Below are 55,011 nucleotides of genomic sequence, written 5' to 3'. Positions count from 1 at the left end.
ACGGTGCCATGACGACCAGTACTGGGACGGTGACACCTTCGTCGTCGGCGGCTCCCGCTGCCGGGACGGCGGCGGCTGGCACCGCTGGCACCAGGTCGGCCGGCAGGACCTCGAGGTGTACTTCCGCCCGTCCGGGTCCGCGCACTGGCGCCACCAGGGTTCGATCGACACCGATGCCGACGGCGACTTCTCCGCCTGGATCCGGGCCTACCGGTCGGGCACCTGGAAGGTCGTCTTCGACGGCTCGCGCGGCCTGACCGGTTCGTCGGCGGCCGACTACGTGAAGGTCGTCCGCTAGCCGGCCCGCTCCGGCCCGGCCCCGCCCGCGCGGCGGCGGCCCGGCGCCCGGTGTCGGAGGGGAGATCCCCGCGATGCCGGGCGCCGGCCCGTTTCCGGCCGCGGTCATTCGCCGGGGTCGCGGGCCAGTTCCAGGGCCGTCAGGTCGACGGCGCTCAGCGTCAGGATGTTGGCGATCCGCTCCAGGTGCATCCCCGCGTCGGCCAGCCGGGTGATGGTGACCGCGGTCCGCAGGAAGACCCGGCCGATGTCCACCTCGTCGACGTCCGGCATGTCGCGGCGGAAGAAGTCGGCGAGCTGCTGGCCCACCTCCCGGTCGGCGTGCACCTGGGGATCGTTCAGGTCGGGGCTGGACAGGATGTCCGCCAGATCCCTGCGCTCGTCGTCGGTGAGCCCGCTCAATGGTCGCCTCCCGCCGGGGATGTCGTCACCCCGGGAGACTATGCCGTCCGGCCGCGGCGCGGAACGGCGCGGGCCTGTCCGGCGGCCGGCGCGGGGACGGCTCGCGGCCCGTCCCCCTCGCCGGCCGAGGCCCGTGGGCGGTCGAGGGGTCAGTCGGACACGGCCTCGACCAGCTTGCGGCGCTGCTGGACGCCGAGGCCGCCGATGCGGCGCTTGTCGTCGACGCCGGCCCGCTCCATCAGCGCGGCCGCCTTGGTCGGGCCGATGCCGGACAGGGCGCGCAGGGCCTGCGACACCTTGATCTTCTTGGCCGTCTCGTCCTCGCGCTTGAGGAGGTCGGCGAGGGTCAGATCGCCGCTCTTCAGCTGGGCGAGGACCTTGGCGCGCGCCTGGCGGGCCTCGGTTGCCTTGACCAGCGCGGCCTGGCGCTGCTCGGGGGTGAGCACGGGGAGGGCCATCAGGTACTCCTTGGCTGGTTCGATGTCATCGGCCGCGGGGGCGCGGCCGCTGGTGCGGTTGGCTGTGTGTTACCCCCACGACGAGCGTTAATCATGGTTCTGCGGCTGATGTCCGGAGTGGGAACCGGCTTCTGTCCTGCGGCGCCACGCCCGGCGGGTCGTTGAATTCGGCCGCGGGGTGTCCGACGATCGACCTGACCGTCAGTGCGGGCGCGTGACAATCTCCCCCGGATCGCCCGATCAAGCGATCAGGAGGAGACGATGGGACGCCGCCTGCTCGCGGCCCTGGTGACGCTCGTGGCGCTGTGCGCGAGCCTGACGCCCGGCGCGGGCGCCACCGCCGAGCCGCCGCCCGCCCGCCAGTACCGTGTCGACGGCCCGGACTCCGCCCGCCAGCGGAGCCTGGTCGCCCGCACCGGAGCCTCGATCGACGAGGTCAGGGCCTCCTCGGTGGTGGTCACCGCCTCCCGGGCCGAGGCGGACCGGATCGCCGGGCTCGGCTACCGGCTGACCGCGCTGCCCGGCCCGCGGCCGCCGCAGCGGCCCCGGCCGCAGGACTTCCCGGGCGAGGACGCCCGTTACCACAACTATCCCGAGCTGAGCGCCGCGGTGGACCGGCTGGTCGCCGCGTCCCCGGCGATCGCGCGCCGGTCCCGCTACGGCACCACCGCGCAGGGCCGCGCGCTGATCGCCGTCAAGATCAGCGACAACGTGGCGGCCGACGAGAACGAGCCCGAGGTGCTGTTCACCGCCCACCAGCACGCCCGCGAGCACCTGACCGTCGAGATGGCCCTCTACCTGATGAACCTGCTCACCACCGGTTACCGGTCCGACCCCCGGATCACCCGCCTGGTGGACTCCCGGGAGATCTGGATCCTGCCCGATCTCAACCCCGACGGCGGCGAGTTCGACATCGCCACCGGCGCCTACCGCTCCTGGCGCAAGAACCGGCAGGCCACCCCCGGTTCCCCCTACATCGGCACCGACCTCAACCGCAACTGGGCCTACCGCTGGGGCTGCTGCCGCGGATCCTCCGCCTCGCCGCCGGACGAGACCTACCGCGGCGCGGCCGCCGAGTCCACTCCGGAGGTGCGCGCGGTGGCCGACTTCGTCCGCGGCCGGGTCGTCGGCGGCCGGCAGCAGATCAAGGCCGCCATCGACTTCCACACCTATAGCGAGTTGGTGCTGTGGCCCTACGGGTACACCTATGGCGACGCCGCGCCCGGGATGAGTCAGGATGACGCGGACGCCTTCGCCGCCCTCGGCCGAAGCATGGCCGACGCCAACGGCTATACCCCGCAGCAGTCCAGCGACCTGTACATCACCGACGGCGGCATCGACGACTGGCTGTGGGGCGCCCACAAGATCTTCGGCTTCACGTTCGAGATGTATCCGAGGACCTTCCTGCCGGGCTTCTACCCGCCCGACGAGCAGATCGTCCCGCAGACCTCGCGCAACAAGGAGGCCGTGCTGCGCCTGCTGGAGTACGCCGACTGCGTGTACCGCATCATCGGCCGGCAGGCGCGGTACTGCTGACACCACCACCCCTATAGGGGGCTGTCGCCCGCCGCCCGGATCGGCCATCGTGGAAGCGAGTGAGCCGTCGGGTGCCGCGTGGGGTGGTGCCGGGAGAGCCGGGAGGGCGAATGGACGACGCGGTGGGAGTGACGGACGTGACCGACGGACCGGAGGCGGCGGGCGCGGTGGATCCACTGGCGGCGGTCACCGGGGCGCACGTCGAGGTGGAGGCCACCCTCGACCTGCCGCCGGAGCGGGTCTGGGAGCTGGTCACCGACGTCGCCCGCGTCCCCGAGTGGAGCCCGGAGTGCTGGAAGACGGAGTGGCTGGACGGCGCGGACGGCGGCGTGCGGGCCGGCCGGCGCTTCGCGGGCAGCAACCGGCGGCAGGACCGCGAGTGGACGGTCACGTGCCTGGTCACCGAGGCCGACGCGCCGCGCGCCTTCGGCTGGTCGGTGCTGGACCGGGCCGAGGACCCCGAGCGGCCCTCCTCGCGCTGGCGCTACGAGCTGGCGCCCGCCGGCCCCGGCCGGACCCTGGTCCGCCACTCGTTCGTGCACGGGCCCGGCGAGAGCGGTCTGCGCGAGATGATGCGCGCCAACCGGGAGATCGCCGCCATCATCCTGGAGGTCCGGCTCGGCGAGCTACGCCGCCACATGACCGACACCCTGCAGGCCATGACCCGCACCTGACGGACAACCGGCGTGGCGGTCGTCGAGGTCGAGGACCACGGCGGTGCCCCGCCCCGGCCGGCTGCTCGCGGCGCCCCCCCAGCAGCGCGCCGCCGCCCGGTGCCGGGTGGCACACCGCCGAGCGCCGGGTGGCGGCCGGTCCGGGTGCCGTCAGGCGCGGGGATTGCGGCGGACGATGGCCGCGTTCAGCGCGGTGGCGAACAGCGTCCAGCCGGCGTAGGGGAGCAACAGCAGCCCGGCGGTCCGGTCGGCGCGCAGCGTCCGCCGGGTCAGCGCGGCGTTGGAGACGTTCAGCGCCACCAACTCGGCCAGTGCCGCCCGCGGTCGCCGCAGCTTGAAGAACAGCGGCGTCCAGGCCGCGTTCAGCGCCAGGTTGACCCCGAGGGCCCGGGCCAGGGCCGGCCGCTCGGCCTCCCCGGCCCGCGACAGCGCCCGCGCCCCGGCGTAGGCGATCAGCACGTACAGCGGCGTCCACACCGCGCCGTAGGCCGGGGGTGGCGGCTGCCATGAGGGCTTGTCCAGCCGCCGGTACCACCGCGACTTCGGATCGGTGGCCAGGCTCCCCGCCACCGCCGTCACCGCCGTCGCCAGCGACGTCTTCACCAGGCTCGACTTCTTCATGCCGTCCCCGTGCCCGCTGACCACCTGATCACACCGATGGCCGAGGCCCATGCGGACAGGGTCTGTCCAGCGACGGCTCTGCCGCGGAAGACCCGTGCAATGCCGCCCTGGCGACCTGCGCAACGGCGATATCCACCCGCCTGGCCGCGGGGTTCGCCCTCGGCGCCACCCCTGCCCGGCGCCTGCGCTATGTGCTCGACAAAAAACCAACTGCAACCGGTCGTCATTCCCTCTTCACTTTCGGAAGCGAGAGCCCGCGTCTACACACTCCTCCAGGAACGGCGTTTAGCTTTGAGGACGGTCACTATAGAGCTTTAGGGCGACGCCTGATTCGGCCCTGTTTCAGACGGGTACGCCACAGTGCCCAAAGCGCGGTAAAAGCGAGGTTAGTCGTCTTTCGCCGAACATCAACGAAGCTGTCGAGCTCTAGGGGCGAGATGAGCTGGGGCGGGACCGCTGCAGCGCTTGATCTTGGCCTCGGCTGGTGGAAACCGGTGACCAGCGCGAGCAATCTGCTCGTGCAGACACTTGGTAAGGAGGCTCGGTGAGGTCAGACTGAATCCTGCCCACGAAGGCCTTGCGCGCATGCGAGCACTTCCATCTATCCTGCTAGCCGGAGGCGTCATGGCACGGGAGAGTGAGCCGATGGGTGATCCGCGCAAGTGGGTGAAGACTGGTTCTTTATGGCTCGCGGCAATGTTATTGGCTGCAGGAGGGCCACTGCTGCTTGCCTGGTTGGCCATCTCCCGCGAGCCGAAACAATGGCATTGGAATGATTGGGTAAATCAATTCACGCAGATTGCTGCGGGAGTGATCTTCTTTGCTCTGGCCTCGTTATTTGGGCGTAAGAGTGAGAAGCGTTCTGAGGCCCTCGCGAACGCTGAGCTGATCACATCGATGGGTATTCTCTCGACGAGCAGCGCGCGTGCCTATGCAGGAAATGACGCACAGGCGATCAGAATCGCGGCAGACGCTCGTGCGGCTCTCCAGCATTACCCGCGAGCCCGATATGAAGAACAGTGTCGACTGATATCGAAAATCGTTGATTCATATAGTGATCTCGTGTTCGGTACTTTCAGTCGCGCGGACGGGCTTCCTCGATCAATATGGGCCGGCTTGCTGGCTGGAGCGGTCGATGTGATTGCCGACGCGCAGCAATTAGCTGATAGGACTGGCCGTCGACATCACAGTCGGAAGCGCCAACTTGTGGACATGGTGGAACATGTCAGATTCGCGATCGACATGGGAGGCGAATTGCGTGAGGCCGATGAGGTGGTGACTCGGACGCCGACCGGGACATCTCCGCCGAGGGATCTCGAAGAAGTGTGGCGCAAGGAATATGGTGGAAGTTCCGAATCGTTGTCACGAGTCTCGCGGCTGGAGGTTCTGTACCGGCGGGAGCTGACAGTGGCACACAACTGGAATGTACTTAAAGAAAATGCTGAGAAGCTGAAGTGCTCCGCTGCGCTACACGACATCTGGGACACGGACGACTGGTTTTCGCCATGGTTTGTGCGACGTCTGGGCAACGGACTGCTTGAAGCGGTGAACGTTGTCGGTCATTCTCTGGCAAACGAACCGGCTCGATTCGATCGGATACCGGATACACCACAGGTGCCTGTTCATCCGATCCCGTTGAAGCATTCCGAAATTCCGCGCGGCATGCGTGACACTACGATCGCGAATCATTGCCGAGTTCTGGAGACGGCCGCCGCGAACACTATATGTGTATTAACCTACCGGGTCAAATGTTTCGACCGGATTCCGCGAAGGATCGTACTCGACGGGAATCACCGGCTGGCTGCCGCACGACGACTTGCCGCCTCGCCGGGAGCGCGGCTGCAACCTATACGTGTGCTGGAATTTCTCATCGACGAACATGAGCGCCTTGACTTGATGATGCCCCCTCCCGAGGATTTCAAGTACTGGAAATGGCATGGCTTCACGCCTGACGTGCAAGTGGTCCGATCGTTTGGGCGACCCATCACCCCGGAGTCGGGTCCTTGGCACACGCCCCCGAATGAGCCTCACTGAGCGATGACGATATTCTCCTTCCTGTGAAGACCAGGGCTGGGACTGTACGGTCCAAACACGAACCGTTGGCTGGACGCCGCGGGAGAAGTCGGTGTCGGAGCCGGTAAGGCGGGTGATGACGGCCGCGTGCAGCCGGTTGGTTGGGTTTAGTGATCATGATGCAGGTGCAGGCAATGTCAGATGGTCGAGTAGGGGCGCCCTTTGCGGTGGGCGTGACCGACGGACCGGAGGCGGCAGGCGCGGTGGATCGGCTGGCGGCGGTCACCGGGGCGCGCGGAGCCGATTAGACATTGATAGACCAATGCCATGAATATGCAGGTGTGGGCTTCGCTGTTCGGTGTGGTGCTGGGCGGGCTGCTGTCATATCTGGCGCAGTTCACCACGGTCCGGGTCGCCGGCCGTAACGAGGAGAGGCGGCAGGCGGCGCAGCGGGCCGAAGCCCGGCGAGCGGAGCGGTTGGAACTTCTGCGGGAGTTCGTCACGATCGCACAGGAGGGCATTCGCGTCGCCGAGGAGCGGGATCAGGCCCCGGACTGGGCCGCCGCGGGAACGCCGGAGTGGTTCGCCGCGGGCCGCAGCGTCATCGACCGCCTCTGGGTGGCCGAGCGCATGATCCAGATCCTGTTCCCGCCGCGGCTGTACCGGCTCGCCCGGACCTATGCGAGCGCGGTGGATCATGTCCTGTGGCGGCTGCCCGATCAGATCGCGGCCGAGGGGTCGATGTGGCACCACCTCCGAGACCCGCAACATGAGTTCCTGGAGGCCGCCCGCACCGAACTGGGCGCACACCCATGATGTGCCCGGGCGCCACGCATGGTGGCCGGCCATTCGAGCACGGCATGGCGTACTCGAAGGGCCAAATCGCCGGATCAATTGATCTTCATGGTGCGGCGAAATCGAATTCGCCCAGTTTGATGCCGGAGATGAAGGCATGCCATTCCGTACGGGTGTAGAGGATGATCGGGCCGTCGGGGTGATGGCTGTGGCGTAGGGCGACTCGTCCGCTGCCATCGGGGAGCGGGCCGGCTTCTACGCAACTTCCGCCGCCGTTGTCGCTCATCGTGCTGATGTGCCACGGGATCCGGGCCACGAGGTTTCGGTCTAACTCGTCACGATTTTCTGTCACGTTCACCGGAGCTCCTCTGCCAGCGAGGCGATGATCCTGGCCGACTGCTCGGGGTCGAGCGTCCGACTTCGCAATTCATCGTACGTACGTACGAAGCGCTGACTGTCCGGAGCTTCCACGTAAATGGCGCCTTTCGGAGTCTCGGCGTACCCCACCTCGGGGAGCGGCTCCGCCATGGTGAAGACGCGGAAGGCGCCGGTGGGGCTGGCGTGCGCTCCGGCGGTGAATGGCAGGACGCGTAGCTCGATGTTCGGCCGCCGGGGTGATCTGGGTCAGTCATCGCCCGGAGGCGCGAGGAGTGACGACTCCTTTGCGCAACGGCCGGATGCGGATGACGAGATCGGGCTAGAGGTGGTTCAAGGGCTGCTCGGAGGGCTGCCCCGGGTGTTCGCCCGCATTCGGGATCAAGGTCACGGGGAGGACGAGCGGTCCGACTTGAGGGTGGTGGCGCTCGGCCTGGCGCTTCCTGACGGTGGCGCCGCCACTGTCGAAGTCGGTGGCAACGGGTTCGGCCGGTGGGGGAGTGCCGAGCGGGCGGCCTGGGTCTTGGGCGGCGAGTGCGTCTGGCTCCGCGGAGCTTGATTTCGCATTCTGGAAGCGGCGCCCGAATCGCCCGGCGGGATCACCGGAGATGTGCGCCGGTGCTGCGATCGGCCGGTAGGGCTTGCGCGGTGGGGCCGGCCGCCTCGGCGGGGGAGGGGGCCGGCTCGTCCGGTGTCAGGCGGGGATCTGCTTCTCGTACCAGGTGTAGTAGATGTAGGTGCTGCCGGGCCCGGTCATCGTGCCGTAGACCTGCCAGAAGGTCATGGCGCCGGGGGTGAAGCGGAAGACCTTGTCGCCGGGCCGGTCGTCGGTGAACACGCTGGTGGACCCGTCGGAGGCCCGGATACGTACCTCGATGGTGAAGGTCTCGGTGTCGGGGATGTCGAGGCAGACCTCGTAGGTGGTCGCCGGCCCGGTGATGTTGTAGATACGGCCGTCCACCGCCCCCCGCTGGAAGTTGGTGGGGATGTAGCTTTCCAGCACCCGGGTGTACCCGCCGGTGGAGCAGTCGACGGCAGGGGTGTCCGCGGACGCGGGACCGGCGCCGGTGAGCATGGCGCCGAAGAGGCCGGTGGCGACGGTGAGAGCGGAGATGGTGCGTTTCATGCTTCTCCTCATCCGTGCGGTGCTCTCCAACCGGGTAGTTGAAGGTTGAATTGATTTTGGGCCGGTCGCCGTACGCCGACAAGGGCGGGCGGTGATCCCGGCACGGGGGAGTCGGACGGCCTGCGTTCCGCCCCTTGTCAGGGAACCTCGCCTGTCCGTGACCCAGGTGAAAGGTTCACGACCACAGTTCGAACGGCTCGTCGACCTCCTGCCCGTCGAGGAGGGGGCCGAGCAGTGCGGGCAGCCGGCCGGGGTAGAAGCGGTCGCCGCTGCCGAGCACCTCGGGCACCGGCCACCAGCGGTGGCCGAAGTAGGCGTCGTGCTCGTAATCCAGGCGCCCTGCCCCGTCGATGTCCGCACCGGGGACGGCCAGGCGCACCGTCGCGACCACCTCGTGCTGCAGCCGCCGGACCGCCCCGTGCCGGAACGAGGAGTGACGCCGCCAGGCCGGCGGCCCGACCTGGCCGGGCGCCACGACGATCCCGGTCTCCTCGCGCAGCTCCCGGACGGCGGCGTCGCGGTAGGTCTCCCCGGGGTCGATGCCACCGCCCGGCAGCTCCCACCAGGTGCCCAGATCGGGATGGTCGGGGTCGCGGGTGTGGAACAGCAGCAGCCGGCCGGCGGTGTCCAGCACGACCACCCGGACCACGTCGCGTTCGACGACCGGCAGGCCGTCATCGGGCAGGGGGCCTCCGCCGCCGGCATCCATGATCATCGTACGGCTCCCTCGGTTTCCGGCCTTGGCGAGCGGCAGTCGATTCGTTCATGCCGGCGCCGGGTGCGGCGACGCCGCCCTGCTCCGCGGCAGGCGGTGCCGGGGAGCTCCTGGTGATCGACTTTGCCGCTATGCGGATCATCCCAGATGCGTGCGTTCGGGACGGGATCCGGTGGACGTTCCCGCCTGGCGAAGCGCCGGTGCGCGGGGCGGCGGATCGGGCTTGGCGGGGGCTGAAGTAAACTTTGCTCCTCCCGTTGATGTGGAAGGACTTCACCACCAGGAGTGGGGCGCCCGGACCGCCCGCGACGCCGCGCCGTGCGGCGGCGGCCCCGGGTCCGGCCTCCGTCGGACGGGAAGCATGCCATGACGCGCACCATGGCGACAAGGCGATCCATGCGCACCCGTACCGACCGAGGAGCCCGATCATGACCCCCGACGCCGCCCTGGACACCTCCGGCTTCGCCGAGCTGGGACTGCGTCCCGAGCTGCTGCGCGCGCTGGCACAGCTGGGCTACGAGGAGCCGACGCCCATCCAGAGCGAGGCGATCCCGCCGCTGATGGCCGGCACCGACCTGCTCGGCCAGGCCGCCACCGGCACCGGCAAGACCGCCGCGTTCGCGCTGCCGATCCTGGCCCGGCTACCGTCCGGCGAGCGCTCGGGCGACCCGTTCGCCCTGGTGCTGGTGCCCACCCGCGAGCTGGCCGTGCAGGTGTCGGAGGCGGTGCACCGTTACGGCCGCGAGCTCGGCACCCGGGTGCTGCCGATCTACGGCGGGCAGCCCATCGGCCGCCAGCTGCGCGAGCTGCAGCGCGGCGTGGACGTCGTGGTCGCCACCCCCGGCCGGGCGCTGGACCACATCGGCCGCAAGACCCTGCGCCTGGACGCGCTGGAGATCGTCGTGCTGGACGAGGCCGACGAGATGCTGGACATGGGCTTCGCCGAGGACATCGAGGCGATCCTCGTGGAGACCCCCGAGAGCCGGCAGACCGTGCTGTTCTCGGCCACCATGCCGCCGCGCATCGACGCCATCGCCCGGCGCCACCTGCGCGAGCCGGTGCGCATCCAGATCGAGCGCGAGTCCACCGCCCCCGGCGAGGCCCCCCGGGTCCGGCAGAGCGCCTACGTGGTGCCCCGGGCGCACAAGCCCGCCGCGCTCGGCCGGGTGCTGGACGTGGAGGCGCCGGAGGCGGCCATCGTCTTCTGCCGCACCCGCGAGGAGGTCGACCACCTCACCGAGACGATGAACGGCCGCGGCTACCGGGCCGAGGCGCTGCACGGCGGCATGGGGCAGGAGCAGCGCGACCGCGTGATGGCCCGGCTGCGCAACGGCACCGCCGACCTGCTGGTCGCCACCGACGTGGCCGCCCGCGGGCTGGACATCGAGCAACTCAGCCACGTGGTCAACTACAACGTCCCCTCCGCGCCGGAGGCCTACGTGCACCGCATCGGCCGGGTCGGCCGGGCCGGCCGCGAGGGCGTGGCGATCACGCTGGCCGAGCCGCGCGAGCACCGCATGCTGAAGACCATCGAGCGGGTCACCAAGAGCGCCATCACCGTCGAGAAGGTGCCCACGGTGGCCGACCTGCGGGCCCGGCGGCTGGAGCTGACCCGCTCGGCGCTGGAGGAGAGCATGCTGGAGGACGACCTGGAGCAGTTCCGGGTCGTGGTGGACACCCTCGCGGACGAGTTCGACCTGGTGGAGATCGCGATGGCCGCGGTCAAGCTCGCGCACGAGGCGAGCGGCGCCGCCGCCGACGAGGAGGAGATCCCCGAGGTGCCGCTGCGCGGCGACCGGGACCGGGGCCGCCGCGAGCCGGCCGGCCGCGGCGAGCGCCGGCCGCGCGCGGTGGCCGGCGGCATGACCCGCATCTTCGTCGGCGCCGGCCGCAGCGCGGGTGTCCGGCCGCGCGACCTGGTCGGCGCGATCGCCGGCGAGTCGCGCCTGGGCGGGCGGGAGATCGGGGCGATCGAGATCGCGGACCGGTTCTCCCTGGTCGAGGTGCCCGACCACGCGGTGGAGGACGTGATCTCCTCGCTGCGGCAGACCACCATCAAGGGCCGTAAGGTCACCGTCCGCCGGGAGCGCTTCGAGCCCCGCTGACGACCGGTGGCGCCCCGCGCCAGGACGGTCCCCGGGGCGCCGGGGGCAAGGCCGCCCGGTGGTCACGCCGGAGGGCCGGCGCGGCCGGTGCTCGGGCCGGTCACCGGCCCCCGCCGGCCGGCCGCCGGTCCTTCGGGAACCGGCTGCCGCCCGTGGCGGTGGGGACGGCGGGACGGCGACCTCGTCCTCCCTCGGCGGTTCGATCCCTGCGTGGGCGCCGGTGTCGCGGGCCCGGGGCGTCAGGCCAGGGCGTTGACGGTGGCGGCGAACACGGCGGGCAGCCGGCGGGCGGCCGGGACGATCAGCCGGGCCGACGCCGGGTGCCGGCGGGCGGCGAGCAGCGCCCCGGTCAGCGCCCGGTGCCGCCGCGACAGCCGCCGCCAGGCCCGCTCGTAGGCCTCCGGGCGCCCGGCCCGCAGGCAGCCGGCCAGCGCCCGCGCCGACAGCACGGCCAGCGAGACGCCCTCGCCGGTGAGCGCGTCCACGTAGCCGGCCGCGTCGCCGACCAGCAGCACCCGCCCGGCCACCCGGGCGCGGGCGCGCTGCCGCATCGGCCCGGCGCCGCGTACCGGGGTGGCCGGCGCGGCGCCGGCCAGCCGGTCCAGCAGCGCCGGGAAGCCGGCCAGGTGCCCGTCGTAGCCGTGCCGTTCCGCGCTGAGCACCGCCACCCCGACCAGCCCGCCGCCCACCGGGGTGACGTACGCCTCGCCGCGCGGCGCCCAGTGCACCTCGACGAACCCCGACCACGGCGGCACCGCGTAGTGCCGGCGCAGGCCGTACCGGCGGTCGCCGCCAGCGGGCAGCTCCAGGCCCAGCCGGCGGCGCAGCGGCGAGTGCAGCCCGTCCGCGGCGACCAGCCACCGGGCCCGCATCCCGGCCGCCCGCACCGAGTCGGGCCCCTGCCGCACGTCCTCCACCCGGCCGGCCTCCACCCGGACGCCCACCTCGGCGGCCCGGGCGTGCAGCGCGGCGTGCAGCGTGGTGCGGCGCACCCCGAGACCCGGGCCGGCCCGGAACGGCGCCTCGGCGCCGCCCCGCGGGTCCAGGTAGCGGATGCCGCGCAGCGGATGCCCGGCCGGCCGGACGCCCAGGGCCGCCAGCGCCGCGGCGCCGGTGGGCATCAGGCCCTCGCCGCAGGCCTTGTCGACCGGTGCCGGCCGCGGCTCCACCACCACGGCCTCCAGGCCGGCCAGCGCGGCGGCGATCGCGGTCGACAGCCCCGCCGGGCCGCCCCCGGCGACCAGGACGTCGATCACGCCGGCGCCTCGCCGGCCACGGCGGCCAGCGCCGCCTCCTCGCAGCGGACGCGCACCACCATGAGCCCGGCGTTGAGCACGGTGAACACCACGGCGGTGACGAACGCGCCGTGCACCAGCGGCAGCGCCGCGCCCTCCACCGCGACCGCCACGTAGTTCGGGTGGCGCAGCCACCCCAGCCGGTAGGGGCCGCGCCGGACCAGCGGCAGCCCCGGCACCACGATGACCTCGGTGTTCCACTGCCGGCCGAGGGAGGTGATGCACCACCAGCGCAGCGCCTGCGCCGCGGCGACCAGCGCGACCATCGGCCAGCCGAGCGCGGGCACGAACGGCCGGTCGGCCAGCGCCGTCTCCAGCAGGCAGCCCGCCAGCAGGCCGGTGTGCAGCACCACCATGAACGGATAGTGGCCGCGGCCGGACACCCGGCCGCCCCGGGCCAGGGCCCAGCGGGTGTTGCGGCGGGCGACGACGAGTTCGGCGAGGCGTTCGGCGCCCACCAGCAGGACCAGGACGAGATACCAGGGCGACATGTCCACCGACGATACGGGAGCGGCGAGGGCCTGGGCCGCCGCCCCGGGCGGCAGGGTCACGCCGCGCCTACCAGCGCAGCAGGACGAGCTCGGAGCAGAAGCCCGGGCCCATCGCGATGAGCAGGCCCGGCGTGCCGGGCGGCGGCGGGCGCAGCGCCAGCGTGTCGCGCAGCACGTGCAGCACCGACGCCGACGACAGGTTGCCCTGCTCGGCCAGGGACCGCCAGGTCAGCTCCAGCGCGCCGTCGGGCAACTCCAGGGTCTCGGCGACCGCCTCCAGCACCTTGGGGCCGCCGGGATGGCACACCCAGGCGGACACGTCCCGCGGGGTCAGCCCGTGCTCGGCGAGGAAGTCCCGCACGTCGCCGGCCAGGTAGGTGCGCACCACCTCCGGGACGCTGGTGTCCAGCACCACCCGGAAGCCGGTGTCGGAGACGTCCCAGCCCATCACCGCCTCGGAGTCGGGATACAGCCGGCCGCGGGAGGCCACCACGGTGGGCCCGGCGGCGGGCGCGCCCTCGCCGGCGGCCCGCTCCGCGCCGCAGGCCACCACCGCCGCCGCGCCGTCGCCGAACAGCGCGCTCGCCACGAAGTTGACCGGCGTGGCGTCGGCCCGCTGCAGGGTGAGCGAGCACAGCTCCACCGACACCAGCACCGCCACGTGGTCCGGCCAGCCGCGCAGGTAGTCGTGCAGGCGGGCGATGCCCGCGGCGCCCGCCACGCAGCCGAGCCCGAAGATCGGGACGCGTTTGACGTCCTGGCGCAGCCCGAGGCGGCCCACCAGCCGGGCGTCCACCGACGGGGCGGCGATCCCGGTCACCGAGGTGAACATGATCATGTCGACGTCACCGGGGGTCAGCCCGGCCGCGGCGAGCGCGGCGGACACCGCCTCCGCGCCGAGATCGACGGCGGCCTCGACGAAGCGGGCGTTGGCCGTGCCGAACCCGTCGAGCTTGGCGTACTCGTCCAGCGGCAGCACCAGGTTGCGGTGCCCGACGCGCGCGGAGGCGTGCAGCCGGTCCAGCAGCCGCCGGTCGGCGCCCTCCGGCAGGCACATGCCGGCGAAGGCGTCGGTGATCTCGGACTGGGGATAGCGGTTCGGGGGAAGGGCACCGCGGACAGCGGCGATCTGCGTCATATGGGATTTCCCGCCTCGCTTTGTTGACGACACCCATGTCATGCCCTTGCCGGGCATGGGCATGCGTGCGGCGGGCGGACGCGCGCGAGCGCCGGCCCGGGGGGAGGGATGGGCCGGCGCTCGCGTGGGGGGTGGGCACGCCACGGCAGGGGAGGCCGTGGCGCCCGGCGGGTCAGGACACCAGGTCGGGAAGTTCGGTGTAGGACTTGCCGCGGACGTACCACTGCAGGTCGGCCGAGTTCTGGCCGGCGGCGGAGGGGAGCCCGGCCCGCAGGTTCACCGCGCTGTTGACCAGACCCCAGTTCAGGCCGCAGCCGCTCGCCTTCGGCACCGCGAACCGGTCGTCCTTGGCGGTGGCCTTGAAGACCGCGATGCCGTCGATCGAGGTGAGGTCGAGCGAGCCGATCTCCGGGTTCAGCACGATCGGCCGGGAGTCGCCGCCGATGTAGCATTTCCCGCCGAGCAGCGGGTGGATCATCCGGATCTTGATGCCGACGCCGGTCGGGAAGATCGGGCCGGCCTCGATCCGCCCGGTGCCCTCGGTCTCGACGTACACGTCGGTGAGCTTGGGCACCTCGAACGGCTTGCCGATCAGCCCGCCGGGCACCTTCATCCGCTCACCCTTGACGGCGCCGAACGCGGCCGCGGTGCCGCCGCCGGCGGTCTTGCCCTGGGCGACGGTGATGCGCAGCGGCGCGGTCAGCGGTTGCTCGATCTTGCCGAGCCGCATGGTGCCGCCGACGGTGATGATGAATATGCAGCTCCAGGTGTCCGGCGTGGCCCCCTTCGGCAGCCGCGGGCAGTCGGCCCAGTCCGCGTCGCTCGGGTGGTAGCCGGGGGCGGCCGCGGCGGCCGGCGCCGGCAGGCCGGCCGCCAGCACGGCGGCCGCGGCGCCGGCGGCGAGCCGCCGGACGAGAACGCTCATGCGCTCCTCCTCGGTCCCACCGCACGCGATGGGGGAGACGGGTACCCGGAAAGGTCGTCCGACCGGTTATATCCGTGTGAAAGCGCACGTTTCTACGCGCGGGACGCAGGGCTTGCCGCCGGTTCTTGTCATCCGCGCGCAACCGCCGGTCCGGGCCGGTGCGGATCCCCGGCGGTGGTGTCGATCCGCGGCATCCTCGTTCGTGTAGACACCGGGAGCCGCCCGCGGGCCGGACGGTGCCGCCACGTCGCCCGGTGCCCGCCGCGGCGGAACATCGATACCTTGAGGAGCTCGGATGGCCGAACCGCGGACCCTGATCACCGGCCGTGGCCTGGTGGAGTCGCCCCGGTGGCACGACGGCCGCCTGTACTTCGCCGACTGGACGGCGGGCGAGGTGATCGCCCTGGAACCGGACGGCACGCCCGAGGTGATCGCCCGGGTGGACTCGCTGCCGCTGTGCATCGCCTGGCTCCCCGGCGGGCGGCTGCTGCTGGTGGACTCCGCCCGCGAGCGGCTGCTGCGCCGGGAGGCCGACGGATCGCTGGTGACCCACGCCGGCCTGGCCGGTCTCGGCGGCGGCTGGAACGACGTCGTCGCCGACGGCCGCGGCGGGGTCTACGTCGACCGCATCGGCTTCGACATGCTCTCCGGCGCCGAACCCGCGCCGGGCGGCGTCGCCTACGTCGGCCCGGACGGCTCGGCGCGCGAGGTCGCCACCGGCCTCACCTTCGCCAACGGCATGGCCCTGACAGCCGACGGCTCGACGCTGATCGTCGCCGACTCCTACGCCGGCCGGCTGATGGGCTACGACGTCGAGCCCGGCGGCGGCCTGTCCGGCGCGCGGGTCTGGGCCGATCTGGGAGGTGGCGTGCCGGACGGCATCTGCCTGGACGCCGAGGGTGCCGTCTGGTACGCCGACGTGCCCAACCGGCGGTGCGTCCGGGTGCGCGAGGGCGGCCGGGTGACGCGGACCGTGGAGCTGGACCGGGGCGGGTTCGCCTGCGAGCTCGGCGGTGCGGACGGCGCGACGCTGTTCATCACCGCGGCCGAATGGCGCGGCGTGCCGGAGATGGTGCCGCCGGGCACCGGGTGCGTGCTGTCCGTCCCGGTCGACGTCCCCGCCGCGCGTCGCTGAGCGCCGCGGCGCGCTCGGCGCTCAGCGTCGCGGCCGCGGCTCCGTCCCGCCGGCCGGCCGGCTCCATCGCGACGGCCGGCCGGCTCCATCGCGACGGCCGGCCAACCGGCCCCGGAGGGAGCCCGGCCCGAGACCGCCGGCCCGGTCAGCCGGCCTCGATGACCGCCTGCAGGAAGTCGCGGGTGCGCTGCTCGCGCGGCTCGCCGAAGATCTGCTCGGGCGGGCCGTCCTCGACGATGCGGCCCCGGTCGAACATCAGCACCCGGTCGGAGATGTCCCGGGCGAAGTGCATCTCGTGGGTGACGCACAGGATGGTCAGCTGCGACTCCTGCGCGATGTCCCGCAGCAGGCACTGCACGCCGGCCACCAGCTCCGGGTCCAGTGCCGAGGTCACCTCGTCCAGCAGCAGGATCTCCGGCTCCATCGCCAGCGCCCGGGCGATGGCCACCCGCTGCTGCTGGCCGCCGGACAGCCGCGCCGGGTGCTCGTGCGCCTTGTCGGCCAGGCCGACCATCTCCAGCAGCTCGGCGCCCCGGGTCTCGGCCTCCTCCCGGGAGCGGCCCAGGGAGCGCACCGGCGCCTCGGTGATGTTGCGCATGACGTCCATGTTGGGGAACAGGTTGAACTGCTGGAACACCATGCCGATCTTGCGGCGGGCGACCCGCAGGTGCTTCTCGTTGGCCGGTACCAGCCCGCCGCGGCCCGGCATGTGGCTGAACGGCCGGCCGTCGACCTCGATCAGGCCGCCGGTGACCCGCTCCAGCGTCATCAGCAGCCGCAGGATGGTGGTCTTGCCCGAGCCGCTCGGCCCGATCAGCGTGACGCGCTCCTTGGCGCGGACGTGGAAGTCCAGGTGGTCCAGCACGGTCAGGTCGCCGAACCGCTTGACCACCTGGTCGAAGCGGATCATCCAGTCGCCGGCCGCCGGCGCGGCGTCGGCGGGGGCGGGCACGGGTTCACGTTCCAAGGCGATGCTCCAAGCGGCGCACGACGAGAGAGGCCGGGATGGCGACGAGCAGGAAGAACAGCCCGGCGATGGTGATGGGTTCGAGGTAGCGGAAGTTCTCGGAGCCGAGCTGGCGGCCCAGGCCGAGGATGTCCACCACGGTGATCAGCGTGAGCTGCGGGGTCTCCTTGAAGATGGCGATCAGGTAGTTGCCCAGCATGGGCAGCACCCGGCGCACCGCCTGCGGCAGCACGACGCTCGTCCAGGTGCGGGGGCGGCTCAGGTTGAGCGCGACGGCCGCCTCCCACTGGCCTTTCGGCACCGAGTCGATGCCCGAGCGGTACACCTCGGCGGTGTAGGCGGCGTAGTGCACGCCGAGCACCACGATGCCGGTGGCCAGCGCGCTCATGCTGATCCCGAGGGCGCTGGGGAAGACGTAGTAGACGAAGAACAGCTGCGCCACCAGCGGCGTGCTGCGGACGAACTCGATGATCAGGCGCACCGGCCCGCGGATGCCCGACCATGGGGCACGCAACCCCAGGGCGAGCACCAGCCCGAGCGCGAACGCGACCAGCGCGCCGGCGAACGTGGCCTGCAGGGTGACCTTCAGGCCGGTGGTCAGCATCTCCGGCGCGATGGAGAGCGCGTAATCCCAGTCCCAGTCCATCAGGCGACCTCCCCCCGCACCGGCACCGGGGGACGCCGGCGACGGCGCCGGGGCAGCAGCGGGGGCGGCTCGCGGCCGACCCGGTGGGCGGCGCGCCGCTCCAGCATCCGCATGATCAGGGTGATTATGAGCGCCAGGAGCAGGTAGATCAGCAGCACCAGGGTCATGACGACCAGCGGCGAGTATCCGGTGTTGCGCAGGGTGCGGCTCTCGGCGATGACGTCGGCCACCGAGATGACCGAGACCAGCGAGGTGGCCTTCAGCAGCTCGATCCACAGGTTGTTCAGCGGCGGCAGCATGGCCACCCACGCCTGCGGCAGGATGATGCGGACCATCCGCTGCACCGGGCCGAAGTTCAGCGCGATGCCCGCCTCCCGCTGCGGCACCGGCACCGCGGCGATCGCGCCCCGCACGACCTCCGAGCCGTAGGCGCCCAGGTTGAGCCCGACCGCGATGACGCCCGCGAACACCGGGTCCAGCCGGTAGCCGGTCAGCGCGGGCATCGCGTAGAAGATCCAGTACATCTGGACGATCACCGCGGTGCCGCGGAAGAACTCCAGGTAGCCGCGGGAGACGCCACGGGCCCAGCGGCTGCCGGAGCAGCCGGCCAGGCCGGCGATGAACGCCAGCGCCAGCGCCACCGGGGTGGCGCCCAGCGCGACCTTGACGGTGACCACGGCGCCGTCCAGCAGGTACGGCAGCACTTCCGCGGCGGTGCCGAGCGGGCCCGGCGCGGTGAAGGAGAGCATCATGAGTCGGTCAGGCCGCGCAGAGCTGCTCGGCGGTCAGCGTCTTGGCGGTCTCGACCTCGGTCTCGCCGAACCCGAACGGCTCGACGATCGGCAGCAGCTTCCCGCCGTCCTGCAGCTTCTTCAGCTCGGTGTCGAACGCCTGCCGCAAGGTGGTGTCGGACGTGCGGAACCCGAAACCGCCCGCGCCGAGCTGCTTCTGGCCGTTCACGACCGGGATGAACCCTTCGGTGACCTCAAGGCCCGCGCCGGCGAAGGAGGGGTTCTCCTTCAATGTCCAGCGCAGCGTGATGGCGGTCAGCGCGACCGCGTCCACCCGGCCGTCGGCGAGCCCTTGCACCGCGTCGTTGGCCTTGGGGTAGACCTTGATCTTGCCGCCGTCCACGCCGGCCGCGTCGGCGTAGCCCTTCTCGGCGGCGCCCTCCAGCACCGCGATGGTGGCCCCGGAGGACTTGACCTTGTCGAAGGAGGTGAGTCCCTTGGGGTTGCCCCGCTCGACCATGAACGCGCTCGCCCCGGCGTAGTCGGGGTTGGAGAAGGCGATCTGCCCGCAGCGCTCGGGGGTGATGAACATCCCGGCGGCGATGAGGTCGTACTGGCCGGCCACCAGGCCGGGGATCAGGGCGCCGAAGGAGTCGACCAGCACCGGTTCCAGCTCGATGGTGCCCAGGCCCTTGAAGATCGCCCGGGCGAGTTCGGGGGCCTCGCCGGTGAGCTTGCCGCTCTTGTCGCGGAAGCCGTAGGGAGCCTCGTTGGCGAAGCCGACCTTGACCCGTCCGGTGGATTTGATCCGCTCCAGGGTGTCGCCGTCGCCGGTGGCGCCGGTACCGCCGGTGCCTTCGGCCTTGCTGCAACCGGCGACCGCCAGCGGGGCCGCGGCCAGCGCGGTGATCAGGGCTCCGGTGCCGCGCATGAAGCCGCGCCGGGTGTAGGGAGTGTCCGCCACTGGTCTCTCGCTCCTCGTTCGTGCTCTCGCTGCTCGTGGTGGGTCGTCTGCTTGTCGGGACGCTGGACACGTACCAGGCCTCCGACCGTAATGAGATCGTCGGAGGATCAAAAATCGCGCAGTCTGTCCGAAATTTGAGTGTCGTCCCAGGTCAGCGTGGCTTACTGGCGCAACAGGGGGCTACCTGGCTTTGCCGGGCTGTAACCGAATCGTTGATAAAACAACCAAGCGATTGCTTGGTTCGTTTTCACACTGGTCACAGAGGGCGGAGAATGCCTCTTTCGCCCTATCCCCGTGGCTTGCCCCGTAAACCCCGGCGGTCCCCCCGATGCGGTCCGCCCGGAACCCCAGTGCGTCCCGGCGGCCGGGGTCGGAGCCAGGGAATCGGCCGCGGGCGCCGATGGTTGGGCGGGGAAGGGGAGATGCGCCACGCCGGGCGCCGCGCCGCGCGGCATAGGCTGGCCATCTGACCGATCACGCCTCGTACGCACGGCTGGGAGGGCACCGGTGCTCGTCGACTCCTTCGGGCGGGTGGCGACCGATCTGCGGGTCTCGCTGACCGACAAGTGCAACCTGCGGTGCGGCTACTGCATGCCGCCGGAAGGGCTCGACTGGCTGCCCAAGCCCGACCTGCTCACCGCGGACGAGATCTGCCGGCTGGTGGAGATCGGCGTGCGGCGGCTCGGGATCACCGAGGTCCGTTACACGGGCGGCGAGCCGCTGCTGCGCCGCGAGCTGACCGAGATCGTCGCCCGCACCACGGCGTTGCGCCCCCGGCCACAGGTGTCGATCACCTCCAACGGCATCGGCCTGGCCCGGCTGGCCGAGCCCCTCGCCGCCGCCGGGCTGGACCGGGTGAACATCTCGCTCGACACCCTGGACCGGCAGACCTTCGTCCGGCTCGCGCACCGCGACCGGTTGCCGGACGTGCTCGCCGGGCTCGCCGCCGCCGAGCGGGCCGGCCTGCGCCCGGTCAAGGTGAACTCGGTGCTGATGCGGGGGGTGAACGAGCACGAGGCGGCCGGGCTGCTGCGCTTCTGCCTGGAGCGCGGCTACGAGCTGCGCTTCATCGAGCAGATGCCCCTGGACGCCCAGCACGGCTGGCGCCGCGACACGATGGTCACCGCGGACGAGATCCTCGGCATGCTGAACGGGCACTTCTCGCTCACTCCCGACGAACCCGGCGAGCGCGGCAGCGCGCCCGCCGAGATCTTCCTGGTGGACGGCGGCCCGGCCCGGGTCGGGGTGATCGGCTCGGTGACCCGCCCGTTCTGCGGCGCCTGCGACCGGGTGCGGCTGACCGCCGACGGCCAGATCCGCAACTGCCTGTTCGCCACCGAGGAGTCCGACCTGCGCGCCGCGCTGCGCGGCAGCGCCTCAGACGACGAGATCGCCGCGCGGTGGACCGCCGCGGTGCGCGGCAAGCGGGCCGGGCACGGCATCGACGATCCGGCGTTCCTGCGGCCGGCCCGTCCCATGTCGGCCATCGGCGGCTGAGGTGGCGCCCCGGCCGGCGTACGACGCGGTGCTGCTGGCCGGCGGCGGCGCGCGCCGGCTCGGCGGTGCCGACAAGCCGGGGCTGCCGGTCGGCGGCCGGCCGCTGGTCGAGCGGGTCGCGGCCGCGGTCCCGCACGCGGCCCGGCTGGTGGTGGTCGGCCCGCCGCGGCCCGGCCTGCCGGGAGCCGAGTTCGCCTGCGAGGATCCGCCGGGCGCCGGCCCGGTGCCCGCGCTGCGGGCCGGGCTGGCGCGGTGCGCGGCTGCGCTGGTGGCGCTGCTCGCCGCCGACCTGCCCTTCCTGCTGCCCGGGCACGTCGCCGCGCTGCGGGCCGCCGTGGGGGAGCGGGCCGGGGCCCTGCTGGTGGACGAGGAGGGCCGGGAGCAGTGGCTGACCGGCGTGTGGCGCCGGGAGCCGCTCGCCGGGGCCCTGGCCGGCTACCGGGGCGGGTCGCTGCGCGGGCTGCTCGGGCCGCTGGAGCCGGTCCGGCTGCGGCTGCCGCCCGGGGGCGACGGGCGGGCGCCATGGTTCGACTGCGACACCATGGCGGACGTCGCGGTGGCCCGGCGGCGGCTGGCCGACGACCTTCCCGACAAAGACGGAAATGTCCGGTAAAGGGGCCAGTAAGGCATTATCGGGAAAATCAGCCACCCGACCGAAAGGAGCATGGTGAACGTACTCGCGGAATGGACGGCGCTGGTCTGCCAGGAACTCGGCATCGACCCGGAGAAACTGGACCGGGATGTGGTACTCGACCTGACCAGGGACGTGGCGCACGGGGTGGCCCGGCCGGCCGCGCCGCTCACCGCCTACCTGCTCGGGCTGGCCCAGGGCGCGGGCACCGCGGGTCCGGACGCGGCCGGGCGGCTCGCGGCGATGGCCCGGGAATGGGCGGCGCCGGCCGCCGGGGAGCAGGTGCCCGGCCGCTGACCGGCGGCGGCCCGGAAACCGAAAAACCCCCGGAAATGGGCGACGCCGGGTGGTTACGGGGGCAAACCACCCGGCGTCGCGTCATCGGCGTTCCGACGGGGGCCCGGAACGCCGGCACGAGCGCTCTGACGGGGGACCAGAGCGCTTGCCTAAAGCGTACACCTACAACCCATGGGGTGCGTCAAGACTTTGTCACGACCCGATCTCGCGTCGGTGCCGTGGTATCTCGCTTTGGTTAGGTGATTCCCCGGCGAAGGGCGAGGGAGCGTCACGGCTCGGCTGGTTCGCCCCGATCACCGCGAAGTACGGCAAGAAGATCGCTCCGGCCACCAGCAGCGCGCGGACCGGCCAGGGCACGCTGAGCACGACGGCCAGCACCAGGCACACCAGCCGGATGCTCATCTGCACGAAATAGATCTTCTCTCGGCGCCCGATGTCGGCCGAGAGGGAGGGGCGGGCGTCGGTGACCTGATGGACGACCGTGCGACGATGCCATACCTTCACCTGTCCCACGGTAGTCCCCGGAGTGTCCGGGCCACCCGCCGGGCGGGGGACCGGCGGCCCGTCATACGATCAAGGCCGGACGGAAGGAGAAGCTGATGAGCGACCGCACCTATCGGGTCACCGAGATCGTCGGCACGTCGCCCGAGAGCATCGACCAGGCGATCCGCAACGGGGTCCGCCGCGCCGCCGAGACGCTGCGCCACCTGGACTGGTTCGAGGTGACCGAGGTACGCGGCCACATCCAGGACGGCGAGATCGGCCACTTCCAGGTCGGCATGAAGGTGGGCTTCCGGCTGGAGGACTCCTGAACCGGCCCGCCCCCGGCGCCGCACGGTGCCGGTGCCGGAGCGACCCGGCACCGGCACGCCCGGTCAGCTGGCCTGGCTGACCGTCGACATGTTGAAGTCGGGCACCCGCACCGGCGGCATGACCGTCCGGGTGAAGTAGTCGTTCCACTCCCGGGGCAGCGTCTGCGCCGAGCGGCCGATCTCGGTGAGCCGGCCCAGCAGGTCGACCGGGCTCTCGTTGAACCGGAAGTTGTTCACCTCGCCGACCACCTCGCCGCCCTCCACCAGGTACACCCCGTCGCGGGTCAGCCCGGTCAGCAGCAGCGACTGCGGATCCACCTCGCGGATGTACCACAGGCAGGTGAGCAGCAGGCCACGCTCGGTGCCGGCCACCATCTCCTCCAGCGACGCGCCGCCCGCCGGCCCCGACATGATCAGGTTGTCGATGGGCGGGGTCACCGCCAGCCCGGTCTGCTCGGCGGAGTGGCGGGTCTGCAGCAGGGCGGCCAGCGAGCCGTCCCTGATCCAGTCGGTCGCCGCCAGCGGCAGCCCGTTGTCGAACACCGACCGCTCGCGGCCGCCGGCGTGCGCGACCACGAACGGCGCGCACTCGACGCCGGCGGCGGCCGGGTCGCTCGCCAGCCGCAGCGGCGAGCCGGACAGCACCTCGCCGACCCGGGTGCCGCCGCCGGGGCGGGAGAACACCGTACGGCCGTCGGCCGCGTCCCGGGCGCCCGCCGACCAGTACAGATAGATCATCAGGTCGGCCACCGAGGACGGCGGCAGCAGCGTCTCGTAGCGGCCGGCCGGCAGGTCCACCCGGCGCTTGGCCCAGCCCAGCCGGCGGGCCAGCCCGTCGTCCAGCGCGGCCACGTCCACGTCGGTGAAGTCGCGAGTGGCGACGCCCGTCCACGCCGAGCGGGCCAGGTCGGCCGACTTGGCGTTCAACTCCAGCCGGCCGGTCGGCTGGTCGTGGCGCAGCCGCAGCCCGGTGGAGGAGCCGAGGAAGGTCGAGGTCATGCTGTGCTCGGCGAAGCCGTACAGCCGCCGGTCGCCGGTCTCGGCCACCGCGAACGCCTCACCGAGCGCCGGGGCGAGCCGCCCGAAGACCTCGATGGAGGTGGTCTCGGCCGGCCGGTCCCAGTCCGCCGACTCCGCCCCGCCCACCAGCGGCCGGGCGTCCTCGGCGGGCGGCGACTGGTGGGAGGCCAGGTCGGCGGCGGTGACCACCTCGGCCAGCTGGTCCGGGCGGACCGCCGAACGCGACACCACGCCGACGCCCCGGCCGGTGATCGAGATGACGGTGAGCTGCGAGGAGCGCGCCACCCCGTTGGTGGTGAGCGTGTTGCCGGCGAAGCGGAGGTTCGCGGTCGACCCCTCGTCGACGATCACGACGCAGTCGTCGGCCTTGCTGAGCGCAAGGGCACGCTCGACGGTCTCCTGAGGAGTCACTTGCCACCCTCCTGAACGGTGTTGAGTATCTTGACCCCGCGGAACAGCGCGGACGGGCATCCGTGGCTCACCGGGGCCACCTGGCCCGGCTGGCCCTTGCCGCAGTTGAAGGCGCCGCCCAGGACGTAGGTCTGCGGGCCGCCCACCGCCTCCATCGAGCGCCAGAAGTCGGTGGTGGTGGCCTGGTAGGCCACATCGCGCACCTGCCCGGTCAGCCGCCCGTCCTCGATGAGGTAGAACCGCTGCCCGGTGAACTGGAAGTTGTACCGCTGCATGTCGATGGACCAGCTCTTGTCGCCCATGACGTAGATGCCGCGCTCCACCCGGGAGATCAGCTCCTCGGTGGACGGGCCGTCCAGCGCCGGTTGCAGCGACACGTTGGCCATCCGCTGGATCGCCACGTGCCCGGGGGAGTCGGCGAACGCGCACCCGTTGGACGGGCCGAGGCCCTTCAGCAGCGCCATCCGCCGGTCCAGCTGGTAGCCCACCAGCCGGCCCTCGCGCACGATGTCGAACTGGCGGGTCGCCACGCCCTCGTCGTCGTAGCCGATCGAGGCCAGGCCGTGCGCGGCGGTGCGGTCGCCGGTCACGTTCATGATCGGCGAGCCGTACTCAAGGGTGCCGAGCTGGTCGAACGTCGCGAAGCTGGTGCCCGCGTAGGCCGCCTCGTAGCCGAGCGCGCGGTCCAGCTCGGTGGCGTGGCCGATCGACTCGTGGATGGTGAGCCACAGGTTGGACGGGTGGACCACCAGGTCGTACGCGCCGGCCGTCACCGATGGCGCCGCGAGCTTCTCCTCCAGCAGCAGCGGCAGGGTGGCCAGCTCGGCCGGGAAGTCCCAGCCGGTGCCGGTCAGGTACTCGTACCCCCGGCCGACCGGCGGGGCCAGGGTGCGCATGTCGTCGAACCGGCCGTCCACCGCCCGCATGACGGTGACCACCGGATGGACGCGCACCCGCTGCTGGGTGGTGTCGGTGCCCGCGGTGTCGGCGTAGAACTTCTGCTCCTTGACCTGCATCAGCGAGGCCGACACGTGATCGACCCGCGGGTCGGCCAGCAGGCCGGCCGACCATTCGCCGAGCAGGGCGGCCTTGTCCTTCATGACCACGTCGAAGGGGTCGACGTCGTACTCCGACACCCAGGTCACCCCGGCGTGCACCGGCTCGGCGGCCAGCTCGACCGGCTCGCGGTTCACCGGCGCCGCCACCTTGGCGACCTCGACCGCCTGGGCGGCCACCGCCGCGGCGGCCTCGGGGGTGAGCTCGATGCCCGCGGCGAACCCCCAGGTGCCGCCGTGCACCACGCGCACGGCGTACCCGAGGTCGTCGGCGTCCATCGACCCCTCCAGGCGGGCGTCGAACAGGTTGAGGCTCTCACCGCGCACCCGCTCCAGCCGGAAGTCGGCGTGCTCGGCGCCGAGTTCGCGGGCACGCTGCAGGGCCGCGTCGGCCAGCCGCCGCAGCGGCAGGGCGAGGAAGTCGGGATCGATCTGGCGCATGTCCACGATCCTAGCCCTGTGATCTTGTACGGCGCGGATAAGGGTTTACCTGCGAGTAGGCGATACCGTCGTGCCATGGCTCGATCAGTACTCGTAACCGGCGGCAACCGCGGCATCGGTCTGGCTATCGCCCGGGAGCTGGCCGCGGCCGGTGACGCCGTGGCCGTCACCTACCGCTCGGGAGAACCCCCCGAAGGGCTCTTCGGCGTCAGGTGCGACGTCACCAGCACCGAGGACGTGGACACCGCGTTCGCCAAGGCGGAGGCCGAGCACGGGCCGGTCGAGGTGGTCGTCGCCAACGCGGGCATCACCCGCGACACCCTCCTGCCGCTGATGAAGGAGGAGATCTTCACCGAGGTCCTGGACACCAACCTGACCGGCGCCTACCGGGTGGCCAAGCGGGCCTGCCGCGGCATGCTGAAGATGCGCCGCGGCCGCATCGTGCTGATCTCCTCGGTCGTCGGGCTGTCCGGCTCGGCGGGGCAGAGCAACTACGCGGCCTCCAAGGCCGGCCTGGTGGGGTTCGCCCGGTCGCTGGCCCGCGAGCTCGGCTCGCGCGGCATCACGGTCAACGTGGTGGCGCCGGGCTTCGTGGAGACCGACATGACGGCCGCGCTGGACGCCGCCCAGCAGGAGGCCATCTTGAAGAACGTGCCGCTCGGCCGGGCCGCGAGCGGCGCCGACATCGCGCGGGCCGTGCGGTTCCTGGCGAGCGACGACGCCGCCTACATCACCGGGGCGGTCGTCCCGGTCGACGGCGGCCTGGGAATGGGGCACTGATCATGGGAATCCTCGACGGCAAGCGGCTGCTGGTCACCGGCGTGCTCACCGACGCGTCCATCGCCTTCTCGGTGGCCCGGCTGGCCCAGCAGGAGGGCGCCACCATCGTGCTCACCGGCTTCGGCCGGCTCAGCCTGGTCGAGCGCATCGCGCGGCGGCTGCCCGACCCGCCGCCGGTCATCGAGCTGGACGTGCAGAACACCGAGCACCTGGACACCCTGGCCGACCGGGTCGGCGAGCACCTCGACGGGCTGGACGGCATCGTCCACTCCATCGGCTTCGCGCCGCAGACCGCCCTCGGCGGCAACTTCCTCAACACCACCTGGGACGACGTCGCGACCGCGCTGCACGTCTCCACCTTCTCCTTCAAGTCGCTGGCGGTGGCCTGCCTGCCGCTGATGAAGGACGGCGGCGCGGTGGTCGGCCTGGACTTCGACGCCAGCAAGGCCTGGCCGGTCTACGACTGGATGGGCGTGGCCAAGGCCGGCCTGGAGTCCTGCTCGCGCTACCTGGCCCGCGACCTGGCCGCGCACGGCATCCGGGTGAACCTGGTCGCGGCCGGCCCGCTGCGCACCATGGCCGCCAAGAGCATCCCCGGCTTCAAGGAGTTCGAGGAGAGCTGGCCGGCCAAGGCGCCGCTCGGCTGGGACCTGGCCGACCCCGAGCCGGCCGCCAAGGCGTGCGTGGCGCTGCTGTCGGACTGGTTCCCGGCGACCACCGGCGAGATCGTGCACGTGGACGGCGGCGTGCACGCCATCGGCGCCTGAACCACCTCGCCGGCCGGACCACCTCGCCGGCCGGTCCGCGCCGCCCCGGCTGGTCCGGCGGTGCCGGGCATCGGCAGGACCCGCACCGGACGTCCGGCCGGCCCGACCAGGCCGACGGGCCGATCGTCGCCAGGTGATCAGGCGGATCGGCGCACGCCCTCCGGCCCCGCCGGCGACAGCGGCGAGCCCGCGCGGCGGGGCGCCGCCGCCCGCGGCAGCCCGCCGAACGGCATCGACGCGGGCGGGCCGCCCTCGCTGCGCGCCTGCAGCACCCGGGCGGCCAGGATCGCCGACAGCAGCAGCGCCGCGGTCAGCGCGGTGCCGGGGATGTCGAACGGCGGGGACGGCCGCAGCGGCGGCCCGCCGAGCGGGCCGGCCAGTACCGGTAGCCGCTGCCCCGGCCACAGTGGCACCATAGGCGGTGTCTCCACGTCGGGGGCCACCGGACGGGCGGACGTCGCGCCCCCCCGCCGTGCCCCGCCGGGCCCCGCCCCGTCCGCCGGCCAGGCGGTGGGTGAGACGGCGGGTGAGATGGCGCCGCCCGGAGGAACCAGGCCGGGCCGGCCGACGTGGTTGGAACGGTCCTTTCCCGGCGCGGCCGCGTCGGCGGCGGAGTCACCTGGCACCTTCCCGGCGCCGGGCCCGTCCCGTCCGGCCGGCGCGGCGGGCGGCGGGCCGCCGGTGGGCGCCGGCGCGGCGGTGGCGGCCGGTGGTGGCGAGGCGACCGGCTCCGGCGTCGCGCCCCGATCACCGAACACGGTGTCGGTGGCGTCGGCCACCGGCTCGTCCACCGTCCGGCCGGTGTCCTTGACGTCCTTCTCGACATCCCGCACGGTCTCCCGCACGGTGTCGCGGACGGTGTCGCGGACGTCGTCCACGGCGTCCCTGACGTTCTCGGTGACGTCCTTGACGGTGTCGGGCGGGCCGTCCGGCGCGCCGGTGGCCGCCGGGGCGGCCGGGGCCGCGGCGGCGATCATGATGACCGGGATGGCCGCCGGGCCCGGCCCGGCCGGCCGGCCGCCCGGGCCGGGCTCCGCCGAGGCCGTTCCGGCCACCGCCGGCGCCGCCCCCCCGCCGAGCGCGAGGGCCAGTGCCCCGGCCGCCACGGCGGTCGTGCTCCTGTGCATGGATCGCCTCCATGTACGTCCTGGGACGACGGGCTCCCCTCCCGGCGTCTCCAAGACCATCTTGTGGCACCAAGCCCGTCTTTCCGAGAAAAGCGACGAAACGGTACCGAGTAGTGATACGCGAGCACGATTCCCGTTCGGGGGCCGGCCGTCCGGCGGCGCGGTCCGCGAGGGCGGCCGGGGCATGGGCGGGGGAGAGCGGCCGTCCCGGGCGGCGGCCGCGGCGGGCGTCGCGGCGGCTCCCGGCCGCCGGAGATCAGGACTGGTCGACGGCCGAGACGTCGTCCAGCGCCTCGCGGATCTCCACCGGCAGGGTCAGGTCCTCGGCCTGCAGCACCCCGCTGAGCTGTGCCCGGTCGCGCGCCCCGACGATGGCCGCCGCCACGCCCGGCTGGTCGCGCACCCAGGACAGCGCGACCGACAGCGGCGAGACCCCGAGCCCCTCGGCGGCGGTGGTCACCGACTCCACCACCCGGCGGCACCGGTCGTTCAGGTACGGCTGGACGAAGTCGGCGAAGTGCGGGGTGGCGGCCCGCGAGTCGGCGGGGATGCCCGTGCGGTACTTGCCGGTCAGCACGCCCCGGCCCAGCGGCGACCAGGCCAGCACCCCGGCCCCCACATGCTCGGCGGCGGCCAGGATCTCCCGCTCGGCGTCCCGCGCCAGCAGCGAGTACTCCACCTGGGCGGCCACGAGCGGCGCCCGGCCGGCCGCCGCGCGCTGCCAGACCCCCGCCGCCGCGAGCTGCCAGCCGGTGTAATTGCACACCCCGGCGTAGATCGTCCGGCCGGTGGAGACCGCGGTGTCCACCGCGGCCAGCGTCTCCTCCAGCGGCACCTCCGGGTCGAACGCGTGCAGCTGCCACAGGTCCACCTCGTCCAGGCCCAGCCGGGCCAGCGAGGCGTCCAGCGCGGCGATCAGCCCCCGCCGCGAGGCGTCCCTGGTGCGCGGACCGTACGGCGTCAGCACGGCCTTGGTGGCGACGACGACCTGCGCGCGCGGCACGCCGTCGCGCAGCAGCCGGCCCAGGAGGCGCTCGGCGTCGCCGCCGGAGTAGACGTCGGCGGTGTCGACCAGCGTGCCGCCCGCGTCGGCGAACATGGCGAGCTGCGCGGCGGCCTCCTCGGCACTGGTGTCACGCCCCCAGGTCATCGTGCCGAGCCCCACCCGCGACACCGACAGGCCGCTGCGGCCCACCAATCGCTGCTCCATGATCCGGCCAGGTTACCGCGTTGGAACGTCCCACCCCCGGCCGCACCCCTCGGACGCGCCCGCTGCCCTAGGCTGGCGCGACTATGGACGCACTGCAAGCGATCGTGCTCGGCGTCGTGCAGGGCCTGACGGAATTCCTGCCGATCTCCAGCTCGGCCCACCTGCTCATCGTGCCCCGGCTGCTCGGGTGGTCCGACCCGGGCGCGGCCTTCACCGCGGTGATCCAGCTCGGCACCATGCTGGCCGTCGTCATCTACTTCTGGCGCGACATCACCCGCATCCTGTGGACCTGGCTGCGCAGCCTGTGGACCCCGGCCCTGCGCGGGGAGACCGACGCGCGGATGGGGTGGTACATCGGCCTCGGCACGGTCCCGCTCGGCGTCCTCGGCCTGGTGTTCAAGGACGCGATCGAGGGGCCGGCCCGCAACCTGTGGCTGAACGCCGCGGTCCTGATCGCCTTCGGACTGGTCCTGCTGCTCGCCGAGCAGGTCGGCCGGCAGCGCGCGCCGATCGACCGCCTCACCCTGCGGGACGGGCTGATCATCGGCGGGTTCCAGGCCCTGGCGCTGGTGCCCGGCGCCTCGCGGTCCGGCTCCACGATCACCGGCGGGCTGTTCCTGGGATTCACCCGGGAGGCCGCGGCCCGCTACTCGTTCCTGCTGTCCATCCCCGCCGTCGTGCTGTCCGGGCTGTTCGAGCTGCGCGACGTCGGCGCGGGCGGCGGCCCCGACCTGCTGCCCACCGCCGTCGCCACCCTGGTCTCCTTCGCCGTCGGCTACGCCTCGATCGCCTGGCTGCTGCGCTACCTCGCCAGGCACTCCACCATGGTCTTCGTCACCTACCGGGTGTTCGCCGGAGCGTTCCTGCTGACGCTGCTGTCCCTTGGGGTGATCACGGCACAATAAGCTGGGATCTGTGACCACTCTGCTCCTGGTGCGGCACGGCCTCACCGACCTGACCGGGCCGGTGCTCGCCGGCTGGACCCCGAAGGTCCATCTGGACGAGCGCGGCCGGGCACAGGCGGCGGCCCTGGCGGAGCGGCTGGCGCCGGTCCGCCTCGACGCGATCGTGTCCAGCCCGCTCGAACGCTGCCGGGAGACCGCCGAGGCGGTCCTGGCCGGCCGGGACGGGCTCACCGTGCAGAGCGACGAGCGGTTCGGCGAGTGCGGCTACGGCGACTGGACCGGCCGCCCGCTCGCGGACCTGGCCAAGGAACCGCTCTGGCGGGTGGTGCAGCAGCACCCGAGCGCCGCGGTCTTCCCGGGCGGGGAGTCGCTGGCCGGCGTGCAGCGCCGCGCGGTCGCCGGGGTACGGCACTGGAACGCCAAGCTGGGCGACGACGCGGTCTACCTGGTGTGCAGCCACGGTGACGTGATCAAGGCGATCGTGGCGGACGCCCTCGGCGTGCACCTCGACCAGTTCCAGCGGATCACCGCCGACCCCGCGTCGCTGACCGTGATCAGGTACACCACCCTGCGGCCGTTCGTCCTCCGGGTGAATGATGTGGGGGGCGGGGTGGAGAATCTCCTACCTCCACCCCCATCGGCCGAGCGTCCGGCGGAGCCGGACGGCGGAGAAATGTCCACCGAGAGCGACGCCGCTGTCGGCGGCGGAGCCGGGACCGCGTAAGGTCGGGCTATGCCGGTCTTCGACTACGATCCGCCAGAGAGGTTCGTGGCCGGTGCCGTGGGGCAACCGGGCTCACGCACCTTCTTTCTGCAAGCCCGTGGTCAGGGGCGCATGACGACGGTGGCGCTGGAGAAGTTCCAGGTCGCGGTGCTGGCCGATCGGCTGGACGAGCTGCTGGACGAGGTGCTGCGCCGCAGCGGCGGCACCGCCCCGGTGCCCGCGATGGCACCGGTGGAGCTGGCCGACAAGGCGCCGCTCGACCTGCCGATCGACGAGGACTTCCGGGTGGGCACCATGGCGCTGGCCTGGGACCCCGACAGCGCCCAGGTCGTCATCGAGGCCAAGGAGGCCACCGATGACGACGAGGACGACGAGGACGTCCTGGCCGAGGATCCCGACTCGGCGGTGCTGCGGGTGCACATCAGCGCCGCGGCGGCCCGTGCGTTCACCCAGCGCGCCCTGGAACTGGTCGCCGCCGGCCGGCCGCCCTGCCCGCTGTGCGCGCAGCCGCTGGATCCCGAAGGTCATATCTGCGTCCGGCTCAACGGCCACCGGGGGGGCCTTACGTGAGTGCGGAGAGCGACCCCCGGCTCAGCAGCATCCCCGGTGCGTCGGGACTGGACGACGACACCGCCCTGCGCCTGCTGCGCGAGGGCACCATCGAGGTCGCCGGCCGGCTGGTCGAGGCGACCAACATGACGCTCTACTGCACCATCCGCCTGGAGGGCCTGACCGCCGAGTGCGTGTACAAGCCGGTGCGCGGCGAGCGGCCGCTGTGGGACTTCCCGGACGGGACGCTGGCGGCCCGCGAGGTCGCGGCCTTCGAGGTGTCGGCGGCCACCGGCTGGCGCATCGTCCCGCCCAGCGTCTACCGCGACGGCCCCTTCGGGCCGGGCATGTGCCAGCTGTGGATCGACGCCGACCCCGAGACCGACCTGATGACGCTGATCCGCGGCCGCAACCCGGCGCTGCGCCGGATGGCGGTCTTCGACGCGGTGGTCAACAACGCCGACCGCAAGGGCGGGCACCTGCTGCCGCTGCCGGACGGCCACGTCTACGGCGTGGACCACGGGGTGTGCTTCTCCGCGGAGGACAAGCTGCGCACCGTGCTGTGGCAGTGGCGCGGCAAGCCGCTGCCGCGCGAGGCGGTCAACGTGCTGGCCCGGCTGGAGCGGGACATCGAGCGCGGCCGGCTCGGGCGGCGGCTGCGCGAGCTGCTCACCCTGCGCGAGGTGGAGGCCACCTGGGAGCGGGTCCGCCGGCTGCTCAGCACCGGCATCCATCCCTTCCCCTCCGACGACTGGCCCGCCATCCCCTGGCCCCCCATCTGAGGTGCCCGCCGCGCGGCGCGGGTGGGAATTCGGCATGACGTGCGGAAGTTGTCCATCTCTACCGATGAGGAGGGAACGGACGTGTGCACGGTCATCGTCGGCTTCGATCCCGGTGCGGAGACGCCGGTGGTGCTCGCCGGGGTCCGGGACGAGCTGGTCACCCGCCCGTGGCGGCCGCCCGCCGCGCACTGGCCGGGCTTTCCCGGGCTGTTCGGCGGCCTCGACCTGTCGGCGGGCGGCACCTGGCTCGCCGCCGACCCGGCGGCCCCGCGGGTGGCGGCGCTGCTGAACGGCGACGGCCGCCCCGCCGACCCGGCCGGCCGGCGCTCCCGCGGCGACCTGCCGCTGCGGACCGCGGCGGCCGGCGTCCCGCCCGAGGTCGACCTGAGCCGCTACGACCCCTTCCACCTGCTGCTGGCCACCCCGGACGCGGTGCGGCTGTGGAGCTGGGACGGCGAGCGGCTGGCCGGCGGCGACCTGCCGCCGGGCGTGCACATGATCGTCAACGCGGGCTGGGCGCGTGGCGATGACCATCCGAGGGTCGCGTACTTCCGCCCGCTGTTCGCCGCGGCGTCGCGCCCCTCGGCGCGGGACGCGGGGAACGGCTCGTGGGATCCGTGGCGGGAGCTGACCTCCGGCGCGGGCCTGGCCGCCGCCGACCCGCGGGCGCTGGTGGTCCGGCGGGAGCTGCCGGGCGGGCAGGTGTGGGGCACCTCATCGCTCACGCTGGCCGCGCTGGCGCCGGGCGCGCTGCGCTATGAGTTCAGCGCGCGCCCGGCCGACGTGTCCGCCTGGTATCCCGTGCTGCCCGCCGGCTGAGCGGGGCGGACGGGCGGCTCAGCAGAGCACGCCGCCCCAGGTGATCGTCACGGTCCGGTCGCCGCCGTTGGAGGTGAACCGCACCACCGAGGTGCTGCAGAACGTCGGGCCGTAGGCGGTGATCACGGTGGAGCCGCCGGCCTTGATCGTGCCGCGGTCCGAGCTGAGCACCGACCCCTCGGTGATCGAGGCCCGCCAGTTCACCGGCCCGCCGCGGGCCTTGAGGGTGATGTTCACGTAGAAGATGAAGTCCGAATCGACCCGGGTCTTCACCGGGGTGACCACCAGCCGCGGCTCCGGGGCCCGCACCGTGCTGGTGCCCCAGCTCGGCACCGCCCGCACCGACTCCATCGGCGGTGACACCGACGGCGAGGGCACCGCGGTGGGCGGCTCGGACGAGGCGGCCTCCGGGGTGCCGCTGACGGCGGGCGGGCTCGGGACCGGCGGGGCGGCGCCCGGGACGTTCCGCGGCGGCCGCTCGCCGGGGTCGCCGCCGGCTCCGAAGGCGAAGGCGAGTGCGAGCAGGCCGCCGGCCGCGCCGATCGCCGCCACCGCCTGGCCGCGGCGCCGGCGGCGGGCCGGCCGGGCCGCCCGCCGCGGCGGGTCGGTCAAAACCAGTTCCGCCGGTCGCGGCGGTGCGGCGACGCCGCCACCCGGGCGCTCGGCCGGGTCGGTGGCGAACTCGGCGGGCGTGGGCAGCGTCCGGTCGCGCGGCCACAGCGGGCTGGAGCTCAGCGGGATGGGGCCCTGGTACTCCCGGGCGCCGGGGCGTCCGGCGGGCGGGGGCGGCATCCGGTACGTCCCGGTGGCGGCGAGCGGGTCGCCGGCCGGCACCGGGGGCGCCGGCGGCGTCCAGTGGTCCCCGGTCATCGACACGATCTCGGCGGGCGTGGCCGGCCCGGCGAAGTCGTCCGGCGGCATGCGGTACTCGCCGGTGGCGGGCATGCCGCGAGGCGCCGGGGTGGGCGGCATGCCGCCGGGCGCCGGGGTGGGCGGGCCGTCGGGTGCGGGCGGCCGGGTCCAGTAGGAGCCGGTGGCGGGCATCCCCTCGGGCAGGGGTACCGGGGTGGGCGGTCCGTCGGGTGCGGGTGGCCGGGTCCAGTAGGAGCCGGTGGCGGGCATCGCCCCGGCGGCCGGAGCCTCCGGCCAGGCGGGTGGTGCGGCCGGCCGGTCGCCGGCCGCCGGCCGGATGACCGGCCCCGGGTCCAGGCGCACGCCCTGCAGCCGTTCCAGCAGCTGCCGGGCCGCCGGGCGCCGGGACGGGGTCTTGTCCAGGCAGGCGGCCACCGCGTCGCGGATCCGGCCGCCGAGCGCCGACAGGTCCGCGGCGCCGTTCAGGATCTGGTCGGCCACCGCCTGCTGGGCGTCCCCGTCGAACGGCGGCCGCCCGGAGGCCGCGAAGATCATGGTGCCGGCCCAGGCGAACATGTCGGCCGCCGGGCCCGAGGAGTCGGCCGCCGTGCCCGCCAGCTGCTCGGGGGCGGTGTACGGCAGCGCCTCGGCCGGCCGGCCGCCCGCCGCGCGGCTCGCCAGCGCGCGGGCCGCGCCCAGGTCGATGAGCCGCGGCCCGTCCGGGCCCATCACCACCGAGGCGGGGCGCAGGTCGCCGTGGTGGCTGCCGGCGTCGTGGATCGAGGCGAGCGCGGCCAGCGTGGCCAGCGCCAGCTCGGCCTGCTCCACCGCCGGGCGCGGCCCCTGCCGGGCCACCAGCTCTCGCAGCGCGGGACCGTCGATGTACTCGCACGCGTAGTACAGCCGGCGCTCGTGCAGGCCGTAGGCGAGCACCCGGGCCACCCGCGGACTGGTCACCCGCTGCGCCTGGCGCAGCTCGGCGCCGAACGCCCGGCGTACCTGGGCGTCCCCCGACAGCTGCCGGTGCAGCAGCTTGACCGCCACCCGATCGCCGGAGGGGGCCTCGGCGGCGTACACGACGCCCTGACCGCCTTCGCCGATCCGCCCGGTGATCACATAGGAGGCGATCTCCCTGGGATCGGCGGGGTCTAACGCCCTGAAAGCCGGCAAGTGCGCTCTCCCTCGGCATGGAATTGCTGAGCCGGACCCCCGACTGTGCGGGAAGATTCTGCCACGGTGGAACGTGACGAAACTAACTTTTCATATCATCAGCAACACTGATTTCTGCTGTCGCAGAATAGACACCGGGCGCATCGCTCCTCAAGACCGCACGGATAGGCTCAGGACCATGCGATCGTGGTCTGCTCCGAAGATGTCCTCCCTGCCCGGCGGCGGCCTCCCGCTGCGGCTGTACGACACCTCGTCCCGACAGATCAGGGAGACGTCCGCGGGGCCGAAGGCCCGGATGTACGTCTGCGGCATCACCCCCTACGACGCCACCCACCTCGGCCACGCCAACACCTACCTGGCGTTCGACCTGGTCAACCGGGTCTGGCGCGACGCGGGGCACCGCGTGCGCTTCTGCCAGAACGCCACCGACGTGGACGACCCGCTGCTCGAGCGCGCCGAGCGGACCGGGGTGGACTGGCGCGATCTCGCCGAGCGGGAGATCCAGCTGTTCCGCACCGACATGGAGGCGCTGCGCGTGCTGCCCCCGGACGACTACGTCGCGGTCACCGAGGTGGTGGACCAGGTCGCCGAGCTCATCCTGCGGCTGAAGGACAAGGGCGCGACCTACGAGGTCGACCGGGACGTCTACTTCTCCACGGCCGCCGCCCCCAAGTTCGGCGCCGTCTCCGGCTACTCCGAGGAGAAGATGCTGGAGCTGTTCGCCGAGCGCGGCGGCGACCCCGCTCGGGCCGGCAAGCGGCATCCGCTCGACTGGCTGCTGTGGCGCGCCGAGCGCCCCGGCGAGCCGTCCTGGCCCTCGCCGCTCGGACCCGGCCGGCCCGGCTGGCACGTCGAGTGCACCACCATCGCGCTCGGCAGCCTCGGCAGCGGGTTCGACGTGTCCGGCGGCGGCTCGGATCTGATCTTCCCGCACCACGAGATGGGCGCGAGCGAAGGCCACGTCGCCACCGGGGAGTGGCCGTTCGCCAAGGCGTACGTGCACGCCGGCATGGTCGCCCTGCACGGAGAGAAGATGTCCAAGTCGCGGGGCAACCTGGTCTTCGTCTCCCGGATGCGGGAACGGCACGACCCGATGGCCGTGCGGCTGGCGCTGCTGGCCCACCACTACCGCGCCGACTGGGAGTGGACCCCCGACCAGATCGACACCGCGGAGCGACGCCTGGCCACCTGGCGGGCGGCGGTATCCGGGCCGGCCGGACCCGACGGCCGGGCGCTGCTGCGGGCGGTCCGCGAACGCCTGGCCGACGACCTGGACGCGCCGGGCGCGCTCGCCGCGGTGGACGCCTGGGCCGCCGGCGCCGCTGCCGGCGACCGCACCGATCCCGGCGCCCCCGCCCTGGTCCGCGCCACCGCCGACACGCTGCTCGGGATCCTGCTCTGAGCGTCCTTCACTCCTCGGGGGCCGCGGGATCGGTGGGCAGCAGGGTGCCGAGCGGGCCGAGGTCGAGGTTGAGGTCGGCCGGGGTCAGGCCGAACCGGTCGCACAGGTCGGTCATCGCCTCCTCCAGCCGCATCAGGGTGAGCCCGAGCGTCTCGACCTGATCGTCGGACAGGTCGCCCTGCTCCATCCGCCGGACGCTCTGCCGCTCGACGAGCTGGCGCACCAGCTCCACCAGGGTGAGCACCAGCCGGGTCAGGTCGCGCTCCACCGACTCGGGGTCGGCCCGGATCCGCCACGGCCGCCCGCCTTCCTCGCCCGGGCCCGCCGGCCCGCCGGGCCCGGGAACCGGGGGAGGCGGCGGGCCGGGGCCGCTCACCGCCGGCTCCACGGCACGCTCGCCTCCGCGGGCCGGTCGGCCCGGCCCGCGGCCGGCCCGGTGCCGCCGCCGGACTCGCGCGGTGTCCCCGCCCCCGTCGCCGTCCCTGTCGCCGTCCCTGTCGCCATCGTGGTCGCGGCCCCTGGTGCCGTCGGCTCCGCCGCCAGGCCGGGTGTCGGCCCGGTGCCGGGCAGCTCCAGCGCCGGGCCGGCGCGGACCGAGACCAGCAGCGCGCGCAGCGAGATGCGGACCAGATCGATGTCGGCGATGGACAGCACGACGTCACCGGTGATCACCACTCCGCCGGCCAGCAGGCGGTCCAGCAGGTCGACCAGGGCGACCCGCTCGGGCGGTACCCGGTACGCCTCGGCCGGTGGTTCATCGCGCATCGCGCGCCGCCTCCCGCCGGTCCGCCACCGCCGGGCGGCCCGGCCGCCGGCCCGCGCCCGGCGCCGCCCGGCCCCGGTCAGCGCGCATCGGGCGGCCCGGCCGCGGTCTCGGTGAACGAGTACGGAGCCCACGGGCCGGTGAGCTCGAACTCCACATCCGGCTCGCGCAGCGCGGCCACGGCGGCGGCGAACTCCGCGCCGCGGTCGGTGTCCACCAGATAGGCCCCGTTAAGCAGCATGATCTCCTGGCGGCCGGACAGCCGTGGGTCCTGTGGCCGGTGCCGGCGGCTCGCCACCGCGACCGCCGACAGCGCTCGGTGCGCCCGTTCGGCGCGCTCGGCCGCGGCCTGCCGCGACCGTTCCCGGACGCGCAGCCCCGCCTGGCGCCGCCGCAGGTACTCCGTCCCCGGTCGTCCGCCGGCCGCGTCGGCCGCGGCACCGCTCGCGTGCTCCGCTTGCGGTGCGGTCGCCGCCCGGCCCGTCTCCGGCGCGGGCGTCCCGGGCCGTCTTCCCGGTACCGCCGCCGTGCCCCGCGCCGACGGGTGCGCCGCGGCCCGGCCCGATCCGGCCGCTCCCTCAGCCGTGGTGTCGTCATGCCGGCCGGCCCCGCCGCCGGGCGCAGCCGGCGTCCCGGCGTCCGGGGCGGCGGCGTACATCTTCACCCCCCACTCCTGGCGGCCCGCGACATCGTCCAGCAGCGCGGCCAGCTCGTCGTGCCGGCGCTCCAGCAGCGCGGTGACCTGCTCGTCGTCGCGGTAGACGGTGACCAGCCGGACCGGCGCGGCGGCCGCCCGCGCGGCGACCGCCGCCACCACCCGGTGGTGGGCACGGGCCGTCTCGCCGAGCCACTCCAGGTCCTCCAGCGAGCGCCGCAGCGGTTCCTCGCCGAACCGGTCGAGCGGCACCGTGCTCACGTAGGCGACCAGCCCGCCGCGGCCAAGGGCCCGGACCGGTGTGCCGGCCACCCCGGGCACCCCGGCCAGGCGGCCCGCGCCGGCCCGCTCCTGCGGCGCCGCCGCCCTGGTCAGGTCCGGCTCGCGCGCGATCGCGTATAGGTAGGTCCCGGTGCCGGCGGCCGGCTCCTGACCCCCGGTGACCGGGCCGGGGTCAGCCATCCCGGTCCTCGCGCCGCCGGCGGGCGGGGGTGCCCGGGTCCTCGCGATGCCGGGATCTTCCCGGCCCGCGGGCCGGTTCGACGGCCTCCCGCCGCCCCGGCTCCTCCTCGGCGAACTCCGCCAGGTCCTCGGCGGCGGCCAGCCGGCGGCGCAGCCGCCGGTTCTCCTCCACCAGGTCGCGCTCGCCCGAGCTCAGCCACGGGTCGTGCTCCCACCAGTCGATGCCGAGCTCGCGGGCGGTGTCCACCGACGCGATGAGCAGCCGCAGCTTGATGGTGAGCAGTTCGATGTCCAGCAGGTTCACCCGGATGTCGCCGACGATCACCACCCCGCGGTCGAGCACCCGTTCCAGGATGTCGCCGAGGTTGCCGCCGGACTCGCGGGCCGCCGGAGCCCGCGCCCCGTACCCGGAGGAGATCGCGCCTCGCGCCGGCTCGGTCATCTCTCACCCCGCCCCGCCCGTGTCGCCTTTGGCACGCTTGAAACTCCGGATCCGGTGATACGACACCAGATCGCCGTCGGCGTCCAGTTCCGCCAGGTAGACGCCGAGCGTGTCGCCGGACGACGGCACCCGGTGGTCCTCCACGACCTCGACCTCGACGGCGAACCCCTCGCCGGACGGCTTCACCGCGATCACGCCCTCGACGTCCTTGCCGGTGAGCTCGCTGATGTGACGCAGGCCGGTCCGGCCGGCGGTCAGCGCGGTGAGGCGGCCGGACCGCCGCCGGGCCGGGGCGCGCCGCCCGGCCGCCGCCCGGTCCTCCTCGTACTCCTCCGGCCCGCCGTACTCGCCGTCCGCCGGCTCCCGCTCGTAGTCGTCGTAGTCGTCGGGCTCGGGACGGGTGCGGGTGCCGCGTGCGGCGGCCTCGCCGGTGCGGTCCTCGCGGCCGCTGCGACTGCCGGGCACTCCCATCACCTTCCTCTCGCCGCCGGGACCGGGCGGGTACCGGCTAGGAGATCATCCGGGCCAGGATCCGCTCGGTGGCCTCGGCCTCCTCCTCGGCGGAGATCTCCCCGGCCTCGCGGGCGCGGGCGACCTCCTCCAGCTGCCGCCGGACCGCCGCCGGGTCGTGCAGCTCCCGGTCGGCCTGCTCCTCGATCAGCTCGGCCAGCCGGACCAGCGCGTGCAGCGGGGCCAGCGGCCAGCCGAAAAGCAGCTTGAACAGGTCCATGGCGCACTCACCGTCCGGTCACCACGAAGTCGTAGGGCGCCTGCGGGCCGATCAGGCGCAGCGTGATCCGCTCCGCCCAATCCCGGCCGAAGTCCTCCAGGGCCTCCTCGAACTCCTGCCGTCGCTCATCGTCGACCAGAATCGCCAGGTGCGCGGCGTCCTCCTCGTGGGTCGGCTCCCGGATCACCACCGCCACCGCGTGCGGTGCCAGCCCTTCGGCGAGCGCGCGGGTGTCGGCGTCCCGCTTGGCCTCGATCGCCTGGTTGATGATCTCACCGAGCCGGATCCGCGCGTCCCAGCTCGCGTCCTCGGGCAGGCCGCGGATCTGCTCGCGCAGCCGGGCCGCCTCCGGGTGCTCGGCCAGCACCTCGCGCAGCACCGCGTCCTCCCGGTAGCGCGCCTTGACCACGAACTGCGCGCGGCCCTCCAGGTCGTCCAGCGCGGCGCGGAACTCGTCGTGGTGCGGCGCCAGCAGCTCGCGGGCGACCGACTCTGTGCCGTCCAGGACCGCGCCGAACCGCATCGGCAGCACCGGGACCTCGGCGGCCACGTCGTCCAGCAGCCGCTGGTGGGCGATCAGATCGTCCGGCCGGCCGAGCGGCCGGGACAGGCGCAGCTCGCTGACCAGGGCGGCCAGTTCGCCGTGCCGGACCAGCCGGATCTCGCCGCCGGCGACGCCGCTGCCCTCAGGAGTGACCTCGACGTCCCCGGGCAGCACGCCGTAGACGTAGCAGGCGGTGGCCTGGGCGGCCGGGGTGGCCGACCGGTCCGGAGCACCGGCGCGGCGGGTCTGGACCCGGCGGCCGGCGGTCTTGGCGCCGCTCTTGCCGCCCGCTCGTCCGGCGGGCGCGGAGGCGCGGGTGGAGCCGGTCATCTCAGTACTCCTCTCGGCTGCGGCGCCGGCGGCGGGGCACCGGTTCCTCGTCCTCTTCGCCGGCGGCGAACTCGCGGAGCTTGTCGCCCGCCGCCTCCAGCGCGCCCTGCGCCACGCCCTTGGTCTTGCCCTTGGCCACCCCCTGCGTCATGTCCTGCATCACCTCGGGCAGCCCTTTCTGCTGTTCGGACAGGTCCAGCCGGTTCACCGCCTGCGCGAACCGCAGGTAGGTGTCGACGCTGGCCACCACGACGCGGGCGTTGATGGTCAGCAGCTCGATGCCCACCAGCGACACGCTGACGTAGGCGTCGATGACCAGGCCCTTGTCCAGGATGGTGTCGATGACGTCGGCCAGGCCGCCGCCCGAGGATGACGGCCGGCCGGCCGCCCCGCCCGCTGAGGGCTGCACGATGGTCATACGCTCGCTCCTTGGTACGGCGGCGGGCGGCACCCGCGGCGCGGGTGCCGCCCCGGCCGCTACTCCTCCCGGGCGCGCCGGCGGGCCGGGCGGCCCTCGCCGCCCCGGGGCCGGCCGCGTCGCGGCGGTTCCTGCTCGCCCCGGCTCTCGGGCCGGCGCCGTGAGGCGCGGGCGGCCTCGCCGCGCCGGCGCCTGGCCGGCTCGGGCTCCGCCGCCTCCTCGTCCTCTTCCTCGTCCTCTTCCTCGGGCTCTTCGCCCTCTTCCGGCTCGAGGTCCTCCTCCTCGGTGGCCTCCGACTCCTCGGTGTCCTCGGCGGCGCCCTCCTCGGGCTCCTCCTCCTCGGGACCGCGGCCCTCGTCCTCCTGCTCCTCACGCAGGGCGGTCTCGTGGTCCTTGACGACCTCGCCCTCGTGGATCACGCCGCGCCAGCCCTCGGCCTCGTCCGGCGCCTGCATGACCTCGCTCATGATGTGCCGCCGGATGTGTTTGAACTCCAGCCGCACCCGGCGTCCCTGGGCGCGCCACCAGTTGCCGATGTACTCGAACATGCCCTTGGGGTTGTACTCCAGGACCAGCAGCACCCTCGTCAGCTCGGGACCGAGCTCGTGGAAGGTGACCGCGCCGTCGACGTAGCCCTTGGCGCCCTTGGACCGCCAGATGATGCGCTCGTCGGGGACCTGCTCGCGGATGGTCGACTCCCAGGTGCGCCGTGACCACCAGATCTTCACCTGCCAGGTGATCTTCTCGTCGCTGTCCTGGACGACCTTCTCCAGCTTCTTGGTGAACTTCGGCCAGTCCTGGAACTGCGTCCAGGTGTTGTAGACCACCCGCACCGGAGCGCCGATGTCGATGCTCTCCACGATGTTGGTGACCTTGAGCTTCTGCTGGCCGCCGCCCTTGCCCCCGCCACCGAAGCCGAGCTTCTCCTTCAGCCCGTCCTTCAGCCCGCCGAGCTTCTTCTTCAGCCCGCCGAACGCGAGTTTGGCGATGCCCTTGGCCCGGCCGCCACCGCCCTCGGCGCCGGCCAGCTGCCCGACCAGCTTGGGGGTGTCGCCGCTGGCGTAGCCGCGCAGCTGCTCGGTCCGGCGCTCGACCTTCTGCGCCACCGCGCCGAGCGCGAGCTTGCCTGCCGTGCCGGCCAGGCCGCGAAGCTGGTCCTTGAGCAGGCCGGACGCCCCCTGCCCGGCCTTACCTGCCGGGTCGGCGCACGTGTCGTTCGCGCGATCCGCCATCGCGCTCACCCTCGCGTCCGGCGCACGGGCCGGGACCGCTTGGCGGGCTGGTCGCGGACGACCCGGCCGCGTGGCGGCTCCTCCTCGTCACCGGGTTCCTCGTCGGGCTCGTCGGGCTCCTCCTCCGCCTCGCCGGTGCGGGCGCGGCCCCGGGACGGCCGCTCGCGCGCGGCGCCACGCCGGGGAGCGGGCTCCTCCTCGGGCTCCTCCTGGTATTCCTCGTCCTCGTACTCGTCGTACTCGTCCTCGTACGGCTCCTCTTCCTCCTGCGGACGGGCCCGGCCGCCGCGGCGGGCGGTGTCGCGCAGCCGGGTCACCCGGCCGCCCGCGGCGCGTGCCGCGCCGCCGGCCCGCTCGGTGGTCTCCTCCAGCCCGGCGGCCACGTCCGCCGCGTGCTGCAGCGCCTCGGCGCGCTCCTGCAGCTTGGTGCTGAGCGAGCCGACCTGCCGGCTGGCGGCCGCCTTGGCGGCCGCCTTGCCCGCCTCGAAGAGCTCGCCACGCACGCTGCCGACGATCTTCTCCAGCTCGGGAGAGGAGCTGACGAGTTTCATTCCCTGCTCCAGCAGGTTGCCGCGGGCGCCGCTCAGCCGCCCGGTGGCGCCGGCGACGGCGAGACCGATCGCGAGCTTGAACCTGCGATGGCGGCCGAGGATGTAGCCGATGGCTACGAACAGGGCTACCTGGGGTCCTTTCACGTTCTCTCTCTCCTTGTCCGCGGCCGGCCCCTCGGTCTCCGGGCGCGGCCGCCTCTGGCTCGCCGGAGGCCCTACCCTCGAAAAATCGTGCACAACACGCACTACTGGAAAAAATGGACATAGCACGCATCGCTCTTCACCGGAAATCGGTCCGGCCGTGACGCGACAACCCCGCAGCTGGAGACAGGGAAGCCGGAGAGGGTGAAGCCGGAGACGGTGAAGCGGTGCGGACGGGCTCAGCCCACGGCGGCCAGGAAGCGGGCCCGCTCCTCCTCCGGCAGCCGGTCGCCGAACAGCACGCCGTCCAGGTGGTCGACCTCGTGCTGCAGCACCCGGGCCAGCGTGCCGATCGCCCGGACGGTGACCGGCTTGCCGTACATGTCACGCCCCCGGGCCACCACCGAGTAGGAACGCTCCAGCGGCCACCACACGCCGGGCGCCGACAGGCACGCCTCGTCGGCGAGCACCGTGCGCTCCGACGGCTCCAGCCGCGGGTTGACCAGGTGCCCGGCCCGGCCGTCCAGCTCGAACACCAGCACGCGCAGCGGCACGCCGATCTGCGGCGCCGCCAGCCCGGCCCGCCCGGCGCCGGCCCGGGTGGTGAGCCGCAGCGCCCGGACCAGCTCGCGCAGCGAGCGGTCGAACGAGGTCACCGGCTCCGCCACGGCGCGCAGCACCGGGTCGGAGTAGAGCCTGATCTGCCGGACGCCGGTCATGCCCTCTCCCGGGGGGTCGTGACGATCGCGCTTGCGTACCCGCTAGGGCATTCCCCGCCGGCCTCGCCGGCAACCCCGGCGGGAACGGGTGTGCGGGACGGCGCCGCGGCACACGTTACGCCCGCGTTGCACCCGTGATGCGTGTGCCTCACATGTTTCGCCGGTGCGTCGAAAGTAACGCCGATATCGGCCGTACGTCTCCGGCCGGTGTCCTCCCGATCGCTAATTTCGACCCCGCTCGACCTCATCGGCCAACAGGGAGGACACCGTGACGGTGGCGGAGGCTACTCAGGCCGCGCCGGCGAAAGGCCGCTGGATAACCGAATGGCGCCCCGACGACCCCGGCTTCTGGGCGTCCACGGGCAGCCGGATCGCCCGGCGCAACCTGGCGTACTCGATCTTCGCCGAGCATCTCGGCTTCACCGTGTGGACCGTCTGGAGCATCGTCGCCGTCAAGCTCGGCGCCTACCGGTTCTCCACCGACCAGCTCTTCTGGCTGGTGTCCCTGCCCAACCTGGTCGGCTCCACGCTGCGCCTGCCCTACACCTTCGCGCCGGCCAGGTTCGGCGGGCGCAACTGGACGGTCTTCAGCGCGCTGGCGCTGCTGGTGCCCGCGGTGCTGCTGGCCGTCGCGGTGAGCGACCCCGGCACCCCATACTGGGCGTTCCTGCTCATCGCGGCCACCGCCGGGCTCGGCGGCGGGAACTTCGCGTCCAGCATGGCGAACATCACCTACTTCTATCCCGAGAAGCGGCAGGGGTGGGCGCTCGGGCTGAACGCCGCGGGCGGCAACATCGGCGTCAGCTCGGTACAGCTCGTCATGCCGCTGGTGATCACCGGGTTCGGGCTGGCCGCCGCCGGGCTGTTCTGGGTGCCGTTCATCCTGGCCGCCGCGGCCTGCGCCTTCTTCGGCATGGACAACCTCGCCTCCGCCCGGGCCGACGTCCGCGCGCAGCTGCGGGTGGGCGGCCGGGCGCAGACCTGGATCATGTCACTGCTCTACATCGGCACCTTCGGCTCCTTCATCGGCTACACCACCGCCTTCCCGCTGCTGATCAAGAGCCAGTTCCCCGAGCACACCGCGAGCGTGACCTGGGCCTTCCTCGGCGCCCTGCTCGGCTCGCTGATCCGCCCGCTCGGCGGCCGGCTGTCGGACCGGCTGGGCGGCGCCCGGGTCACCCTGGTGAACTTCGCGCTGATGGCCGGGGCCGTCGGCATGGTGGCCGCCGGGGTGGCCGCCCACTCGTTCGCGCTGTTCTTCACCGCCTACCTGGTGCTGGTCATGCTGACCGGCGTCGGCAACGGCTCCACCTACCGGATGATCCCCGCGATCTTCACCGCCAAGGCGGTCGCCGGCGTCCCGGCCGGCGACACCGGCGCCTACGCGGCCGCCGCCGCGGCCGGCCGGCGCGACAGCGCCGCGGCGATCGGCATCATCTCCGCGGTCGGCGCGTTCGGCGGCTTCTTCATCAACCGCGGCTTCGGCACCTCCATCGCGGCCACCGGCGGCGCCGGCGCGGCGCTGGTCGCCTTCGCCGGCTTCTACGCGATCTGCGGGGCGGTCACCTGGTTCTGCTACCTGCGCACGATGGGCTCCCGGCTGGCGCCCAGCCTGGCCGCCGCGCGGATCTGAGACCGCCGGGCGGCCGACGGCGTCCGCCCGGCCCGGCACCGGCATGACCACGGTTGGCGCCTTGTAGCACAGAGGTAACAGCAGAGACCCAGCGGCGAAACGGCCCGAAAGGAGCATCGGACCATGCCGATCTCACACTCCCCGCCGGCGGCTGTGATGGCCCCGGCCCACCTGGGGGAGGCGACGCACTGCCCGTACTGCGCCCTGCAGTGCGGCATGAACGTGCGCCGGGACGGCGACGGCGCGATCACCATCACCCCGCGGGACGACGTGCCGGCCAACGCCGGCGCCCTGTGCCAGAAGGGCTGGACGGCCGGGGCGCTGCTCACCGGGGACGCCCGCCTCACCACCCCGCTGGCCCGCGCGGACCGGGCCGCCCGGCTGGAGCCGGTCGGCTACGACGAGGCACTGGACCAGGTCGCCGACCGGCTGCGCGACCTGCGCGAGCGGTACGGGCCGGACGCGGTCGCGGTGTTCGGCGGCGGCGGCCTGACCAACGAGAAGGCCTACCAGCTCGGCAAGTTCGCCCGGGTCGCGCTCGGCACCTCCCAGATCGACTACAACGGCCGGTTCTGCATGTCGTCGGCCGCCGCCGCGGCCGGCCGGGCGTTCGGGCTGGACCGCGGCCTGCCGTTCCCGATCACCGACATCGCCGCGGCCGAGGTCGTGCTGATGGCCGGCGGCAACGTCGCCGAGACCATGCCGCCCTTCATGCGGCACCTGAAGAACACCTTGATCGTGGTGGATCCGCGCGAGACCCGTACCGCCCGGCAGGCCGCCCTGCACCTGAAGATCACCCCGGGCACCGACCTGGCGCTCGCCCTCGGCCTGCTGCACATCGCGCTCACCGAAGGGCACGCCGACCTCGGCTACATCGCCGCCCGCACCGCCGGCTTCGACGCGGTCCGCGCCTCGGTGGCCACCTGGTGGCCCGAACGTGCCGAGCGCGTCACCGGCGTCCCGGCCGCGGCCATGCGCCGCGCGGTGGAGCTGCTCGGCGGCGCCCGCACCGCCATGATCCTCACCGGCCGCGGCGCCGAGCAGCACGCCAAGGGCGCCGACACCGTCACCGGATTCATCAACCTGGCGCTCGCCCTGGGGCTCCCCGGCCGTCCCGGCTCCGGCTACGGCTGCGTCACCGGGCAGGGCAACGGGCAGGGCGGTCGCGAGCACGGCCAGAAGGCCGACCAGCTCCCCGGCTACCGGCGCATCGACGACCCGGCCGCCCGCGCCCACGTCGCCGGGGTCTGGGGCGTGGACCCCGCCGACCTGCCCGGCCCGGGCCGGTCGGCCTACGAACTGCTGGACGCGCTCGGCACCCCCGGCGGCCCGCGGGCGCTGCTGGTGTTCGGCTCCAACCCGGTGGTCTCGGCGCCGCGCGCCCGGCACATCGCCGGCCGGCTGGCCGCGCTGGACCTGCTCGTGGTGGCCGACGTGGTGCTGTCGGAGACCGCGGCGCTGGCCGACGTCGTGCTGCCGGTCACCCAGTGGGCCGAGGAGCACGGCACGATGACCAACCTGGAGGGCCGGGTGCTGCTGCGCCGCCGGGCCGTCGACCCGCCGCCCGGGGTGCGCGGCGACCTGGCGGTGATGGCGGGGCTGGCCGCCCGCCTCGGCCACGGCGCGAAGTTCTCCGCCGACCCGGGCATCGTGTTCGACGAGTTGCGCCGGGCCTCCGCCGGCGGCCCGGCCGACTATTCGGGCATCACCTACGAGCGCATCGCCGCCGAGACCGGCGTCTTCTGGCCGGCGCCGGCCGGCGGGCACCCGGGCACGCCCCGGCCGTTCCTGGACCGGTTCCCCACCCCCGATGGGCGGGCCAGGTTCGTGCCGGTCGGCCACCGTCCACCCGCCGAGGAGGTGGACGACGACTACCCCTACTACCTGACCACCGGCCGGGTGCTCGCCCAGTACCAGAGCGGGGCGCAGACCCGGCGGATCGCCGCCCTCAACGAGGCCGCCCCGGAGACGTTCGTGGAGATGCACCCCGACCTGGCCGCCCGGCTGGGCGTCACCGTCGGCGACCCGGTCCGGATCACCAGCCGCCGCGGCTCCACCGAGGCCGCCGCCCGGGTCACCCCGGCCATCCGGCACGACACGGTGTTCATGCCCTTCCACTGGGAGGGCGCCAACCACCTGACCAACCCGGCGCTGGACCCGCTGTCGCGGATGCCGGAGTTCAAGGTCTGCGCCGTCCACCTGGCGCGCGGCGGCCCGGCGGCGGGCCCGGGACGGGAGCGTGCGGCATGAGGCTGGTCGTCATCGGCAACGGCATGGCCGGGGCCCGGCTGGTGGACGAGGTGCGCGCCCGCGACAAGGACGCCCGCGTCACGGTGTTCGGCGCCGAGACCCGGGCCCCCTACAACCGGGTGCTGCTGTCCAACGTGCTGGCCGGCACCGCCGCGCCCGACCACGTCCGGCTGCCCGAGCCGGCCGCCGGGGTGAGCGTCCGGCTCGGCGTCACCGTCACCGCGATCGACCGCGCCGCCCGCACCGTGCGCACCGCCTGCGGGCAGGTGGAGCCCTACGACGTGCTGGTGCTGGCCACCGGCAGCGAGCCGTTCCTGCCGCCGGTCCCCGGCGTGGAACACGCCATCGCCTTCCGCACCATGGACGACTGCGTGCGCATCCTGCGCAGGGCCGGCACCGCCGAGGCGGCGGTGGTGATCGGCGGCGGCCTGCTCGGGGTGGAGGCCGCCCGCGGCCTGGCCGGGCGCGGCATGCCGGTCACCCTGCTGCACCTGGCCGGCCACCTGATGGACCGGCAGCTGGACGCCGAGGCGGGGCTGGTGCTGGGCGAGGCGCTGGCCGGGCTCGGCGTCACCGTGCGCACCGGGGCCGATGTCACCGCGGTGCGCGCCGACGGGGTGGAGCTCGGCGGCGGCGAGCTGCTGCCCGCCGGGCTGGTCGTCCTGGCGTGCGGCGTCCGGCCGGTCGTCGGCCTGGCCCGGGAGGCCGGCCTCGCGGTGGACCGCGGCGTGGTGGTGGACGACCGGCTGCGCACGAGCGACCCGGCCGTCTACGCCATCGGCGAGTGCGCCCAGCACGACGGCCGGGTCTACGGGCTGGTCGCCCCCGCCTGGGAACAGGCGGTCGTGGTGGCCGACCTGGTCACCGGGGCCGATCCGGCGGCCCGCTACCGCGGGTCGCGACTGGTGACCCGGCTCAAGGCCAGGAGCGTCGAGCTGGCCGCCATGGGCGAGACCCACCTGACCGAGGACGCCGCCGGCCAGGTCGAGGTGGTCCGCTTCACCCACCGCGCCCGCGGGATCTACCGGAAGCTGGTGATCCGCGACGACCGGCTGGTGGGCGCGATCCTGCTCGGCGAGGCGCCCACGGTGGGCACGCTCACCCAGCTGTTCGACCGGGGCGGCCCGCTGCCCGGCGACCCGGCCGGGCTGCTGTTCCCGGGGCTGTCGGCGGCGACGCCCGCCGACAGCCCGGTACGCATGCCGGACTCGGCCCGGGTGTGCGAGTGCAACAACGTGACCAAGGGCCGGATCCGCGCCTGCTGGGAGGACGGCGCCCGCGACCTGGCCGCGGTGACCGCCCGGACCAGGGCGACGACCGGCTGCGGAAGCTGCCGCGACGCGGTGGAGGGCATCATCGGCTGGCTGTGCGAGCAGGAGGAGGTCCACGCGTGAAGATCGTCGTGGCAGGATACGGGCCGGCGGCCCACCGGTTCGCCGACACGCTCACCGGCCGGGGGTTCGCCGGCACCCTCACCGTCATCGGCGAGGAGCCCCGGCACGCCTACGACCGGGTGGCGCTCACCAGCCACCTGTCCGGCCCGCCGGGCACCGTCGACCTGACCTACCCGGAGATCACCGGGATCGGCGCCATCCGGCTCGGCGACCGGGTGACCGCCATCGACCGCGCGGGCCGCGCGGTGACCACCGCCGCCGGCCACCGCGAGCCGTACGACGTGCTGGTGCTGGCCACCGGCTCGGCGCCCTTCGTGCCGCCGGTGCCCGGCGCCGGGCGGGCGTTCGTCTACCGCACCATCGACGACCTGGACGCCATCCGCGCCGCGTCCGCCGGCGCCACCAGCGGCGTGGTCATCGGCGGCGGGCTGCTCGGCCTGGAGGCGGCCGACGCGCTGCGCGGGCTCGGGCTCGCCACCCACGTGGTGGAGATGGCCGGGTGGCTGATGCCCCGCCAGGTCGACGAGGGCGGCGGCGCGGTGCTGCGCGGCCACATCGAGCGGCTCGGCCTGACCGTGCACACCGGGGTCGGCCTGGACCGGATCGAGGATGATCGGGTGGTGCTCGCCGACGGCACCGAGATCCCCGCCGACGTGGTCGTCTTCTCGGCCGGCGTCCGCCCCCGCGACGAGCTGGCCCGCGAATGCGGCCTGGCCGTCGGCCCGCGCGGCGGCGTCGTGGTCGACGAGGGCATGCGCACCAGCGATCCGGCGATCTACGCGATCGGCGAGTGCGCCCTGGCCGGCGGCGCGGTGTACGGCCTGGTCGCGCCGTGTTTCACCATGGCCGAGGTCGCCGCCCGCCGGGTGCTGGGCGAGGACGTCGCGTTCACCGGCGCCGACACCTCGACCAAGCTGAAGCTGCTCGGGGTGGACGTGGCCAGCTTCGGACGGCTGTCGGGAGCGCTGGACGTCACCTACATGGACCCGGTCGGCGGCGTCTACAAGAAGCTGTTCGTCAGCGACGACGCGCGCACCCTGCTCGGCGGGATCTGCGTGGGCGACGCCACCCCGTACACCATGCTGCGCCCGCTGGTCGGCCGGGAGCTCACCGCCTCGCCCAGCGACCTGCTGTTCGCCGGTGCCGGCGCAGCCATGACCGGCGCCGACTTCCCCGACGACGCCCAGGTGTGCTCCTGCAACAACGTGACCCGGGGCGAGATCGGCAAGGCCGTCAGCGACCTGGGCGTCACCGACGTCGCCGGCGTCAAGAAGTGCACCCGGGCCGGCACCAGCTGCGGCAGCTGCGTGCCCACGCTGGCGGCGATCCTCGCCGCCGAGGGCGTCACCCTGTCCAAGGCGCTGTGCGAGCACTTCGACCACAGCCGGCCGGAACTGTTCGACATCGTGCGGGTCCGCGGCATCACCACCTTCTCGCAGCTCATCGCCGAGCACGGCCGGGGTCGCGGCTGTGACATCTGCAAGCCCGTCATCGCCTCCATCCTGGCCTCGCTCGGCGGCGGGCACGTGCTGGAGGGGGAGCAGGCGGCGCTGCAGGACACCAACGACCACTTCCTGGCCAACATCCAGAAGAATGGCACCTACTCGGTGGTGCCCCGCATCCCCGGCGGGGAGATCACCCCGGAGAAGCTCATCGTGATCGGCGAGGTGGCCCGGGACTTCGGCCTGTACACCAAGATCACCGGCGGGCAGCGGATCGACCTGTTCGGCGCCCGGGTGGAGCAGCTGCCGAAGATCTGGCGGCGCCTGGTCGACGCGGGCTTCGAGTCGGGCCACGCCTACGGCAAGGCGCTGCGCACGGTGAAGTCCTGCGTGGGCTCCACCTGGTGCCGGTACGGCGTGCAGGACTCGGTGGGGATGGCGATCGCCCTGGAGCTGCGCTATCGCGGGCTGCGCTCCCCGCACAAGATCAAGTCGGCGGTGTCCGGCTGCGCCCGCGAATGCGCCGAGGCCCGCAGCAAGGACTTCGGCATCATCGCCACCGACAACGGCTGGAACCTCTACGTCGGCGGGAACGGCGGCTTCAAGCCCCGGCACGCCGACCTGCTGGCGAGCGACCTGTCGGACGAGGCGCTGGTGCGCACCATCGACCGGTTCCTGATGTTCTACATCCGCACCGCCGACCGCCTGCAGCGCACCGCGGCCTGGGTGGAGGGCATCGGCCTGGACTACCTGCGCGAAGTGATCATCGATGACTCGCTCGGCATCTGCGCCGACCTGGACGAGGCGATGGCCCGGCACGTCGAAGGCTACTTCGACGAGTGGCGCGCCACCATCGACGACCCCGACAAGATGCGGCGGTTCGTCAGCTTCGTCAACGCGCCCGACGTGCCCGATCCCTCGATCGTCTTCGAGACCGAACGCGACCAGATCAAACCCGTTCTCGTGGAGGTTTCCCGATCATGACACTCGCCCCGCACGCGCCGGCGCCGCCGGCCGCCGCGCGCACCTGGACCCGGGTCTGCGCCTACGCCGACCTCCTGCCCGAGCGCGGCGCCGCCGCCCTGGTGCTCGGCCGGCAGATCGCGCTGTTCCGCACCTTCGACGGCGAGGTGTTCGCCGTCGGCAACCGCGACCCCTTCAGCGGCGCCTACGTCATGTCACGCGGCATCGTCGGCTCGCGCGGCGCGGAGCCGGTGGTGGCCGCGCCCATGCACAAGCAGGTCTTCTCCCTGGTCACCGGGGTCTGCCTGGACGACCCGATGGCGGCGTTGCCGGTCTACCCCGTCCGGGTCGCCGGCGGGGTCGTGGAGATCGACATCGCGACCGCCGGCGAGGTGAGCGCGGCGTGACGCCGTTCCCCGGACCGGCCGCCGGCGGGACGCGATGACCGGCTCGCTGGTGGACGATCCCCCCGCGACCCCGGAGACCGCCCCGGACGCGCTGGCCGGGTTCACCGTCGGCGTGACCGCGACCCGGCGCAGCGAGGAGTTCGCCGCGTTGCTGGAGCGGCGCGGCGCCCGGGTGGTCCGGGCGCCCGCCATCCGGCTGGTGCCGCTCGCCGAGGACGCCGACCTGCTGGCCGCCACCCGCGAGTGCATCGCCGGACCGATCGACGACGTGGTGGTCACCACCGGGGTGGGCTTTCGCGGCTGGATCGCCGCCGCCGAAGGCTGGGGGATGTCCGCCGAGCTGGCCGGGCGGCTGTCGGCCGCCCGGCTGCTGCCGCGCGGCCCCAAGGCCCGCGGCGCGGTACGGGCCGGCGGGTTCACCGACCACTGGACCCCGCCCACGGAGTCCTGCGAGGAGATCAAGGAATATCTCCTCGGCCAGGAGCTGCGCGGGCGGCGCATCGTGGTCCAGCTGCACGGCGAGCCGCTGACCGGGTTCGTCGCCGCGCTGCGCGCGGCCGGCGCCACGGTGATCGAGGTCCCGGTCTACCGATGGCTGCCCTACCGTGACACCTCGCCGCTGCGCCGGCTGATCAGCCAGACGATCTCCGGGGCGGTGGACGCGGTGGCGTTCACCAGCGCCCCCGCCGTGCTGGCCATGCTCGGCGCCGCCCGGGCCGAGAACCTGGAGGAGGAACTGCTCGCCGCGTTCTCCGGGCCGGTGGTGGCGGCCTGCGTCGGCCCGGTCACCGCCGCTCCGCTGACCGGCCGCGGCGTGCCGGTCATCCAGCCCGACCGCTCGCGGCTGGGCGCGCTCGCCCGCGCCCTGGCCCGGCACCTGCCCGAACACGCCGTCACCCGGGTGGTGGCCGGCGGCCACGACCTGGAGATCCGCGGGCACGCGGTCGCGGTCGGCGGCGAGCTCAAACCGCTGCCGCCGGCGCCGATGGCGGTGCTCAAGCGCCTCGCCGAGCGGCCGGGGCACGTGGTGGGCCGCGCCGAGCTGCGCACCGTGCTGCCCGGCGGCCCGGCGCGCGACCCGGCCGAGCACGCCGTCGAGATGGCGATCACCCGGCTGCGGCGCGCCCTCGGCCCGCCCGGCATCGTGGAGACCGTGGTCAAGCGCGGCTACCGCCTGGCCTGCGACCGGGGCGAGGCCGGATGAGCGCCGGCCAGGACGCGGCAGGACGCGGTAGGACGCGGCCGCCGCCGCTCAGCCGGCCGGCAGCACCGCCGGATCCGGCGCCAGCCGCAGCCCGCGCACGATGCCCGCGGCGGCCTCGTCCCTGGACACGCCTCGGGCCGCACCGGTGAACGCCTCGTCGTAGGCGTGCCGGAAGCAGCCCGCCAGCAGCAGCGCGGCGGTCGCCGCCGGATCGACGTCCGGCGCCACCCGGCCGAGCCGCTGCTCGGCGGCCAGGTAGCCGGCCAGCGGCGCGATCTCCACACCCGGGCCCAGGCCGGCCTCGCGCAGCGCCTCCCGGAAGCGCACGGTCACCGCGGGGGAGACGAACGCCGGCATCGCCGCCGCCTGTACTTCGGCGTAGTAGGCGATTCCCGCCCGCGCCACCGGCAGCAGGTTGCCGTCCACCCGGCCGCGGCCGGCCAGATGCAGCAGGTCGTCCAGGACGTGCAGCCAGACGGGCAACCGGTCCTGCAGCAGGGCCAGGAACATCTCGACCGCACGCGCCGGGCTGGTGCCGCCGAGTTGCGGGTGGGCCGGCTCGTCGCCGCCGTGCCGCCGCATGGCGAGGGCCATGTCCAGCACGCGCCGGCGGGCGTCCTGTGCCCGGGCGTGCGGATCCGAATACGGGGTCGCCAGGGGGATCCCAAGGTGCGCAGTCACATGAGTAGGGTCGGCATCCGGCCGGTGCGGTTCACGATGTTTGCGGAGTCGTGTTTCTCTCCGTTATCGAATCGTTGCCGCGCGTGGCCGGATGCGTCCCGAATATCCCGCCGAAGCGGCAATACCGCCCATCAGTTGAAAAAGCCGCCTAAACGGCCAAAGCCCTACTTCTCATCGTCGGTGTCGCGGTGCCGCAGGTAACGCTCGAACTCCGCGGCGATCGCGTCACCGCTCGCCTCGGGCAACTCGGCGGCGTCCTTTCGCTCCTCCAGCTCGCGGACGTACTCGGCCACCTCCGAGTCCTGGGCGGCGAGCTCGTCCACGCCGTGCTCCCAGGCCTGGGCCTCCTCCGGCAGCTCGCCGAGCGGCATCGGGATGTCCAGCACGTCCTCCATCCGGCGCAGCAGCGCCAGGGTGGCCTTGGGGTTCGGCGGCTGGGCCACGTAGTGCGGCACCGACGCCCACAGCGACACCGTGGTGACGCCGGCCGTGCCGAAGTGCTGCTGCAGTACCCCGACGATGCCCGTAGGCCCCTCGTACCGGGTGACCTCCAGGTTCAGCGAGCGGGCGATGCCGGGGTCGCTCACCGCGCCCACGATCGGCACCGGCCGGGTGTGCGGTGAGTCGTTCAGCAGCGCGCCGAGCAGCACCGCGGTCTCCACGCCCAGCTCCAGGCAGACGCCCACGATCTCCGAGCAGAAGGTGCGCCAGCGCATGTTCGGCTCGATGCCGCGCAGCAGCACCACGTCCCGCGAGCTGCCGGGCGGGCGGGCCACCAGCAGCCGGGTGGTCGGCCACACGATCGACCTGGTGACCCCGTCGCCGAGCTCCACCATCGGCCGGGTCACCTGGAAGTCGTAGTAGTCCTCCGGGTCCAGCTCGACCAGCGGGGTGGCCTTCCACTGCGTCTCCAGATGCGACAGAGCGCCGCTCGACGCCTCGCCCGCGTCGTTCCAGCCTTCGAACGCGGCGATCAGCACCGGGTCGACGAGCTCGGGAAGTCCTTCGAGCTCGATCACGCGCCGCCTCCTCCTCACCTGGGCGGAGGGGCCTGCCGGCTCGCGAAGGCGCCCTCCGGGCCGCCGGCGGCGGCCTTGTGCCTGACTAAGACTATTCGTTGACGGGCCTTCAGTGTCACCGAGCGGGCGCAGCCTGCCCGGGGTGGACAGCCGGTGCGTCCTTCACCGGCGGCGAAGGCGCCCGTTGCCCCGGCTTGACCGGCCCTTGTGCGGGCCGGGCGGCGCGTCGCCCGGCCGGGCCGCCCGCCGGCCGGGCGTGTCCTTGATCGCCCCGCCGGCCCGCACCCGGATACCGGCCGTCCAGCCCGGATAGGCTTGGGCACATGACCACGATGACCTCTTTCCGCCGCGCACTGGCCGAGCGAGTCCTT

The 55,011-nt window shown here is 73.5% G+C and carries 59 protein-coding genes (1 of these 59 only partly in view); 25 read left to right on the top strand and 34 right to left on the bottom strand.

The window, feature by feature from the left end; genetic code table 11:
* Window positions 1-298, top strand: partial view of a hypothetical protein gene (locus Sru01_RS20840; protein WP_203989022.1) — the 3' end only. Its footprint begins 530 nt before the window's first position; only the last 298 of its 828 coding nucleotides appear in the window; the start codon falls outside the window, past its left edge; the stop codon is at window positions 296-298.
* A 104-nt stretch (window positions 299-402) separates the two neighbouring features.
* Here the strand turns inward: Sru01_RS20840 and Sru01_RS20835 are convergent, their stop codons facing one another.
* Both Sru01_RS20835 and mihF read right to left on the bottom strand, forming a co-directional pair.
* A complete protein-coding gene (locus Sru01_RS20835; protein ID WP_203989021.1) occupies window positions 403-699 on the bottom strand; it encodes a hypothetical protein in 297 nt (98 codons plus the stop codon).
* Window positions 700-848: 149 nt separating this feature from the next.
* Window positions 849-1,157: an integration host factor, actinobacterial type gene (mihF, locus tag Sru01_RS20830; RefSeq protein WP_203989020.1), complete on the bottom strand. Its 309-nt coding sequence runs from the start codon at window positions 1,155-1,157 to the stop codon at window positions 849-851.
* 261 nt (window positions 1,158-1,418) lie between these two features.
* Here mihF and Sru01_RS20825 point away from each other — a divergent pair, with 261 nt between their 5' ends.
* Both Sru01_RS20825 and Sru01_RS20820 read left to right on the top strand, forming a co-directional pair.
* Entirely contained in the window at window positions 1,419-2,693 is a 1,275-nt protein-coding gene (locus Sru01_RS20825; RefSeq protein WP_203989019.1) for a M14 family metallopeptidase, read from the top strand.
* Window positions 2,694-2,803: 110 nt separating this feature from the next.
* On the top strand, window positions 2,804-3,367 hold the full coding sequence (locus Sru01_RS20820) for an SRPBCC family protein (protein ID WP_203989018.1): 564 nt from the start codon (window positions 2,804-2,806) through the stop codon (window positions 3,365-3,367).
* A 150-nt stretch (window positions 3,368-3,517) separates the two neighbouring features.
* Here the strand turns inward: Sru01_RS20820 and Sru01_RS20815 are convergent, their stop codons facing one another.
* On the bottom strand, window positions 3,518-4,039 hold the full coding sequence (locus Sru01_RS20815) for a TspO/MBR family protein (protein ID WP_203989017.1): 522 nt from the start codon (window positions 4,037-4,039) through the stop codon (window positions 3,518-3,520).
* 594 nt (window positions 4,040-4,633) lie between these two features.
* Here Sru01_RS20815 and Sru01_RS20810 point away from each other — a divergent pair.
* Window positions 4,634-6,022, top strand: coding sequence for a hypothetical protein (locus tag Sru01_RS20810; protein ID WP_203989015.1), 1,389 nt, complete (start codon window positions 4,634-4,636; stop codon window positions 6,020-6,022).
* A 318-nt stretch (window positions 6,023-6,340) separates the two neighbouring features.
* Window positions 6,341-6,817, top strand: coding sequence for a hypothetical protein (locus Sru01_RS20805; protein WP_203989014.1), 477 nt, complete (start codon window positions 6,341-6,343; stop codon window positions 6,815-6,817).
* A gap of 85 nt (window positions 6,818-6,902) precedes the next feature.
* On the opposite strand, the gene Sru01_RS20800 is transcribed toward Sru01_RS20805, so the two are convergent.
* The 4 genes from Sru01_RS20800 to Sru01_RS20790 form a co-directional block, all read right to left on the bottom strand.
* The gene (locus Sru01_RS20800; protein ID WP_275412194.1) at window positions 6,903-7,154 is read right to left on the bottom strand and encodes a DUF397 domain-containing protein; all 252 of its coding nucleotides are present in this window, start codon (window positions 7,152-7,154) and stop codon (window positions 6,903-6,905) included.
* The gene (locus Sru01_RS36615; protein ID WP_373869532.1) at window positions 7,151-7,396 is read right to left on the bottom strand and encodes a Scr1 family TA system antitoxin-like transcriptional regulator; all 246 of its coding nucleotides are present in this window, start codon (window positions 7,394-7,396) and stop codon (window positions 7,151-7,153) included. The genes Sru01_RS20800 and Sru01_RS36615 overlap by 4 nt, the downstream gene beginning before the upstream one ends.
* 469 nt (window positions 7,397-7,865) lie before the next feature.
* Window positions 7,866-8,297 (bottom strand): hypothetical protein, encoded by a 432-nt coding sequence (locus Sru01_RS20795; RefSeq protein WP_203989013.1) that lies wholly within the window; start codon window positions 8,295-8,297, stop codon window positions 7,866-7,868.
* Between the two features lie 175 nt (window positions 8,298-8,472).
* Window positions 8,473-9,012: an NUDIX hydrolase gene (locus Sru01_RS20790; protein ID WP_203989012.1), complete on the bottom strand. Its 540-nt coding sequence runs from the start codon at window positions 9,010-9,012 to the stop codon at window positions 8,473-8,475.
* A 428-nt stretch (window positions 9,013-9,440) separates the two neighbouring features.
* Between Sru01_RS20790 and Sru01_RS20785 the strand changes: the two genes are divergently transcribed.
* Window positions 9,441-11,117 (top strand): DEAD/DEAH box helicase, encoded by a 1,677-nt coding sequence (locus Sru01_RS20785; protein WP_203989011.1) that lies wholly within the window; start codon window positions 9,441-9,443, stop codon window positions 11,115-11,117.
* A gap of 239 nt (window positions 11,118-11,356) precedes the next feature.
* Here Sru01_RS20785 and Sru01_RS20780 read toward each other — a convergent pair whose 3' ends face one another.
* From Sru01_RS20780 to Sru01_RS20765, 4 genes are all read right to left on the bottom strand, one after another.
* On the bottom strand, window positions 11,357-12,373 hold the full coding sequence (locus Sru01_RS20780) for an NAD(P)/FAD-dependent oxidoreductase (RefSeq protein WP_203989010.1): 1,017 nt from the start codon (window positions 12,371-12,373) through the stop codon (window positions 11,357-11,359).
* The gene (locus Sru01_RS20775) at window positions 12,370-12,903 is read right to left on the bottom strand and encodes an isoprenylcysteine carboxyl methyltransferase family protein (RefSeq protein WP_203989009.1); all 534 of its coding nucleotides are present in this window, start codon (window positions 12,901-12,903) and stop codon (window positions 12,370-12,372) included. Before Sru01_RS20775 ends, Sru01_RS20780 begins: the two co-directional genes overlap by 4 nt.
* A 67-nt stretch (window positions 12,904-12,970) precedes the next feature.
* Entirely contained in the window at window positions 12,971-14,041 is a 1,071-nt protein-coding gene (locus Sru01_RS20770; protein ID WP_203989007.1) for a type III polyketide synthase, read from the bottom strand.
* 172 nt (window positions 14,042-14,213) lie between these two features.
* On the bottom strand, window positions 14,214-14,966 hold the full coding sequence (locus Sru01_RS20765; RefSeq protein WP_203989005.1) for a hypothetical protein: 753 nt from the start codon (window positions 14,964-14,966) through the stop codon (window positions 14,214-14,216).
* 295 nt (window positions 14,967-15,261) lie between these two features.
* Here Sru01_RS20765 and Sru01_RS20760 point away from each other — a divergent pair, with 295 nt between their 5' ends.
* Window positions 15,262-16,101: an SMP-30/gluconolactonase/LRE family protein gene (locus tag Sru01_RS20760; RefSeq protein ID WP_203989003.1), complete on the top strand. Its 840-nt coding sequence runs from the start codon at window positions 15,262-15,264 to the stop codon at window positions 16,099-16,101.
* A 145-nt stretch (window positions 16,102-16,246) separates the two neighbouring features.
* On the opposite strand, the gene ehuA is transcribed toward Sru01_RS20760, so the two are convergent.
* From ehuA to ehuB, 4 genes are read right to left on the bottom strand one after another with little or no spacing between them, the layout of a single operon-like run.
* Complete coding sequence (gene ehuA / locus Sru01_RS20755) at window positions 16,247-17,011, bottom strand: ectoine/hydroxyectoine ABC transporter ATP-binding protein EhuA (RefSeq protein WP_203989107.1); 765 nt, start codon at window positions 17,009-17,011, stop codon at window positions 16,247-16,249.
* Window positions 17,012-17,057: 46 nt separating this feature from the next.
* On the bottom strand, window positions 17,058-17,714 hold the full coding sequence (gene ehuD / locus Sru01_RS20750) for an ectoine/hydroxyectoine ABC transporter permease subunit EhuD (protein ID WP_203989001.1): 657 nt from the start codon (window positions 17,712-17,714) through the stop codon (window positions 17,058-17,060).
* On the bottom strand, window positions 17,714-18,466 hold the full coding sequence (ehuC, locus tag Sru01_RS20745; protein WP_203988999.1) for an ectoine/hydroxyectoine ABC transporter permease subunit EhuC: 753 nt from the start codon (window positions 18,464-18,466) through the stop codon (window positions 17,714-17,716). The genes ehuD and ehuC overlap by 1 nt, the downstream gene beginning before the upstream one ends.
* Window positions 18,467-18,473: 7 nt before the next feature.
* Window positions 18,474-19,409 (bottom strand): ectoine/hydroxyectoine ABC transporter substrate-binding protein EhuB, encoded by a 936-nt coding sequence (gene ehuB, locus Sru01_RS20740; RefSeq protein ID WP_239137612.1) that lies wholly within the window; start codon window positions 19,407-19,409, stop codon window positions 18,474-18,476.
* 507 nt (window positions 19,410-19,916) lie between these two features.
* On the opposite strand from ehuB, the gene moaA reads away from it, so the two are divergent.
* The 3 genes from moaA to Sru01_RS20725 are packed head-to-tail and all read left to right on the top strand — an operon-like array spanning window position 19,917 to window position 21,834.
* Window positions 19,917-20,906, top strand: a complete 990-nt coding sequence (moaA, locus tag Sru01_RS20735; protein ID WP_239137611.1) for a GTP 3',8-cyclase MoaA — start codon at window positions 19,917-19,919, stop codon at window positions 20,904-20,906.
* Between the two features lies 1 nt (window position 20,907).
* On the top strand, window positions 20,908-21,519 hold the full coding sequence (gene mobA / locus Sru01_RS20730) for a molybdenum cofactor guanylyltransferase (RefSeq protein ID WP_203988997.1): 612 nt from the start codon (window positions 20,908-20,910) through the stop codon (window positions 21,517-21,519).
* 51 nt (window positions 21,520-21,570) lie between these two features.
* Complete coding sequence (locus tag Sru01_RS20725; protein ID WP_203988995.1) at window positions 21,571-21,834, top strand: DUF6457 domain-containing protein; 264 nt, start codon at window positions 21,571-21,573, stop codon at window positions 21,832-21,834.
* A gap of 192 nt (window positions 21,835-22,026) precedes the next feature.
* On the opposite strand, the gene Sru01_RS20720 is transcribed toward Sru01_RS20725, so the two are convergent.
* Window positions 22,027-22,338 carry a DUF3099 domain-containing protein gene (locus Sru01_RS20720; RefSeq protein WP_203988993.1) on the bottom strand — a complete coding sequence of 104 codons (312 nt, stop codon included), beginning with the start codon at window positions 22,336-22,338 and terminating at the stop codon, window positions 22,027-22,029.
* Window positions 22,339-22,433: 95 nt separating this feature from the next.
* Here Sru01_RS20720 and Sru01_RS20715 point away from each other — a divergent pair, with 95 nt between their 5' ends.
* Window positions 22,434-22,646 (top strand): dodecin, encoded by a 213-nt coding sequence (locus tag Sru01_RS20715; RefSeq protein ID WP_203988992.1) that lies wholly within the window; start codon window positions 22,434-22,436, stop codon window positions 22,644-22,646.
* A 63-nt stretch (window positions 22,647-22,709) separates the two neighbouring features.
* On the opposite strand, the gene Sru01_RS20710 is transcribed toward Sru01_RS20715, so the two are convergent.
* On the bottom strand, window positions 22,710-24,077 hold the full coding sequence (locus Sru01_RS20710) for a metallopeptidase TldD-related protein (protein WP_239137610.1): 1,368 nt from the start codon (window positions 24,075-24,077) through the stop codon (window positions 22,710-22,712).
* Entirely contained in the window at window positions 24,074-25,573 is a 1,500-nt protein-coding gene (locus Sru01_RS20705; RefSeq protein ID WP_203988990.1) for a TldD/PmbA family protein, read from the bottom strand. Before Sru01_RS20705 ends, Sru01_RS20710 begins: the two co-directional genes overlap by 4 nt.
* A 75-nt stretch (window positions 25,574-25,648) precedes the next feature.
* Between Sru01_RS20705 and Sru01_RS20700 the strand changes: the two genes are divergently transcribed.
* Both Sru01_RS20700 and fabI read left to right on the top strand, forming a co-directional pair.
* The gene (locus tag Sru01_RS20700) at window positions 25,649-26,353 is read left to right on the top strand and encodes a beta-ketoacyl-ACP reductase (RefSeq protein WP_203988989.1); all 705 of its coding nucleotides are present in this window, start codon (window positions 25,649-25,651) and stop codon (window positions 26,351-26,353) included.
* Window positions 26,354-26,355: 2 nt separating this feature from the next.
* Window positions 26,356-27,120 (top strand): enoyl-ACP reductase FabI, encoded by a 765-nt coding sequence (gene fabI / locus Sru01_RS20695; protein WP_203988988.1) that lies wholly within the window; start codon window positions 26,356-26,358, stop codon window positions 27,118-27,120.
* A 137-nt stretch (window positions 27,121-27,257) separates the two neighbouring features.
* On the opposite strand, the gene Sru01_RS20690 is transcribed toward fabI, so the two are convergent.
* Both Sru01_RS20690 and Sru01_RS20685 read right to left on the bottom strand, forming a co-directional pair.
* Window positions 27,258-28,247, bottom strand: coding sequence for a hypothetical protein (locus tag Sru01_RS20690; RefSeq protein ID WP_203988987.1), 990 nt, complete (start codon window positions 28,245-28,247; stop codon window positions 27,258-27,260).
* 256 nt (window positions 28,248-28,503) lie between these two features.
* Window positions 28,504-29,457, bottom strand: a complete 954-nt coding sequence (locus Sru01_RS20685; RefSeq protein WP_203988986.1) for an aldo/keto reductase — start codon at window positions 29,455-29,457, stop codon at window positions 28,504-28,506.
* Between the two features lie 83 nt (window positions 29,458-29,540).
* On the opposite strand from Sru01_RS20685, the gene Sru01_RS20680 reads away from it, so the two are divergent.
* From Sru01_RS20680 to Sru01_RS20660, 5 genes are all read left to right on the top strand, one after another.
* Complete coding sequence (locus Sru01_RS20680; protein ID WP_203988985.1) at window positions 29,541-30,362, top strand: undecaprenyl-diphosphate phosphatase; 822 nt, start codon at window positions 29,541-29,543, stop codon at window positions 30,360-30,362.
* Between the two features lie 10 nt (window positions 30,363-30,372).
* Window positions 30,373-31,086 (top strand): histidine phosphatase family protein, encoded by a 714-nt coding sequence (locus tag Sru01_RS20675; protein ID WP_203988983.1) that lies wholly within the window; start codon window positions 30,373-30,375, stop codon window positions 31,084-31,086.
* A 9-nt stretch (window positions 31,087-31,095) separates the two neighbouring features.
* Complete coding sequence (locus tag Sru01_RS20670; RefSeq protein ID WP_203988981.1) at window positions 31,096-31,656, top strand: DUF3090 domain-containing protein; 561 nt, start codon at window positions 31,096-31,098, stop codon at window positions 31,654-31,656.
* Window positions 31,653-32,417: an SCO1664 family protein gene (locus tag Sru01_RS20665; protein ID WP_203988979.1), complete on the top strand. Its 765-nt coding sequence runs from the start codon at window positions 31,653-31,655 to the stop codon at window positions 32,415-32,417. Before Sru01_RS20670 ends, Sru01_RS20665 begins: the two co-directional genes overlap by 4 nt.
* A gap of 81 nt (window positions 32,418-32,498) precedes the next feature.
* On the top strand, window positions 32,499-33,236 hold the full coding sequence (locus tag Sru01_RS20660; protein WP_203988976.1) for an NRDE family protein: 738 nt from the start codon (window positions 32,499-32,501) through the stop codon (window positions 33,234-33,236).
* Between the two features lie 18 nt (window positions 33,237-33,254).
* Here Sru01_RS20660 and Sru01_RS20655 read toward each other — a convergent pair whose 3' ends face one another.
* Window positions 33,255-35,258, bottom strand: coding sequence for a serine/threonine-protein kinase (locus tag Sru01_RS20655; protein ID WP_203988975.1), 2,004 nt, complete (start codon window positions 35,256-35,258; stop codon window positions 33,255-33,257).
* Window positions 35,259-35,436: 178 nt separating this feature from the next.
* On the opposite strand from Sru01_RS20655, the gene mshC reads away from it, so the two are divergent.
* Window positions 35,437-36,660 (top strand): cysteine--1-D-myo-inosityl 2-amino-2-deoxy-alpha-D-glucopyranoside ligase, encoded by a 1,224-nt coding sequence (gene mshC, locus Sru01_RS20650; protein WP_203988973.1) that lies wholly within the window; start codon window positions 35,437-35,439, stop codon window positions 36,658-36,660.
* A gap of 7 nt (window positions 36,661-36,667) precedes the next feature.
* Here mshC and Sru01_RS20645 read toward each other — a convergent pair whose 3' ends face one another.
* The 11 genes from Sru01_RS20645 to Sru01_RS20595 all read right to left on the bottom strand — a co-directional run bounded on the left by Sru01_RS20645 (window position 36,668) and on the right by Sru01_RS20595 (window position 43,647).
* Window positions 36,668-37,036: a gas vesicle protein K gene (locus tag Sru01_RS20645; protein ID WP_203988971.1), complete on the bottom strand. Its 369-nt coding sequence runs from the start codon at window positions 37,034-37,036 to the stop codon at window positions 36,668-36,670.
* Window positions 37,033-37,425, bottom strand: coding sequence for a gas vesicle protein (locus tag Sru01_RS35775; protein WP_239137609.1), 393 nt, complete (start codon window positions 37,423-37,425; stop codon window positions 37,033-37,035). Before Sru01_RS35775 ends, Sru01_RS20645 begins: the two co-directional genes overlap by 4 nt.
* A 77-nt stretch (window positions 37,426-37,502) precedes the next feature.
* A complete protein-coding gene (locus Sru01_RS20635; protein ID WP_203988969.1) occupies window positions 37,503-38,540 on the bottom strand; it encodes a GvpL/GvpF family gas vesicle protein in 1,038 nt (345 codons plus the stop codon).
* A complete protein-coding gene (locus Sru01_RS20630; protein ID WP_203988967.1) occupies window positions 38,533-38,982 on the bottom strand; it encodes a gas vesicle protein in 450 nt (149 codons plus the stop codon). The genes Sru01_RS20635 and Sru01_RS20630 overlap by 8 nt, the downstream gene beginning before the upstream one ends.
* A gap of 3 nt (window positions 38,983-38,985) precedes the next feature.
* Complete coding sequence (gene gvpO / locus Sru01_RS20625) at window positions 38,986-39,447, bottom strand: gas vesicle protein GvpO (RefSeq protein ID WP_239137608.1); 462 nt, start codon at window positions 39,445-39,447, stop codon at window positions 38,986-38,988.
* A gap of 43 nt (window positions 39,448-39,490) precedes the next feature.
* The gene (locus Sru01_RS20620) at window positions 39,491-39,712 is read right to left on the bottom strand and encodes a gas vesicle protein GvpG (RefSeq protein WP_203988963.1); all 222 of its coding nucleotides are present in this window, start codon (window positions 39,710-39,712) and stop codon (window positions 39,491-39,493) included.
* Between the two features lie 7 nt (window positions 39,713-39,719).
* Complete coding sequence (locus Sru01_RS20615) at window positions 39,720-40,586, bottom strand: GvpL/GvpF family gas vesicle protein (protein ID WP_203988961.1); 867 nt, start codon at window positions 40,584-40,586, stop codon at window positions 39,720-39,722.
* 1 nt (window position 40,587) lies between these two features.
* Window positions 40,588-41,004 carry a gas vesicle protein GvpJ gene (gene gvpJ, locus Sru01_RS20610; protein ID WP_203988959.1) on the bottom strand — a complete coding sequence of 139 codons (417 nt, stop codon included), beginning with the start codon at window positions 41,002-41,004 and terminating at the stop codon, window positions 40,588-40,590.
* A 59-nt stretch (window positions 41,005-41,063) separates the two neighbouring features.
* Window positions 41,064-42,236 carry an SRPBCC family protein gene (locus Sru01_RS20605; protein WP_203988957.1) on the bottom strand — a complete coding sequence of 391 codons (1,173 nt, stop codon included), beginning with the start codon at window positions 42,234-42,236 and terminating at the stop codon, window positions 41,064-41,066.
* Between the two features lie 5 nt (window positions 42,237-42,241).
* On the bottom strand, window positions 42,242-42,931 hold the full coding sequence (locus Sru01_RS20600; RefSeq protein ID WP_203988955.1) for a hypothetical protein: 690 nt from the start codon (window positions 42,929-42,931) through the stop codon (window positions 42,242-42,244).
* A 236-nt stretch (window positions 42,932-43,167) separates the two neighbouring features.
* Window positions 43,168-43,647 (bottom strand): peptide deformylase, encoded by a 480-nt coding sequence (locus Sru01_RS20595; protein WP_203988953.1) that lies wholly within the window; start codon window positions 43,645-43,647, stop codon window positions 43,168-43,170.
* Window positions 43,648-43,915: 268 nt separating this feature from the next.
* Between Sru01_RS20595 and Sru01_RS20590 the strand changes: the two genes are divergently transcribed.
* From Sru01_RS20590 to Sru01_RS20565, 6 genes are all read left to right on the top strand, one after another.
* Complete coding sequence (locus tag Sru01_RS20590) at window positions 43,916-45,280, top strand: MFS transporter (RefSeq protein ID WP_239137607.1); 1,365 nt, start codon at window positions 43,916-43,918, stop codon at window positions 45,278-45,280.
* Window positions 45,281-45,403: 123 nt separating this feature from the next.
* A complete protein-coding gene (locus Sru01_RS20585; protein WP_239137606.1) occupies window positions 45,404-47,530 on the top strand; it encodes a molybdopterin oxidoreductase family protein in 2,127 nt (708 codons plus the stop codon).
* Window positions 47,527-48,924: an FAD-dependent oxidoreductase gene (locus Sru01_RS20580; RefSeq protein ID WP_203988951.1), complete on the top strand. Its 1,398-nt coding sequence runs from the start codon at window positions 47,527-47,529 to the stop codon at window positions 48,922-48,924. Before Sru01_RS20585 ends, Sru01_RS20580 begins: the two co-directional genes overlap by 4 nt.
* Window positions 48,921-51,350, top strand: coding sequence for a nitrite reductase large subunit NirB (nirB, locus tag Sru01_RS20575; RefSeq protein ID WP_203988949.1), 2,430 nt, complete (start codon window positions 48,921-48,923; stop codon window positions 51,348-51,350). Before Sru01_RS20580 ends, nirB begins: the two co-directional genes overlap by 4 nt.
* A complete protein-coding gene (nirD, locus tag Sru01_RS20570; protein ID WP_203988947.1) occupies window positions 51,347-51,736 on the top strand; it encodes a nitrite reductase small subunit NirD in 390 nt (129 codons plus the stop codon). Before nirB ends, nirD begins: the two co-directional genes overlap by 4 nt.
* Window positions 51,737-51,770: 34 nt before the next feature.
* The gene (locus Sru01_RS20565; protein ID WP_203988945.1) at window positions 51,771-52,940 is read left to right on the top strand and encodes a uroporphyrinogen-III synthase; all 1,170 of its coding nucleotides are present in this window, start codon (window positions 51,771-51,773) and stop codon (window positions 52,938-52,940) included.
* 48 nt (window positions 52,941-52,988) lie between these two features.
* Here Sru01_RS20565 and Sru01_RS20560 read toward each other — a convergent pair whose 3' ends face one another.
* Both Sru01_RS20560 and Sru01_RS20555 read right to left on the bottom strand, forming a co-directional pair.
* A complete protein-coding gene (locus tag Sru01_RS20560; RefSeq protein WP_203988943.1) occupies window positions 52,989-53,621 on the bottom strand; it encodes a TetR/AcrR family transcriptional regulator in 633 nt (210 codons plus the stop codon).
* A 164-nt stretch (window positions 53,622-53,785) separates the two neighbouring features.
* Window positions 53,786-54,640 carry a PAC2 family protein gene (locus Sru01_RS20555; RefSeq protein WP_203988941.1) on the bottom strand — a complete coding sequence of 285 codons (855 nt, stop codon included), beginning with the start codon at window positions 54,638-54,640 and terminating at the stop codon, window positions 53,786-53,788.
* Window positions 54,641-55,011: the final 371 nt, after the last annotated feature.

Origin of the sequence: Sphaerisporangium rufum (assembly GCF_016863395.1) — a bacterium.
GTDB classification, from domain to species: domain Bacteria; phylum Actinomycetota; class Actinomycetes; order Streptosporangiales; family Streptosporangiaceae; genus Sphaerisporangium; species Sphaerisporangium rufum.
Note: the sequence above shows the minus strand (reverse complement) of the source record. Positions and strands in the feature narration are given on the sequence as shown.

Bases quoted from the DNA above. Each gene is read 5' to 3' on its own strand.
- Sru01_RS20585 (WP_239137606.1), top strand. From the start codon at position 45,404: ATGCCGATCTCACACTCCCCGCCGGCGGCTGTGATGGCCCCGGCCCAC.
- Sru01_RS20785 (WP_203989011.1), top strand. From the start codon at position 9,441: ATGACCCCCGACGCCGCCCTGGACACCTCCGGCTTCGCCGAGCTGGGA.
- Sru01_RS20605 (WP_203988957.1), bottom strand. From the start codon at position 42,236: ATGGCGGATCGCGCGAACGACACGTGCGCCGACCCGGCAGGTAAGGCC.
- Sru01_RS20580 (WP_203988951.1), top strand. From the start codon at position 47,527: ATGAGGCTGGTCGTCATCGGCAACGGCATGGCCGGGGCCCGGCTGGTG.
- Sru01_RS20810 (WP_203989015.1), top strand. From the start codon at position 4,634: ATGGGTGATCCGCGCAAGTGGGTGAAGACTGGTTCTTTATGGCTCGCG.
- Sru01_RS20690 (WP_203988987.1), bottom strand. From the start codon at position 28,247: ATGCACAGGAGCACGACCGCCGTGGCGGCCGGGGCACTGGCCCTCGCG.
- Sru01_RS20725 (WP_203988995.1), top strand. From the start codon at position 21,571: ATGGTGAACGTACTCGCGGAATGGACGGCGCTGGTCTGCCAGGAACTC.
- Sru01_RS20760 (WP_203989003.1), top strand. From the start codon at position 15,262: ATGGCCGAACCGCGGACCCTGATCACCGGCCGTGGCCTGGTGGAGTCG.
- mshC (WP_203988973.1), top strand. From the start codon at position 35,437: ATGCGATCGTGGTCTGCTCCGAAGATGTCCTCCCTGCCCGGCGGCGGC.
- ehuC (WP_203988999.1), bottom strand. From the start codon at position 18,466: ATGATGCTCTCCTTCACCGCGCCGGGCCCGCTCGGCACCGCCGCGGAA.
- nirD (WP_203988947.1), top strand. From the start codon at position 51,347: ATGACACTCGCCCCGCACGCGCCGGCGCCGCCGGCCGCCGCGCGCACC.
- Sru01_RS20680 (WP_203988985.1), top strand. From the start codon at position 29,541: ATGGACGCACTGCAAGCGATCGTGCTCGGCGTCGTGCAGGGCCTGACG.
- Sru01_RS20595 (WP_203988953.1), bottom strand. From the start codon at position 43,647: ATGACCGGCGTCCGGCAGATCAGGCTCTACTCCGACCCGGTGCTGCGC.
- Sru01_RS20685 (WP_203988986.1), bottom strand. From the start codon at position 29,457: ATGGAGCAGCGATTGGTGGGCCGCAGCGGCCTGTCGGTGTCGCGGGTG.
- Sru01_RS20705 (WP_203988990.1), bottom strand. From the start codon at position 25,573: ATGCGCCAGATCGATCCCGACTTCCTCGCCCTGCCGCTGCGGCGGCTG.
- Sru01_RS20670 (WP_203988981.1), top strand. From the start codon at position 31,096: ATGCCGGTCTTCGACTACGATCCGCCAGAGAGGTTCGTGGCCGGTGCC.
- Sru01_RS20620 (WP_203988963.1), bottom strand. From the start codon at position 39,712: ATGGACCTGTTCAAGCTGCTTTTCGGCTGGCCGCTGGCCCCGCTGCAC.
- Sru01_RS35775 (WP_239137609.1), bottom strand. From the start codon at position 37,425: ATGCGCGATGAACCACCGGCCGAGGCGTACCGGGTACCGCCCGAGCGG.
- Sru01_RS20775 (WP_203989009.1), bottom strand. From the start codon at position 12,903: ATGTCGCCCTGGTATCTCGTCCTGGTCCTGCTGGTGGGCGCCGAACGC.
- Sru01_RS20565 (WP_203988945.1), top strand. From the start codon at position 51,771: ATGACCGGCTCGCTGGTGGACGATCCCCCCGCGACCCCGGAGACCGCC.
- Sru01_RS20790 (WP_203989012.1), bottom strand. From the start codon at position 9,012: ATGATCATGGATGCCGGCGGCGGAGGCCCCCTGCCCGATGACGGCCTG.
- mihF (WP_203989020.1), bottom strand. From the start codon at position 1,157: ATGGCCCTCCCCGTGCTCACCCCCGAGCAGCGCCAGGCCGCGCTGGTC.
- ehuA (WP_203989107.1), bottom strand. From the start codon at position 17,011: ATGATCCGCTTCGACCAGGTGGTCAAGCGGTTCGGCGACCTGACCGTG.
- Sru01_RS20715 (WP_203988992.1), top strand. From the start codon at position 22,434: ATGAGCGACCGCACCTATCGGGTCACCGAGATCGTCGGCACGTCGCCC.
- Sru01_RS20825 (WP_203989019.1), top strand. From the start codon at position 1,419: ATGGGACGCCGCCTGCTCGCGGCCCTGGTGACGCTCGTGGCGCTGTGC.
- Sru01_RS20615 (WP_203988961.1), bottom strand. From the start codon at position 40,586: ATGACCGGCTCCACCCGCGCCTCCGCGCCCGCCGGACGAGCGGGCGGC.
- fabI (WP_203988988.1), top strand. From the start codon at position 26,356: ATGGGAATCCTCGACGGCAAGCGGCTGCTGGTCACCGGCGTGCTCACC.
- Sru01_RS20820 (WP_203989018.1), top strand. From the start codon at position 2,804: ATGGACGACGCGGTGGGAGTGACGGACGTGACCGACGGACCGGAGGCG.
- Sru01_RS20795 (WP_203989013.1), bottom strand. From the start codon at position 8,297: ATGAAACGCACCATCTCCGCTCTCACCGTCGCCACCGGCCTCTTCGGC.
- Sru01_RS20815 (WP_203989017.1), bottom strand. From the start codon at position 4,039: ATGGGCCTCGGCCATCGGTGTGATCAGGTGGTCAGCGGGCACGGGGAC.
- Sru01_RS20635 (WP_203988969.1), bottom strand. From the start codon at position 38,540: ATGGCTGACCCCGGCCCGGTCACCGGGGGTCAGGAGCCGGCCGCCGGC.
- ehuD (WP_203989001.1), bottom strand. From the start codon at position 17,714: ATGGACTGGGACTGGGATTACGCGCTCTCCATCGCGCCGGAGATGCTG.
- Sru01_RS20770 (WP_203989007.1), bottom strand. From the start codon at position 14,041: ATGACGCAGATCGCCGCTGTCCGCGGTGCCCTTCCCCCGAACCGCTAT.
- Sru01_RS20700 (WP_203988989.1), top strand. From the start codon at position 25,649: ATGGCTCGATCAGTACTCGTAACCGGCGGCAACCGCGGCATCGGTCTG.
- gvpJ (WP_203988959.1), bottom strand. From the start codon at position 41,004: ATGACCATCGTGCAGCCCTCAGCGGGCGGGGCGGCCGGCCGGCCGTCA.
- Sru01_RS20765 (WP_203989005.1), bottom strand. From the start codon at position 14,966: ATGAGCGTTCTCGTCCGGCGGCTCGCCGCCGGCGCCGCGGCCGCCGTG.
- Sru01_RS20630 (WP_203988967.1), bottom strand. From the start codon at position 38,982: ATGACCGAGCCGGCGCGAGGCGCGATCTCCTCCGGGTACGGGGCGCGG.